Here is a 56,929-nt window from a genome sequence, read left to right on the forward strand (position 1 = left end):
GAGGTCAATCTTTCAAGCTGGAAACGCGCGCCTGGCAACCGGCCGCTGTCTTATATCGAGCTTGCGTCCGATCTTATCGACTATGTCGCTTGGATGGGGTTCACGCATATTGAACTGATGCCGATCTCAGAGCATCCCTTTGACGGATCATGGGGCTACCAGCCTGTCGGCATGTATGCCCCCACCATTCGCCACGGCACGCCTGACGAATTCCGTGCGCTGGTTGATGCCGCCCATGCCAAGGGTCTGGGTGTGCTACTGGACTGGGTGCCCGGGCATTTCCCGATCGACGAACATGGCCTTGGCAATTTCGACGGCACCCAGCTGTATGAACACGCCGACCCGCGCGAAGGTTTTCATCAGGACTGGAACACCCTGATTCCGAACTTTGGCCGGAACGAGGTGGCGAACTACTACACCTCTAACGCTCTGTATTGGCTTGAGGAATATCACCTTGATGGCATCCGCGTCGATGCTGTCGCGTCGATGCTGTACCGCGATTACAGCCGCAAGCATGATGAATGGGTGCCAAACTACGACGGCGGCCGTGAAAACTACGAAGCCATCGCTTTGCTGCAAAACATGAACACCCTCACCTACGGCGAGGTGCCCGGCATCATGACCGTGGCAGAGGAAAGTACCGCCTTTCCCGGCGTGTCGCGGCCTGTGGAATACGGCGGGCTTGGCTTTGGGTTCAAATGGAACATGGGGTGGATGAACGACTCCCTGCGTTACATGGAGCTCGACCCGATCCACCGCAAACACCACCATCACGAGATGACGTTCAGCCTGCACTACGCCTTTGGCGAGAACTATGTCCTGCCGATCAGCCATGACGAGGTCGTGCACGGCAAAGGGTCGATGCTGCACAAAATGCCGGGCAATAGCTGGGAACGCTTTGCTAACCTGCGCGCCTATTACGGGTTCATGTGGACCCATCCGGGCAAAAAGCTGCTGTTCATGGGGCAAGAGTTTGCGCAGTCGCAGGAATGGAACCACAATCAATCGCTCGACTGGCATGAATGCGACGATGGCCGCCACAAGGGCGTCCAGATGTGGGTGCGCGACCTGAATAATTTCTACCGCGATACGCCAAGCTTGTATCTGAACGACACACGTCCCAGCGGATTTAGCTGGCTAGAGGCGAACGATGCCGACCGGTCCGTCTTTGCCTATGTGCGCCATGGCGGCGCGAATGATCCCAAGGTCGTGGTCGTCATGAACATGACGCCGGTGGAACGCCCCGGTTACCGCATCGGCCTGCCCGCAGGCGGGCGCTGGCGCGAGGCGCTTAATTCCGATGCAGAAGCCTACGGCGGCGGCGGTCGCGGCAATATGGGCGGCGTTTCGACGGAAAATATGCCGTGGATGGGGCAAGACTGCTCTGCCACAGTGAACATTCCGCCGCTGTCGACAGTTATATTCATTCAAGACATGTCTTAAGTTTTTTGGGAGGAAAACAATGAAACCCACGCCAAACACTCGCTTGTCCAACCGCGCATTGGCCTTTGTGCTGGCGGGGGGGCGGGGAAGTCGCCTGAAAGAGCTGACCGACAACCGCGCGAAACCTGCGGTCTATTTCGGCGGCAAAACGCGGATCGTCGACTTTGCCCTGTCGAATGCCTTGAACTCTGGCATCCGCAAGATGGCGATCGCGACGCAGTACAAGGCGCATAGCCTGATCCGCCACTGCCAGCGCGGTTGGGGGTTTTTGCGGGCGGAACGGAACGAATTTCTGGACATCCTGCCGGCGTCCCAGCGCATGGGCGAAACGAAATGGTATGTCGGCACCGCCGACGCGGTCACGCAGAATATCGATATCATCGACAGCTATGACATCGAATATATCGTCATTCTGGCGGGCGATCACATCTACAAGATGGACTATGAGATCATGCTGCAACAGCATGTGAACACCGGCGCAGACGTCACCATCGGCTGCCTGACCGTCCCCCGGATGGAAGCGACAGCCTTTGGTGTGATGCACGTTGATACCGACAGCCGCATCACCGACTTTCTGGAAAAGCCCAGCGACCCGCCCAGCATTCCCGGTGATCCGGATCATGCGCTTGCCTCGATGGGTATCTATATCTTCGACTGGAAATTCCTGCGCGAACGGCTTTTGGCCGATATGGAAGACGCCAATTCAAGCCACGATTTCGGCCACGACATTATCCCGCATGTCGTGAAACACGGCAAAGCCATGGCGCACCGCTTTAGCGATAGCTGCGTCACGACAGGGCTAGAAACAGAGCCTTACTGGCGCGACGTTGGTACGATTGATGCCTTTTGGCAGGCGAATATCGACCTGACCGAATTTACACCACCGCTGGACTTGTATGACAACGCATGGCCGATCTGGACTTATTCCGAAGGCGTGCCGCCGGCCAAGTTCATCCATAACGAAGACGGCCGTCGCGGCTCTGCTGTGTCGTCGATGGTCAGCGGTAATTGCATCATCTCTGGGTCAACAGTGACGGAATCGCTGCTCTTTACCGGGGTGCGGACGCATTCTTATGCCTCGCTTGACCGGGTTGTCGCGCTGCCGGATGTGCGGGTCCGTCGCAAAGCGCAGCTTAGCAATTGCGTCATCGACCGGGGTGTCGAAATCCCCGAAGGCTTGGTCGTGGGTGCTGATCCTGACCTTGACCGCGCCAACGGCTTTCGCGTGTCCGAAGGCGGTGTCGTTCTGATCACCAAAACGATGATCGAAGCCCTGAACGCCAAGAGGTAGCCCATGCCAGGTCGCGTCCTATCCGTCGCATCCGAATACGTCCCGCTGGTGAAAACCGGCGGGCTTGCCGATGTGGCGGGCGCGCTGCCCGGCGCGCTGCGCGGCCAAGGGTGGGACATGCGCACGCTGATCCCGGCCTATCCGGGCCTGATCGCCAAGGCCGGCGCAAAAGCGGTGGTTTGGTCTGATCCCGATCTGTTCGGCGGCCCCGCGCAGGTGTTGGCGGGGCAGGTGGCTGGTACTGATGTACTGCTGCTGGACGCACCGCATCTGTATGATCGCAAGGGTGGCCCATATGGCGATCCCGGCGATTTCCCCGATAACGCGAAACGCTTTGCCGCGCTGTCTTGGGTTGCTGCCCAGATCGCGCGGGACGGGCTGCCGGATGGCTGGTTGCCGGATATCCTGCATGGGCATGACTGGCAGGCTGGGTTTGCCCCCGCCTATCTGCGCTTTAGCGGCGATACGCGGGTCAAGACGGTGATGACGATCCACAACATTGCCTTTCAGGGCAACGCCCCTGCCGCGATGCTGGGGGCGCTGCGCCTACCGATTGAAGCGTTCAATAGCGATACGCTGGAATATTACGGCCACCTGTCCAGCCTTAAGGCCGGCCTTGCCACCGCCGATGCCATCACAACGGTCAGCCCGACCTACGCGGCAGAGCTGATGCGCGGCGATTTCGGCATGGGGCTGGAAGGGTTGATCGCGCACCGCAGCGCTGATCTTTACGGGATTTTAAACGGCGTTGACGACACTGTCTGGAACCCGGAAACCGATCCAGAGGTGAAACCATACGGCAAGACAACTTTGAAACGTAAAGCGGCCAATCGCGATGCCTTATTGGCTGAATTTGGTCTGCAAGACACGAGCGGCCCGCTGGCCATCGTCGTCAGTCGCCTGACCGATCAAAAGGGGATCGACATGATTGTCGATACCGCCGCAGATTTTGTGGGCATGGGCGGCACGCTGGCGATCCTTGGATCGGGCGAACAGCGCCTAGAAGAGGCGATGAAAGATCTGGTCAAAGCGCACCCCGGCAAGATCGGCCTGCGCATCGGCTATGACGAGGCATTGTCGCACCGCATGTTCGCGGGTGGCGACGCCGTGCTGGTGCCGTCGCGGTTCGAACCCTGCGGGCTGACGCAGCTTTACGGGCTGCGCTATGGCTGTGTGCCCGTCGTCGCACTGACAGGCGGGCTAGCGGATACGGTGATCGACGCGAATCCCATGGCGCAGCAGGCCAATGTCGCAACCGGGGTGCAGTTTCACCCCGTAGATGCGCTGGCCTTTGGGCAAGCGCTGCGCAAGTTGATGGAATTGCACGCTGATTCCAAGGGCTGGGCAGCCATGCAAAAACGCGGGATGTCACAGGCGCTTGGATGGGATACATCGGCGTTAGCTTATGCCCAATTATACGAGTCCCTGACCGCGTGAATGTGAACCTGAACAACGGTATCCCGACGAAACTGCGTGAACACTCGCTTGCTGCGGGTCGACCCAATCCGCTGGGTGCCACTTTTGACGGGCAAGGTGTAAACTTTGCCGTCTTTTCCGAACACGCCGAGGCGATTGACTTGTGTCTGTTCACCGACGATGGCCGCAAGGAACGCGCGCGCATCCCGCTGCTAGAACGCGACGGTGACATATGGCACGTCTATGTCGGCGGCGTCACGCCCGGCACGAAATACGGTTTTCGCGTTCAGGGTCCGTATGATCCGGAAAACGGCCACCGGTTCAATTACAATAAACTGCTGCTCGATCCTTATGCCAAGCGGATCGCAGGGCGGTTAAAGTGGTCTGACGCCGTCATGGGCTACCGCGTCGGCTCGCCCAAGGCGGACCTTAGCTTTGACACCCGTGACAGTGCCTTTGCGATGCCGCGGTCTATGGTCGTGGACCCGTCGTTCAACTGGGGTGATGATAAACCGCCTGCGATCAGCGCTTCTGACACATTGCTGTACGAGGCGCATGTCAAAGGCATGACCGCCCGCATGCCCGGCGTATCGCCGATGACGCGGGGCCGGTTTTTGGGCATGGCGTCCGAACCCGTTTTGGAACACCTGACCAAGATTGGCGTGACGACGGTGCAACTGATGCCCGCGCAGGCCTATGTCGATGATCACTTCCTCGCCAAGCAGGGGCTGAAAAACTATTGGGGCTATAACTCCATCGGATTTTTCGCGCCCGAACCGCGCTATATGACCGATCAGGGCATCTGGGAATTTCAGACTATGGTCCGCCGCTTTCACGCCGCCGGGATAGAGGTCGTGCTGGACGTCGTCTATAACCACACCGCCGAAGGCAACGAAATGGGGCCGACCCTGTCGTTCAAGGGTTTTGATAACCTGTCCTATTACCGGCTGGCCGAAGACAAACGCTTTTACGTCAACGATACCGGCACCGGGAACACGCTGCGCGTCGAACACCCGATGGTGCTGCGCATGATTATGGATTCCATGCGCTATTGGGTCGAGGTCATGCACGTCGACGGCTTCCGCTTTGACCTTGCGACCATTTTGGCGCGCGAAGAGTCCGGCTTTGACCGGCAGGGCGGTTTCCTTGATGCGCTGCGCCAAGACCCCGTGCTTGGCAACGTCAAGCTGATCGCAGAGCCGTGGGACCTTGGCCCTGGCGGGTATCAGCTGGGCAACTGGCCTCATCCGTTCCTAGAGTTCAACGACAAATACCGCGATAACGTGCGCAAGTATTGGCGCGGCGACAGCGGGATCGTCGCCGATCTGGCCAAACGCGTGGCCGGTAGCGCCGAACAATTCGACCATTCGGGCCGGGCTGCGACGTCTTCGATCAACTTCGTCACCGTCCACGACGGCTTTGTTCTGGACGATCTGGTCAGCTACAACGTCAAACACAATGCCGCCAACGGCGAAGATAACCGCGATGGCAAGGACGACAATTACTCTGACAACATGGGCGTCGAAGGCCCGACCGACGACGAGAAAATTCGCGCCGCCCGCGCCCTGCGCAAGCGCAATCTGCTGGCGACGGTGTTCCTGTCGCAGGGCACGCCAATGCTGTTGTCAGGGGACGAGATCGGGAACTCTCAGTGGGGGAACAACAACACCTATGCGCAGGATAATGACCAAGGCTGGGTGAATTGGAACAAGCCCGATCACAAGCTGCTGGCCTTTGTCGAAAAGCTGGCCGACCTGCGCCGCGCCCACCCTGTGCTGCGGCAATCGCGTTTTCTGCACAGCCGCGCCCGGCGCACGGATGGCAAGCCTGACCTGTTTTGGCGTATGCCCGATGGCCGTGCCCCCAGCGCCGAAGACTGGCAAAACCCGAATTGGCGCTCTTTGTCGGTCGAGGTGCGCACGTCATCCGATACCCCCGAATACGCCGCATCAAACGATGTGCTGTTCCTGACCTTCAACGCCGGGGATGAGGTGACGGTCAAAATGCCTGACCTGCCGCCTGATTGCTTGTGGGAACTTGTGCTCGACACCGCCGCGCCAGAGGACGGGCCGCAGTGCATCACGGGCACCTCTGCCAAGATCGCGGCGCAATCTGTTTGCGTATTTGCCCAAACGCCCGCCTGATCTAGCTGTCAGGCGTATGGAGGAACTGCCATGCACACCGTCACGACCCAACCGATCGAAGGGCAAAAGCCCGGCACATCCGGCCTGCGCAAAAAGACCCTCGTCTTTATGCAGGCGCATTATCTGGAAAACTTCGTGCAGTCCGTTTTTGATGCGATTGGCGGGGCTGCGGGTAAAACCTTTGTCGTCGGCGGCGATGGCCGTTATTTCAACGACCGCGCGGCGCAAGTGATCCTGCGTATGGCCGCAGCCAATGGCGCGGCGCATGTGATCGTGGGGCAGGGCGCGCTGCTGTCCACGCCCGCCGCATCCCACCTGATCCGCCTGAACAAGACCGATGGTGGCCTGATCATGTCCGCCAGCCACAATCCCGGCGGCGAGGATGAAGACTTTGGTATCAAGTTCAATGGCCCCAACGGTGGCCCGGCGCCTGAAGGGCTGACGGACAAGATCTTTGCGCGGACCACGGAAATCACAGCGTATCAGATCACTGACGCGCAGGATGTGGACCTGAATACCATCGGCACCGCCGCGCTGGGCGATATGAAGGTCACGATCGTTGACCCTGTCGCTGACTACGCCGCCCTGCTGGAAACCCTGTTCGACTTTGACGCGATCCGCGCGATGATCAAAGGCGGCTTCCGCATCAGCTTTGACGCGATGAACGCGATCACCGGCCCCTACGCGACCGAGATTATCGAAAACAGCCTTGGCGCAGCCAAAGGCAGCGTCGTCCACGGCACCCCGCTGCCCGATTTCGGCGGCATGCATCCCGATCCCAACCCAACTTGGGCGCACGAGCTGATGGCAACGATGAACGGCGCGGACGCGCCCGACTTTGGTGCCGCCAGCGACGGCGACGGCGACCGCAACATGATCGTCGGCCCGAACGTCTATGTCAGCCCGTCCGACAGCCTTGCTGTGCTGGCCGCCAACGCGCATCTGGCAAAGGGCTATACACAAGGCCTTGCCGGTGTCGCGCGGTCTATGCCCACCTCTGCCGCGGCCGACCGCGTGGCGGAAAAGCTGGGCATGCCGTGTTACGAGACGCCGACGGGCTGGAAATTCTTTGGTAACCTGATGGACGACGGCCGGGTGACGCTGTGCGGAGAGGAATCCTTTGGTACAGGCTCTGATCATGTGCGCGAAAAGGATGGCGTTTGGGCTGTGCTGATGTGGCTGAATATCCTTGCTAAGCGCAAGATGAGTGTCGCGCAGATCATGCAGGACCACTGGCAGACCTACGGGCGCAACTACTATTCCCGCCACGATTACGAGGCGATTGATAGCGACATCGCCAATACGCTGGTCGCCGATTTGCGCGCCAAACTGGCGGATTTGCCGGGGCAAACCGTGCAGGGCCGCACCATCGCAAACGCTGACGATTATTCCTACACCGATCCCGTCGACGGATCTGTGTCCGATCATCAAGGGATCCGTGTCATCTTTGACGACGGTGCACGCTTTGTGATCCGCCTGTCCGGCACGGGCACCTCTGGCGCGACGCTGCGCCTGTACCTAGAGGCGCTGGAACTGGACCCTGCGAATTTCGATCACGACCCGCAGGACGCGCTGGCCAGCATCATCGCCGCGGCAGAGGATGTCGCCGGGATTAAGGCGCGCACAGGCCGCAGCGGGCCAGACGTGACGACCTGATACGAAAACGCCGCCCCGTCAGGCGGGGCGGCGATCAATCAGCCAGCGAATTTCTTGTATTCGCCTTCGCTCATGAACTCTTCCAGCTCGTCCATATCCTCTGGCATGATGGCGAACAGCCAACCGTCGCCGACAGGATCGTCAACCAGCAGGCCGGGGTTCTTGGTCAGTGCTGTGTTCACGTCGGCGATCTCTCCTGCGATGGGCGCAAGGATGTCCGATGACGCCTTGTCGCTTTCGATCACGGCGCAATCGTCGTCGCGGGCAACGGCATCGCCCTCTTCGGGTAACTCGACAAAGGCGATCTCGCCCAGTTCTGCGGCAGCAAATTCGGTGATGCCGACGATGACCATGTCATCCTCGACGCGCATCCAGAGATGTTCCTCTGTGAACTTCATAGGGCAATCCTTTGTCAGCACCTGTTTTCACGTCAAAGAATAGGGACTGTTTGCGGGCGTTCAAGGACTTGCGCGCCGCTGTTCATCACGCAAAGCTGCGGTCAATAATTGGGCGGAGGAGGCCACAATGACCGACATCTATATCACAGGGGCTGCACGCACGCCGCTGGGCGCATTTCAGGGCGCATTTTCCAATGTCACAGCGCCGCAATTGGGCAGCGTCGCGATCCGCGCAGCGCTTGCGCGAGCTGGCGTTGATCCGGCTAGCGTAGAAGAGGTGCTGATGGGCAACGTCCTGCCTGCAGGGCTTGGCCAAGCGCCAGCGCGGCAGGCATCGCTGGGCGCGGGCATCGGGGTGGCGACGCCTTGCACCACAGTCAGCAAGGTCTGCGGGTCGGGGATGAAGGCCATCACGCAGGGCATGGACGCCATCCTTGCGGGCAATGTCGCGACGGTCGTCGCTGGCGGCATGGAAAGCATGACAAATGCCCCCTACCTGCTGCCCAAGGCACGGGGCGGCGCGCGGATCGGTCATGACGTGATGCTGGATCACATGATGATCGACGGGCTAGAGGACGCCTATGCCCGCACGGATAGCGGCGCGCGCCGGTCCATGGGCACTTTCGGAGAGGACTGCGCCGCAAAATACGGCTTTGACCGCGCGGCGCAGGACGCCTTTGCCATCGCCAGCGTCACACGGGCGAAACAGGCGGCGGACGCGGGGCTGTTCGACTGGGAAATCGCCCCCGTTATGGCGGGCCGCAAGGGCGATGTGCAGGTCAGCCGCGACGAAGGGCCGGACCGCATCGACACCGGCAAGATCCCTGGTTTGCGCGCGGCTTTTGCCAAGGACGGCACGATCACGGCCGCCTCTGCGTCGTCGATCAATGACGGTGCCGCAGCGTTGGTGCTGATGTCAGGTGATGCGATGCGCGCGGCAGGGGCCACGCCGCTCGCACGGATCGCGGGGCACGCGTCCTATGCAGGAGAGCCGGGCTGGTTCACCACCGCCCCGATTTTCGCCAAGCAAAAGCTGGCTGAAAAGATTGGCTGGGACCTGAAAGAGGTCGACCTGTTCGAGATCAACGAGGCCTTTGCCGTCGTCCCCATGGCCGCGATGGCCGACTGCGGTATCAGCCATGACCGCGTCAACGTGCACGGCGGGGCCTGTGCGCTGGGCCACCCGATCGGCGCATCTGGTGCGCGGATCGTTGTGACCTTGCTTGGTGCGATGCGGGCGCGCGGGGCAAAGCGCGGGATCGCCAGTATCTGCATCGGCGGTGGCGAAGCGCTCGCCCTCGCGCTGGAGGCTTAAAGGATCGCGAGCCGGATCGCGTAGGCGACGACGGTCAGGGCGGCAACGCTTGCCACCCAGATCGCCACGAACCACGCGATCCGCTGCCAGACAGGACCGGTTGCCATTAGTGGTACCCGGCTTCCGGGTCCAGTTTGCCGCGGAACACCCAATAGGCGTATGCGGTGTAGCCTAGGATCAGCGGAACCAAGACGACCGTGCCGACCAGCGCGAATTTCAGACTAGAATCCGGGGCGGCCACGTCCCAAATCGTCAAGCTGGGTGGTACCATCATCGGGTAAAAGCTGATGCCGATCCCGATAAAGCTGATCACAAAAAGCGCCATCGACGCAAGAAACGGCGCGACATCCCGCCCGTTCGCGATCCCGTGGAACAGCTTATAAACGGCAAAGGCCATGAAAAGGGGCACAGGTAGGGTGATCAACATGCCGGGCATGGTGAACCAACGCTCAAAATAGATCGGATTCTGGAAGGGCGTCCAGACGCTGACCAGCGCGATAAAGACCAGCGTCGCAATCGCCAGCGGCTTGGCCAGATCGCGCATACGGTGATGCACTGCGCCATCCGTTTTCATCATGATCCACGTCGCGCCCAGCAACGCATAGCCGATCACCACGGCGATGCCCGTCAGCATGGAAAATGGCGTCAGCCAGTCCCACCAGCCACCGGAATAGTGGCGGTCCGTCACCGCGATGCCCTGCACAAGCGCGCCAAGGGCAATGCCCTGACACAGCGCCGCCACGGTCGAGCCGCCAAAGAAAGCGATGTCCCAGACTTTCTTCCAACGCTCTGTTCGCCAGCGGTATTCAAAGGCCACGCCCCTGAACACCAGCGCCAGCAGCATCAATATGATCGGCATATAAAGCGCCGACATCACCACCGCATAGGCAAGGGGAAAGACGGCAAAAAGCCCGCCGCCGCCCAGCACGAGCCATGTCTCGTTCCCGTCCCAGATCGGCGCGACAGAGTTCATCATCGTGTCGCGGTCTTTTTTTGTGTGGGCAAAGGGAAACAGGATGCCCACCCCAAGGTCAAAGCCGTCAAGGACGACATAGGTCAGCACCGCAAAGGCGATGATGCCGGCCCAGATGAATGCAAGATCGAATTCCATTGTGATCGCTCCTTATTCGGCCGGGTGGGCGTCGTGGGTTTGCTGAACGGGTGTGATCCCCGCCGTGCGGATCGGACCGTCCCGCAGGCCAAGGCGCGGTGACGCCGGATCCTTACCCATCATGCGCAGAATATAGAATGTGCCCGCGCCGAAGACGAAGAAGTAGACGATGATGAAGGCGATCAGCGATGCAGCGACAGCCGGTGCCGCGACCGGGCCAAGGCTTTCGGACGTGCGCAGCAGGCCGTAGACGGTAAACGGCTGGCGGCCGACCTCTGTTGTGATCCACCCGGCCAGCACGGCGACAAAGCCCATGGGCCCCATGACGACAGCGGCGCGGTGCAGCCACTTGGTGTCATAAAGCCGCCCGCGCCAGCGCTGAATGCCGCCCCACAGGCCGATCCCCAGCATGGCAAAGCCGATGCCAACCATCACGCGGAAGCTAAAGAAAACAATCGCGACTGGCGGCTCGTCCTCGTCCGGGACGGTATCTAGACCATTCAGGGGTGCGTTTAGGTCATGCTTAAGGATCAGGGACGACAGCTTGGGGATCTCAATCGCGTAATCGACCCGCTTTTCTTCTTGGTTGGGGATGCCGAATAGGATCAGCGGCGCGCCGTCAGGGTGGCTGTCAAAGTGGCCTTCCATCGCCATTATCTTGGTCGGCTGGTGTTCCAGCGTGTTGATACCATGCGCGTCGCCCGCGCCAATCTGCAGCGGCGTCACGATCAGCGCCATCCACATCGCCATCGAGAACATCTTGCGCGTCGCTTTGTTTTCGCGGTCCTTCAGGAGGTGCCAACCCGCAACCCCGGCGACCACAAAGGCGGTCGTCAAATAGGCCGCCAAAACCATGTGAACAAGGCGGTAAGGGAACGACGGGTTAAAGATGATCGCCCACCAGTCCTCTGGCACGAACTGTCCGACGTCGTTCATGGAATAGCCCGCAGGCGTTTGCATCCAGCTGTTGACCGACAAAATCCAAGTGGCTGACATCAGGGTGCCGCCAGCAACCATGGCGGTGGCGAACATGTGCAATCCGTTGCCCACTTTTTCACGCCCGAACAGCATGATGCCCAAAAAGCCAGCTTCTAGGAAAAACGCGCTTAGCACTTCGTAGGCCATCAACGGGCCAAGCACTGGGCCGGTCTTGTCAGCGTATTCGGACCAGTTGGTCCCGAATTGGTACGACATAACGATGCCCGACACGACGCCCATGCCAAAGGCCACGGCAAAGATCTTTTTCCAGTAATCGAACACGATGCGATATGCGTTGTCGCCGGTGTAAAGCCACGCCGCGTTCAGAACGGCCAGAAAGCTGGCCAATCCGATCGAAAATGCGGGGAAAATGATGTGGAAAGAGATGGTGAACGCGAATTGGAAACGTGCCAGGATCTCTGCGTCGAAGCTACTGAGCATGGGCCTTGTCCTTGGTTTGACCACACGGGTGTGGGTTGCTGTGGTCTTTTCACGGCTATCGCGTGGGCGCGATAGGACACAACGGCACAGCATTTGCCGCTTATTTTGTTGTGCACTCAATCACTGCTATAGTGTAAAACACAGCGTATGTCTGGCAAGGTCTGTTCCAAATTGGGGTGCCCGTGTCGGTCTGCCAAACGTCGCCTCACATTGAAACGCCGCGCTATGCCGGGACAAAGGATATTGACGATGACCAATCGCAGAATGCTTCTGGGGGCCGCAGGCGCGGCAATAATGTTGGCAATGGGCGCAACCAGCGCCTTTGCGCAGGATGTGACGTTGAAGCTGCATCAGTTCTTGCCAGCCCAGTCCGCTGTGCCGTCGCTGATCCTTGATGTCTGGGCTGACAAGGTCGAGGCGGACTCAGGCGGGCGCATTAAGATCGACCGCTTCCCGTCGATGCAGCTGGGCGGCACACCGCCTGAATTGGTGGATCAGGCCATCGACGGCGTTGCCGATATCGTTTGGACAGTCGTTGGCTATACCCCCGGCCGTTTCCCGAGCACCGAAGTGTTCGAACTGCCGTTCTTTGTCGCCGATCCGATGGCTGCGTCTTACGCCTATTGGAAGATGTACGAGGCGGACATGCAGGACCAGTTCGACGGGCTGCACATGCTAGGCACATGGGTCCATGGGCCGGGCCTGTTCCACACGACCGATCCGGTAAACGCGCCCAGCGATCTGCAAGGCATGAAAATCCGGGGCGGCTCTCGTATGGTGAACGATATGCTTACGGCCGTTGGTGCGACGCCTGTCGGCATGCCAGTCCCTGCGGTGTCCGAGTCCCTGTCCAAAGGCGTCATCGACGGCGCGACCCTTCCGTGGGAGGTGACGTCGTCCCTAAAGGTCGCCGAATTGGTCGGTAATCACACCGATTTCGAAGGGAACGGGCTGTATACGCTGACCTTTATCATGGCGATGAACCAAGGGGCCTATGACGGCTTGCCTGACGACCTGAAGGCGGTCATTGACGCCAATTCTGGCCTCGACTTCTCTGTCAGGGCGGCAGAGGCGAATTTGGGTGCGGATGCGCCTTCCAAACAGATCGCCGAAGATATGGGCAATAACTTTATCACCATCGACCAAGCCACCGTTGACACCGACTGGATGCCTTTGGTCGCGCCAATCTACGGCAGCTGGGTGGCCGATATGGACAGCAAAGGCTATGACGGTCAGGCGATGATCGACCGCGCCCGCGCCTTGATGGCGGAATACACCGCCGCGCAGTAATCTGCGTGGCATCGAAATAGGGGCACCCGCCCTTTGCCAATCCTGCACTGTGGCGGAGCCCTGATGTATTCTTTCTTTTTGAAGCTTTCAAAGCTGATGGCTTGGCTCGGCGGCGCGATGCTGACCGCCTTGATCGTGATGGTCTGCACCTCTGTCTTGGGCAGAGAGGTCAACGGCATCTTGCACGCCGATTGGCTGGTGTCCTTGGCACCGGGCCTGTCACGCTGGCTGCTGGATCTTGGTATCGGCCCGGTAAATGGTGACTTCGAACTCGTGGAATCCGGGATTGCCTTTAGCATCTTTGCCTTCTTGCCGCTGTGCCAGTTGACCGGCGGCCACGCGACCGTGGATGTGTTCACCAACTACCTGTCTGACCGCGTAAACCAAGGGTTACGGCTGGTGACGGATATCGTCTTTGCTGGCGTTATGGTGTTGATCGCATGGCAACTTTGGCTGGGCTTGGCGTCCAAGAAATCCTCTGGGCAAACGACATTCCTGCTCGAAATGCCAGTGTGGTGGGCCTATGCGCTGTCGCTATCAGGGGCGATCGTAGCGGCCGTCATTGCGTGTTATGTCGCCGCGATGCGGCTGCGCGAGGTAGCGTCGGGCAGGGTCATCCTGCCGATTGATTTAGGGGCCAACCATTGAGCGATCTTGCCATCGGGATCACATCCTTTCCCGCCCTGCTGCTGCTCATCTTTTTGCGCGTGCCGATCGGATTGGCGATGTTTCTGGCCGGGCTGGTCGGATTGATCCTTGTAACAGGGGACACAACAATCCCCTTTGCGCGGCTGAAATCCGAAACCTTCACCACCTTTTCCAGCTATTCTTTGTCGATCATCCCGATGTTTCTGCTGATGGGGCATTTTGCGACGTTGGGCGGTATGTCTCAGGCGCTATTTAAGGCTGCCGAAGGGTTTCTGGGCCACCGTAAAGGCGGCGTCGCGATGGCTGCGATTGGTGCCTGCGCCGGCTTTGGCGCGATCTGCGGGTCATCGCTGGCCACCGCCGCCACCATGAGCCGCGTCGCCCTGCCAGAGCTGCGCCGCTCCGGCTATGCGGGCGGGTTTGCAACCGCCACGCTGGCAGCCGGTGGCACGCTGGGCATCCTGATCCCGCCGTCTATCGTGCTGGTGATCTACGCCATCCTGACAGAGCAGAACATCGCCAAACTCTTCCTCGCGGCCTTCATCCCCGGCATCCTCGCCGCCTTAGGCTATGTCTTGGTCATCTCGCTTTATGTGCGCCTTTACCCCGGCAACGCAGGCACGCGCCCGCGCGCCGCGTGGCGCGCACGGCTACGCGGCGTTTGGGATGTCTGGCCCGTGCTGATCGTCTTTGCCCTTGTGGTCGGCGGCATCTACGCAGGCTGGTTTACCCCAACCGAAGGCGCTGCCGTTGGCGCGCTGGGCACAGGCGCGATCGCTTGGGCCAATGGCGGGCTGTCTTGGGACAGCTTGGGCGAAAGCTTTATGGTGACCGCGCGGTCCACCGCGATGATCTTTTTCATCGTGCTGGGGGCTGCGTTTTATAACGGCTTCTTGGCGTTGACGCAGGTGCCACAGGAAATCGCGCTCTGGGTCGTGGATCAGGGGCTGTCGCCACTTTTGGTTCTGGCACTGATCCTTGTTTTCTACCTTTTGCTCGGCTGCCTGATGGACAGCCTGTCGATGATCCTGCTGACCATCCCGATCTTTTGGCCGGTCATGCAGGGCCTCGATTTCGGCTTTGTCAGCCTTATTGATCTCCAAAGCGCACGCCTGTCAGATCTAGTTCAAAGCGGCGCGCAGATCGCACCCGATGTGCTGGCGCAGGCGCAGGCCGCCCTGGCGCAAGGCATAGAGCTGACGCGCGCGCAAATGAACGACATTGGCCTGCGCGGCGCGACCGAAGGTGCGCTGTCGCGTATCAATACCGAACAGGTCGCAATCTGGTTCGGTATCCTCGTCCTGATCGTGGTCGAGGTGGGGTTAATCACGCCGCCGGTAGGTATGAACCTGTTCATTATCAATACGATGGACCGCACCACGCCTATGGCAGAAACCTACCGCGCCGTGCTGTTCTTCGTTGCCTCCGATCTGGTGCGCGTTGTCCTGCTCGTGCTGTTTCCGGTCATCACGCTCGCGCTGATCCCGTGGTAAGTCGCCCAAAGGCGATCTGATCGCCTCGTTCGAATTGGGCCGCCGTGGATCACGGCTCGCTGGTGATCGGCACTGCGTGGACGATTCGCAGTAAATGCCGCGCCTTACTTTGCTATTGCGTCTGCGCGCGCAGACGCACCTCGGCAGCCTGCCTTTCAGTGTGCCGGGGCCCGTAAACGCCTGCGACAAACAATCTTTCAATCCGTATAGGGCGCGGTCGCACCGCCAGCGCAGTTTCACGACTGTTCCGCTTATGTTTTTGAAGTTTAGATGAGTTTTTTCTCTTCTTAAGGCGTGGCGTGCCAACGCGTTGCATGGTTGCGCGTGTGGATCGCGCGAAAATTCTCAAACAGGTTCAGGTCAAATTAAGGAATCTGCCGGATGGTCCAGTCAAGGATGGCACCTCGCCATAAGTTAAACGGAGCGTTCGCCCATGAAACCTTACAATCTGATCTTGGCTTTTGGATTGACCATCAGTGCGGTGCCCGCCACCGCAGCTGAAAATGACTATAAGGCCTTCGCAGACCAGCAGGCTGCGGCTTTCATGGCCAATACACTCGTCCAAGATGCGCTTGCCGCCAACAATTCAGCGCATGCCGCCTATACAGAAGCCGACATTCTGGCATTGGATAGCCAGTGGCGCGAACAGCTCAACCTTAGCAACAGTCCCCTTATCGCGCAGATTAACAGCGCCCCAGTCTCTGATTACCTAAGGCAGGTCGTGGCGGATTCTGATGGCGCAATCGTCGAGATTATTTTGATGGATAATGTCGGTCTAAACGCCGGGATTAGCGCGATCACATCTGATTTCTGGCAGGGCGACGAAGATAAGTTCTTAAAAACATATACCGTTGGTGCCGGTTCGATTCACGCCGGAGACGTGGAATTGGATGAATCATCCGGCATTTATGTGATGCAAGTCTCTATTCCCATTTTAGATCCAAGCGGCCAGCTGGTTGGTGCCGCAACTTTTAGCCTTGATGCTGAACGGCTGTAATTAAACCCACTCATCCAGTTGCACCGAAAGCAAAAGGACCGACCATGGTATCCAGCTTCATCAATAATACGTCGCTCACAGTTAAGGTGACTATTCTTGCGATATTCTCGGTCCTGGCGACCAGCGCCACGCTTAGTGTTCTATTTGGTGTAAGTAGCACCAATTTAACGCGGCAGCTTGTTCTGCAAAGTGGTGTAGGCGAAGCGGAACTGTTGGGAAATGTCCTTTACGGCCCCACGCGCTTCGATGACGCGGCAGCAGCAAGTCAACTTCTCGAATCCACTATGAACAGCTCGAATGGCGCAGCCGTTGGTGCCGTAGTTGTAAAGCTTGATGGGACTACAGTTACAGTCAATGGAACACATGCGGCTGACTTGGATGCCTTGGCTGGTGCCATGCAGACCATTCTTCAACAAGGCGCGGACGGCACGGTTACTGTGGGTAACTACATTTTGGTGCCGATCCGTAAGTCTGGCGCTGATGCTGATGGGGCTGTTGGTCTCTTGGGTCTCGATTGGCGTGCTGACACAGCAGTTGCCACACTTGTAGGCGCAGAAAAGCAGGCGCTGCTTTACTCGGTCGTTGTTGCTGCCATCGTCATCGGCCTTGTCATTCTCGGTTCTCGGTATTTGATTATCCGTCCACTCAATGTTCAGCGCGACACGATCCAGCGGATTAGCCAGGGCGAACTGCAGGCGGCGGTGCAGCAAGGGGACCGCAACGACGAAATCGGCGAGATTGCGCGGTCTACCGACGATCTACGTCAAAAACTGCTCGTCGCCGCCGCAGATCAAAAGGATGCAGCCTACAAAGGGGTTGCATTCACCGCAGCGTCCTCTGCCATGATGATGACCTGCGCCGAATACAGAATTAGATATGTCAACCCGGCGATGATCGATCTTCTCGGGAAGTTTAAAGAATTTATTCCGCAGCTTTCTGATGGTGTGACGATCGAAAAGATCACCAATATGAGCCTCGATGATTTCCACAGCAATGGCACTCAAATACGTTCAAGACTGCAAGGAATGGGTGATCAATCAATTAATGTAATGATTGCCTTCGGCGACTCGCGTGTTTCTCTGCGTCTTTCTCAAGTGCTAGACAAAGACGGCCAAGGTATTGGGATCATTATGGAATGGTCCGACATTACGGCCGAATGGTTGAACGATGCAATCTTGCAAGGTCTCGACAATCAGCAGCTACGCGCGGATTTCGATACCTACGGTCGTATCATCTCGGCAAACGTAAATATGTGCCAAGCTCTTGGTGCGACGAGAAAGGATATCGCCGACCGCGACCTCTCGACTTTTATCCTTGAAGGCGAAGCCGATGAACCGTCTGCTGAAGCCATAAAGTCGCTCGCCGCAGAGAAGGGTTTGTTTGCAGGTCGATTGGCACTCGTCGCGGTAGATGGTAAAAAAATTATCGCAGATGGAAGTTTGAGCTGTGTGCGCGATGGTGCTGGTGCACCAGTTCGCTACATCCTTCTGGTGCGGGATGTAACTGAAGCTGAAAATGAAATTTCAGAAGCGCGAGCATCGCGCAGGGCCGCTCAGAAAAACCAAACGATGGTTGTTGATGCACTGCGTATTGGCCTTCGCCAGCTAAGCGATGGTGACCTAACAGCTTCGATTAGTGCCGCATTTCCAACTGAATACGAAGACCTACGAACTGATTACAACGGTGCGGTTAATACCTTGTCCGAGGCTATAAGAGGCGTTGTTGAAAACGCGGACAATATATCAAACGAAGCCCGTGACATTTCTAGCAATACTGACAGCCTGTCACGCCGGACGGAAACAACGGCGGCTACCTTGGAACAAACAGCCGCAGCGTTGAACGAGTTGACGCTTTCGATCCGCGATACGGCGCAAGGTGCAAAGGATGCAGACAGTGCCGTACGCGAGGCTAAAAAGAATGCCGAGCAAAGCGGTCAAGTCGTTCTGGAAACCGTATCTGCCATGGACCAGATTGCCGATAGTTCTGGACGAATCACGTCAATCATCAAAGTGATCGACGATATTGCGTTTCAAACGAACCTCCTTGCGCTGAATGCTGGAGTAGAGGCGGCCAGGGCGGGGGACGCCGGCCGCGGTTTCGCGGTCGTCGCATCAGAAGTCCGAGCTCTCGCTCAGCGTTCATCTGATGCCGCAAGAGAAATTAATGGTCTGATCGACAAGAGCGGTAGTCAGGTCAAATTAGGGGTTGATTTGGTCGGTCGAACGGGAGGTGCCCTTCAGCAAATTGTTGAATCAGTATCAAGGATTTCAGGACTTATATCGACAATTGCTGAGTCTTCGCTTTTGCAGTCTTCAAATCTAAACGAGATAAATAGCTCTCTCAATCAACTGGACCAATCTACTCAACAGAACGCAGCTCGCCTCGAGGAGACAACAGCGGCTAGTGAAAGTTTGCGAAAGGACGCCGTAACGCTCGTAGAAACCGCATCCTACTTCAAATTGGCAGGCGGCGAGGTCGGAGTGAGAAGTGATAACCCAGTAGTTCCGTTTCGGGCTAGGCCAAGAACGTCGGTGCCGACTAAAGCCGCCGCGGCATTATCTCAATCTGCTGACGTAGGCGTTGCAGCCGGCTGGGAGGATTTTTAAAATCGATCTCCTCACTCCGCTCTCTGTCACTATCCAGAAGATGAATTTGAATTATTATGAACAACTCTGAAGCCTCTGAGTCACTATCAGGAGAGACAGTCCGGCATGTAATTCAAGGATCTCATGTTGTTTCAGAAGATCCTTCAACTGTGTTGACTACAATTCTAGGATCCTGCGTTTCTGCATGTATGTGGGATCCAGTGGCTGGAATTGGTGGAATGAATCATTTCTTGTTGGCTCGCGGCGCTGATGTCGGGGCGGACGGTCATCGCTATGGGTCTCATGCAATGGAATTGCTGATCAATGATATGTTGAAGCGTGGGGCGTTACGAAGGCGGCTAAAGGTTAAACTATTTGGAGGGGCCATGATTCAAAATAATTTCGCTCGCATAGGGCGTCAAAATGCTGAGTTTGCTCTTCAGTTTGTGAAAGATGAGGAGTTTGATCTTGTCTCGCATAGCCTGCTTGGCACGCAAGCACGAAAAGTCAGGTTTAACCCAACAACTGGTAGCGCACAACAAAAGTTTCTTACGGATGTCGAATCTCCACCGATTGTCGAGCCAATTCATGTCGCAGCTGACGACATTACATTCTTCTGAAGGATATTTCTATGACACGTGTAGTTCAACTTCCTGAAAAGCTAGATACATCCGCTGCATCTAAGCTCTTAATTGACATAAGTGCCAATCGAGGCGAGCCATTGGTTTTAGATGCTTCGTGTGTGCGTAAGATTGGTGCTCTCTGCGGGCATATTTTAATATCAACGATTCTGACTTGGCGTAATGATGGGCAAAATTTGAAATTAAGAGATTTTGAAGGGATCGCAAATGATCTTACTTTGCTTGGCTTGAGCGAGAAATTTGAAATTAAGGATGCACATTTATGACTCTTAGAATACTTGCGATTGATGACTCTCGAACTATTCGGGAAATGCTACGTATGGCATTATGCGCAGCCGGGTTCGACGTTCACTTAGCAAGCGATGGTCAAGAGGGTGTCGAGATTCTGGAAAAGGTAGATCCGGATGTTGTGATTACAGATATTAACATGCCAAGAATGAATGGATTCGAAGTTATTGAAGCTATTCGTTCAGGCGGAGGGCTTCGTGCGCTACCAATTTTAGTATTAACTACAGAAAGCGCACAAGATCTTAAAGATCGCGCTAGAAATGCCGGGGCGACGGGGTGGATCGTGAAGCCTTTCGATGACGCAAAGCTGATCAGTGCGATCCGCCGTATAGCTGCAATCTGAGGTTTGTATGAGTACTTTGGAAGATATTCGCCAGACGTTTTTTCAAGAATGCGAGGAATTGCTTGAATCTCTAGATGACGGATTGGAGCTGTTAAGGGATGGCTTGGATGAAGGGCAACCCGTTGACAGTGAGGCTGTGAATGCAGTTTTTCGGTCCGTTCATTCAATAAAGGGCGGCGCTGCGGCATTTGGTTTGGAGCAACTAGTTCGGTTTGCACATCGGTTTGAAACAACCCTTGATGATTTGCGCGCGCTGCGGCTTGTCTTGTCTTTCGATATTCTTGAGGTTTGCTTGAGGGCCGCGGACCAACTTGCCGAATTAGTTTCCGCAGGCCGTGAAGGTCGAACGCTGGCGGAGGATGCTGGTGCGCAGACCATTGCTAAGTTAATTTCCTTGTCTGGAGGGGGTGATGTGCCTCCTGCTGATGGCGGTGAGGTTGAGGAGGGGTTGAATACATACGCGCCGATGCCGCTTAACTTTGACCCTAGCCCTATGCTTGAGTGTGACTCAGATAACAAATCTCTATTTAAGATAAGCTTTGCGGCTCAACCCAAGCTATTTATGAACGGTCATGATCCAGTCCATCTCTTCCGTGAATTAAGTGAGCTTGGTGATCTTAGTGTTGAATCTGATTTATCGCGTGTCCCATATTTAGATAATATTCGGTATGATGACTGTTCGTTGCAGTGGGTTTTAACCTTACTTACAACTGAAGCGGAGGCTGCCTTATGGGAGGTTTTTGATTTTGTCGTCGACCTATGTACCGTAGAAATCCAAAAAATCGTTCAGGATGGCGAACCATCAATTCACATTGGTGGATGCACTGCCACGGCCATATCCGCCGAAAATGTTTCGACAGTTACAGAGGGGCCTAGTGTGCCTCTTGCGGCAGAGGTTGCTTCTTATTCAAATACGCAGAGCTCTAACGCTGAACATGTTGCTAAGGCTGCGCCGATTGCTGCAAAAGCGACGGTGCGCGTAGACTTAGACCATGTTGATCGCCTCATTAATGTCGTAGGAGAATTGGTTATTAACCAAGCAGTGCTCACTCAGTGTATAACTGCCGCAGATATTCCGATGACCGCAGCATTGTCTTCTAGCCTTGACGAATTCATGTCATTGGCACGTGAAATTCAGGAGGGCGTGATGTCAATACGAGCGCAATCCGTGAAGCCGCTATTTCAGCGTATGGCACGCATCGCCAGAGAAGCGGCAGACCTAGCTGGTAAAAATGTACGCTTTGAAACTGATGGTGAAGCGACCGAGGTTGATAAGACTGTCATGAAAGACTCGTCGACCCACTAACTCATATTATTCGCAACGCGGTCGATCATGGCTTGGAAACTGAAGAGGGTCGCACCGCTGCCGGCAAGACCGATCCAGGCACTGTAACTTTGCGAGCAGCTCATCGGTCAGGTCGGGTACTTATTGATGTTTCTGATAATGGTGCTGGTATTAACCGCGCCCGTGTTTTGAAAATTGCTAAGGACAAAGGTCTTGTTCCTGCAGACGCTGTCTTGCCGGATAGCGAAATTGACAAACTTCTTTTCTTGCCCGGTTTTTCGACTGCGGCCGAGGTGACTGACCTCTCGGGACGCGGTGTCGGAATGGATGTCGTCCGAAGCTCAATCCAAAAGCTTGGCGGCCGGATTAACATTACGTCAGAGCCAGGAGCGGGCACAGTCATGTCGATTAGCTTACCGCTAACGCTCGCGGTGCTAGACGGTATGGTTGTCGATGTCGCAGGGCAGACCATGGTCGTTCCTATCGCCACGATCGTCGAAACGATACGGCCAGAGGCAGGCGATCTTCATAGGCTCGCTGATGGTATGACGGTCGTAGCCGTAAGGGGGCGATTTATTCCTGTTGTCGATCTCGGGCACGTTTTCAAATTTCGTGAGGCGACCAAGACCTACAGTGACTTAGTGTATCTACTTGTCGAAAGTGATCATCAGCAGATGTGGGCGTTAGCCGTGGACCGTATCCATGATCAACGACAGGTCGTGATTAAGGGGCTTGAAGGCAATTATGGGCATGTCCCCGGTGTGGCGGCAGCCACCATTCTAGGCGACGGAAAAGTCGCTTTGATTATTGATCCTGAAGAAGCTGTACAGCGCACGGACGCTGACCAGCCCGTGCCCGACCACTCTCAATTGAAGGACTGTTAAGCAATGCAAGCAAATGTGAAAACATTGCCTGATGACGAACGCGAGCTTGTGACATTTCGCGTTGGAGAGCAGGATTTCTGTATCGATATTATTTATGTGCGCGAAATTCGAAGTTGGACGCCGGCAACTGTTTTACCACATGCACCAGATTACGTTCTGGGTGTGATTAATTTGCGAGGGGCAATTGTCCCAATTGTGGACTTGGCGCGCAGACTCGGTTTGCCAAAAACAATGTTAGGGGATCGGCATGTCATCGTTATTGCCGTAGTGGCAGATCAAACGGTCGGTTTCTTGGTCGATGCCGTATCAGATATTATTGGGGTGGCACCAAGTGCGATACAGCCGACCCCCGATGTGACTGCGCAGACGACCCGGATGTTTATTCGTGGCGTGATCGCTTTGGAAGACCGAATGCTCCGGCTGATTGATATCAGCGCAGTGCTGCCACCTCTGGTAGAACAGGCCGCATCATGACATCAATGTCGCAGGTTTATTCGGCTGCCGAAAGCGCACTGACATGCGACGATGCAAGTTTTCGCGCAATCGCCGATATTTTGCGGCGCGAAACAGGCATCAATTTACCCGCTGATAACAGCTCCCTCGTTGTCTCGCGGTTGATCAAGCAGTTGCGTCGTCTCAAGCTTTCGACTTTTGCCGAATATGTTCGTTGGATTGAACAATCAGCCCACCAAGATGATCGGGCGATTATGATTTCATCCCTGACAACGAATACGACGCACTTTTACCGCGAAGGATATCACTTTGACTTTTTTGTGAGGGATACACTTCCGAAATTGAAAAAAATGGCCGGGCAGGGCACGCGGATTCGGCTTTGGTCTGCAGGCTGTTCGAGTGGAGAAGAGGTCTATAGTCTTGCCGCAACTTTGCTGCATCACTGGCCAGAAGTGGCGCTCGCCGATGTGCGGATTCTTGCGACAGACATAAGCGCCGATGCTTTGAATACGGCCAAAGAAGCAAGCTATCCGCGTGAAAAACTCGAGTCCGTACCGGAAGACGTGCGAGCGTTGATGTTGCGAGACGCCGATCCAGCTGATGCCATGGTCACAATGCCAGATGCTGTGCGCGCGTTGGTGTCCGTGCGGTATCTGAACTTTATTGAGCCTTGGCCGACCAGAGGTCCATTTCAGGCAATCCTATGTCGAAACGTTGCGATCTACATGGATGACGCTGTGCAAGAACATATTTTCACGGGCCTCGTCGATCAACTGGCTCCACAAGGCGTATTGTTCATCGGCCATTCTGAGAGGTTGCCGCCAAAACTCGCCGAGAAGATGACGTTAGTCGATCGCACGACTTTTCGCCGGACCTAACACCTGATGCCCCAATAATAACGGAGGACCGATGTCCCTCAAATCAACACTTTCCATCATGGTCGTAGACGATATGTCGACCAGCCGGGGTCTGATCACCATGGCTCTCGACGAGATCGGCATCAAAAATGTAGATTTTAAAAGCGATGGGCAGTCCGCCTTGACCGCGCTTGCAGCCCGACCAGTTCATCTTGTGATTTCCGATTATAACATGCCGGGGCTTGATGGCCTGCAGCTTTTGCATGGATTGCGGACCAATCGCAGTACGCAGCGCATTGGATTTATCCTCGTCAGTGGTCGCCTGGATGACAACATTGTTGCGACGGGGCGCAAGTTGGGCATGAATAACTTTATCGCAAAGCCCTTTAATACGCAGCAGATGCGTAAATGCATTGAAGCTGTGGTTGGCCCCCTGTGACGGTATTGGCGAGCGATATCATGTTGCGTCTTTCGGTGGAGTTAGCACGCGCCTCTGATTTAGCAGTACAGATTGAAGAGACGATGGATCATGGTCAAACGCGCCGGGAACACGACTTGCGCAATGTCCAGAACCTCGATTTGCTGGCGCAGACGCTTGCCGATTTGGGGCGTTTCACGCAGGCGCTTGCGCCAATGCTGACGACCCTTGCGGTAAGCCCGGGCACGGCGACTGGGGGGATGGCACTGCGCGGGGTGGCTGACCGACTAGCTGGGGCCGCTGTCGATCTGCCTGAAGATGCCGGGGGCGACGTTTGCGTTTTCTAAGCCGCATCCACCGGCATTGCACCGTGTAGGGTTAATGCGGTCGTGCGGACCTGATCGCTAATTTGCAGAAGCTGCGCTGCCATCGGTGTGCTGCGCCGCCAGATCATCCCGATCGTCCGCGAAGGGACGGGCCGTGCAAACCGAGCGACACTGACCGGCGCGCTGTTTGCTTCGATCACAACAGCCATGTCGGGAATCAGCGTCACGCCTATCCCTGCGCCGACCATCTGCACGAGGGTCGTCAGGGCAGAGCCGTCAAGCCATTCACGTGGGCGGGCACTGCGCGTGTCACAAAATGCAAGGGCCTGATCGCGAAAGCAATGACCTTCCTCCAGAAGTAACAGCCGCATCTGTCGCAGTTGGCCCGCGTCCGGCACGGGTTTGCTGTCATCGGCCTGAGGACGGATAAGGACAAAATCCTCGGTCATTAAGGGAACCTCAGTTAACGTAGGTTCCGACACGGGAAGGGCGACAATGGCGGCATCCAGTTGACCTTCCGCGAGCTCGGCAAGCAGCCTCGGTGTCACGCTTTCGCGTACCTGCAAGTCCAGCCCAGGATAAAGTTCGGTTAGATCAGCGATCAGGCGGGGTAAAAGATAAGGGGCCACCGTCGGAATAATGCCAAGCCGCAGCCGCCTGATCATGCCACCTTTGGAAATTTGGGCCAGATCGCCAAGATCATCGACCGACTGTAAAATTGCGCGCGCCCGTTGTAAAAAGTCCTCTCCAAATACAGTTGGGCGCACCATGCGGGGGCCACGTTCAAACAAGGGCTGTCCCAGGCGTTCTTCCAAGTCTTTGACCTGCATGGACAACGCGGGCTGGCTGACGGATTGCATGTCCGCCGCGCGTCCAAAGTGGCCCTGATCTGCAACAGCGCAGGCATAGCGCAGGTGTTTAAGCGTTATATTTTTCATAAGCTGAACTTATCGTAACAATCAGTAGATACAAGTTCCTCTAATCGCTTTGGCCCGTTAAACAGGCGTCACAAAGGCAAATTAGACCACTAGAATATCGCAAGGAGTCAGAACATGGACGGAAATACCACAGGAACCGGCGGCGGCTGCCCGATGGGCCACACGCGCCCCAATGCTGCAAATAGCGCGCGGTCAAACCGTGACTGGTGGCCCAACCAGCTGAACCTTAAAATCCTCAGCCAGAACCTGCCCGGCTCCAACCCGCTTGGTCCCGATTTCGATTACGCCGCCGCTTTTGCGACGCTTGATCTGGACGCGCTCAAGGCTGATTTGCTTGCCCTGATGACCGATAGCCAGGACTGGTGGCCCGCCGACTATGGTCATTACGGTCCCTTCTTTGTGCGCATGGCGTGGCACGCCGCGGGCACCTATCGCACAGCCGACGGCCGCGGCGGTTCGTCCTCTGGCACGCAGCGCTTTGCGCCGCTGAACAGCTGGCCCGACAACGGCAACCTTGATAAGGCGCGCCGCCTGCTTTGGCCGATCAAGCAAAAATACGGCAACGCGATCAGCTGGGGCGACCTGATGATCCTCGCCGGCACGACCGCAATCGAAGACATGGGCCTGCCCGCCTTTGGTTTTGCCGGTGGCCGCGCCGACAACTGGGAACCCGAAGAGGACATCTATTGGGGTGCCGAAGATACTTGGCTGGACGACAAACGCTATTCCGGCGACCGTCTGCTGGAAAACCCGCTGGCCGCTGTTCAGATGGGCCTGATCTACGTCAACCCAGAGGGGCCGAACGGCAACCCTGATCCGCTCGCCTCTGCCCGCGACATTCGCGACACCTTTGGCCGCATGGCGATGAACGACGAAGAAACCGTCGCGCTGATCGCGGGTGGCCACACCTTCGGTAAGGCACACGGCGCGGGCGACGCGGCTCATGTCGGCGTAGAGCCCGAGGGCGCAACCATCGCAGAGCAAGGCTTTGGTTGGACCAGCACCTTTGAATCCGGCGTTGGCGTTCACGCCATCACCAGCGGGTTGGAGGGCGCATGGACCCCCAAGCCGACGACCTGGGATAACGCCTATTTCGACATGCTGTTCGGTTTCGAGTGGGAGCTGACCAAAAGCCCCGCCGGCGCGCACCAGTGGCGTCCGACGGACCGCGATGCGGACGATCTGGTCCCTGACGCCCATGATCCGAACAAGCGCCACGCACCGGTCATGTTCACATCAGATTTGGCCCTGAAAGAGGATCCGATCTACCTTGAGATCAGCAAGCGTTTCCACGAAAATCCAGACCAATTCGCAGACGCTTTTGCGCGGGCGTGGTTCAAGCTGACCCACCGCGATATGGGCCCGGTTGATCGCTACCTTGGCCCTTGGGTGCCTCAAGAAGAGCTGCTTTGGCAGGACCCGATCCCGGCACGCGACTACGATCTGATCGACGCCGCAGACGTGGACACGCTGAAGGCCGCGATCCTGAAAACCGGTCTGCCGGTCGGCCAGTTGGTCAGCACCGCTTGGGCAAGCGCCAGCACCTTCCGTGGCAGCGACAAACGGGGCGGTGCCAATGGCGCGCGCATCCAGCTGTCCCCGATGAAGGATTGGGAGGCAAACAACCCCGCCCAGTTGGACGACACCCTGCGCATCCTGCGCGATGTTGTGCGCACGTTCAACGACAGCCAAACTGGCGGCAAGCGGGTTAGCTTGGCCGATGTCATCGTGCTGGGCGGTGTGGCTGCGGTTGAAAAGGCGGCAAAGGATGCGGGCCACAATGTGACCGTGCCCTTCACGCCGGGCCGCACCGATGCGACCCAAGAGCAGACGGACGTCGAATCCGTCGACATGCTGCAGCCTGCCTCTGACGGTTTCCGCAACTACCAGCAGGCCGACTACACCGTGTCGCCAGCCGAATTGTTGATCGACAAGGCGCAGTTGCTGACCCTGACGGCGGCCGAAATGACCGCACTGATCGGCGGCATGCGGGTGCTCGGGACCAATACCGATGGCTCTAGCCATGGTGTGTTCACCGACCGTCCGGGTGTGTTGACGAACGACTTCTTCGACAACCTGCTGTCGATGGCGACCGAATGGCGCGCCGTCGACGAAGACGATCGCATGTTCGAAGGCCGTGATCGCAAGACGAAGGAACTGCGCTGGACTGCGACCCAGACGGACCTGATCTTTGGCTCAAACAGCCAGTTGCGCGGCCTTGCTGAAACCTACGCTGGCGACGCGGCAGAGCACCGCTTTGTAGATGCCTTCGTCGCGGCATGGGCCAAGGTAATGGACCTCGACCGTTTCGACGTAAAATAAACCACTACGCCGCGGCCTTGGATTGGGGCCGCGGCGATCCCAAACGTTTCGGAATAGGCGCGGGCAGGGACCTGCCCCACTTGCAACACCCCGCAGTTATCCGCCAAGCTGCGGTTTATGGTTACACTCAAAGACATCAGCCGCGACGTCGGTCTATCGATTACGCAGGTCAGCCGCGCGCTGGGCGGGCATACGGATGTGAACGCAGCGACGCGGGAACGGGTGCAGCTTGCCGCAACCCGGCTGGGCTATCGTCCCAATGCCATCGCTCGCAGCTTGAAAACCGGGCGGTCGGGCATCGTGGCGATGATTGTCGCGGGCTCGCGCGATCCCGATTCCAACGCGCACCTGTTCGAAATTGTCATGGGCCTATCGGCCGAAATCTCGGCGCTTGGGTTGCAGTTCGTCCTGCATGTCGGCCAGCCCGGTGCTGACGTGGTGAAATTGCATACAGAGCTTTACCGCAGTGGTGGCATCGACGGTTTCGTCATCATCGGCCCGTCCCCCGCTGACCCGCGCATCAAATGCCTTACTGACCTCGGCGCCCCCTTCATCGTTCACGGCCGCGATCCAGAGCAGCCCCATCCCTTCGTCGATATCGACAACTTCGACGTTGGCCGCACCATGGCTGACCATCTTTTGTCGCTGGGCCATCGCCGTATTGCCTTCCTCAACGGGCCATTAAGCGAGTTCTTTGCAATCCAGCGCCAACGCGGCGTTGACGCCGCTTTCGCGGCGCATGGCCTGTCGGTTGACCCTGCGCTGATGCGATCCATCACTATGATAGAGCCGCAAGGCCGCAGCGCCGCGCGCGATTTACTGCAACTTGATAACCCGCCCACGGCCATCATTGCGGGCAACACGATGATTGCGCGCGGGGTCTATCACGCGGCCGCTGATGCCGGCGTCAGCATTCCGGGCGATTTGTCGGTTCTTGCGCATGACGACGGCTTAGAACTGTTTCCGGCCGCCGGTTTCGAGCCGCCGTTGGGCGGGACGTCAGCGCATCTTAGTGCAGCGTGGATCAGCCTATCTGCGGACTTAAAGCAGATCATTGCTGCGTCGAAAACGCCTATGCACAACCGAATTCTTGACCTAACCTTTGATAAAGGCAGCGCGACACAATCAATTTTAGTTGACAGGTCCATGCCTGTCGGCCCTTAATCCGAAACGTTTCGGAAGATTCCGAACCAAGACTTACTCTGGGAGGAGACCACCAATGATCCGCACACTTTCCGGCGTCAGCGTTGTTGCGCTGCTGGCCGTATCAGCAAGCTCCGCGTCCGCGCAGGACCTGATGTTCCCCAAGGGCGAAGGCGATTTTAGCTGGGCTGCCTTGGAATCCTTTGCCGCAAGCCACGACTACACAGGCGAAAAGCTGATGGTCACCGGGGCGACGACCGGCGATGACGCAGAGCGTTACCGCACTCTTTATGCGTATTTCACGGATGCGACCGGTGCCGAGGTCGAATACTCCGGCTCCGAATCCTTCGAGCAGGACATCGTGATCGCTTCCCAAGCGGGCGGTCTGCCTGACGTCGCCCTGTTCCCGCAGCCCGGTTTGGCCAAGGACCTTGCGTCCAAGGGCGCATTGGTCGCGGTCGATGACGCGATGACCGATTTCATGACGACGAACTACGCCGCTGGTGACAGCTGGAAACAGCTCGCGACTTTCCCCGGTTCTGACGGCGCCGACCACGTCTTTGGCCTGTTCTTTGGCACAGACGTCAAATCGCTGGTTTGGTATGTGCCAGAACAGTTCGAAGAGGCCGGCTACGAGATTCCCGAAACCCAAGAAGACCTGTTCGCCCTGTCCGAGCAGATTGTCGCAGACGGCGGCACCCCGTGGTGCATCGGTCTGGGGTCGGGCGCTGCAACGGGCTGGCCCGCGACTGACTGGGTCGAGGACATGATGCTCCGCACCGCTTCGCTCGAAGACTACGACCGCTGGGTCAGCAACGATTTGAAGTTCAACGACCCCATCGTCGTGAACGCGATCGAACAGTACGGCAAATACGCCCTGACCGAAGGTTTCGTCGATGGCGGCCCCTCCGCTGCGGCCAGCACTGACTTCCGCGATAGCCCCGATGGCATGTTCGACTTCCCGCCAAAGTGCTACATGCACAAGCAGGCGTCGTTTATCCCGATCTTCTTCCCTGAAGGTGTCGAAGCTGGCACGGACGTCGAATTCTTCTACTTCCCACCCTTCGCATCCGAAGAATCACTGGGCCGTCCCGTTCTTGGCTCCGGCGGTTTGGCCTCTGTCACCAACGATCGTGACGTGACCAAGGGCTTCATGGAATTCCTCGGCAGCCCAATCGCGCACGAGATCATGATGGCGCAGGGCCAGTTCTTGTCGCCGCACAAGGACGCAAACCTCGACATCTATACCTCTGACGTTCAGCGCGCCTTGGGCGAAATCCTGACAACGGCGACGTCCTTCCGCTTTGACGGATCGGACCTGATGCCCGGCGAGATTGGCACAAACGCCTTCTGGACCGGCATGGTGGACTACACCACTGGCAAGCCCGCACAGCAGGTCGCTGACGAAGTCCAGACCCGCTGGGATGCAATCCAGTAAAATACTGAGTGCGCCGGGCCTGCGGGTCCGGCGCATATCATCTGCGGGCCTTGCCCGTCACTTTTTCAGCGATCTTGAGGAGGGGCACGCGTGAATCCGGTCTTTCAGGGGCTTTTGACGATCCTTATCGGCGTCGGGGGCATCTTCGCTTACTTCGTGCTGTCGAACATGTTGCTGGACAAGGTGCTGTTCCCGGCGAAGGGGCCGAACGCATCGCGCAATATCAACCGCGCCAATCTGATCCGGCCGTGGTTATTTCTGGCCCCTACCATCATCGCGCTCTCGCTCTATCTGGTCTATCCGGTGATCGGATCCTTCATCCGCTCGCTCTATAATCGGTCTGGCGACCAGTTCATCGGCTTCGGTAACTATTCCTCTCTCATTGCATCCCCTGATTTCCGCACTGCGTTCATGAACAATGTGCTTTGGGCGCTGTTCGTGCCTGCCGTGTCGACATTCCTTGGTCTGGTGATCGCCCAGCTGACGGACAAGCTGTCTTGGGGCAATATCGCCAAGTCGATCATCTTTATGCCCATGGCGATTTCCTTCGTCGGTGCATCGCTGATCTGGAAATTCGTCTACGCCATCGACCCGAACCTTGGCATCATCAACGCGATCCGCGCCTCTATGGGCCTGAACCCATTGGATGTGTTGCAACTTGCGTTCTGGAATAACTTCTTCCTGATGGCGATCCTGATCTGGGTGCAAACTGGCTTTGCCATGGTCATCCTGTCCGCCGCCCTGCGCGGTATCCCCGAAGAAACGATCGAGGCAGCCGTCATCGACGGCGCCAACCCGTTCCAGATCTTCATGAAAATTCAAGTGCCGCAGGTTACGGGCACCATTGTCGTCGTTTGGACGACAACGACCATTCTTGTGCTGAAAGTTTTCGATATCGTTTACGCCATGACGGGCGGCAACTTTAACACGCAGATTTTGCCCAGCTACATGATGCAGTTCATGTTCCGCGACGACGGACGCGCCACGGCCGTGGCTATCGTCATCATGCTGATTGTGACGCCGGTGATGATCCAGAACATCATCCAAGCGCGCAAAGAAATGCGCTGAGGGAGGCTGATATGGACAATATCGTCGGCAAGAAAACCGGCCTTGCGGTCGCAGCCAACCTGACCGTCGCCATCCTTGTGGTGCTGTGGCTGATCCCGACCATCGGCCTGCTGGTGTCATCCTTCCGCGACCGCGACGCGATTTCGGCCACGGGTTGGTGGCGCGCGCCTTTTTCCACCGAACAGACGTTCCGGGGCAGGGGGGATACCGAAACAGTCACGCAGGACGGCGCCCTTTTTATCCTGACTGGCAACGTCTTTGACGATCCAGAGGTCGCCCCGTCCTTCCCGGACGGTCCCGCCACAATCAGCGCCTTTGGCACCCGCGGCAACAACCCCGGCGAATACACCGCTGGCACCACCGCCGATCTCGGGGATGGAGAGGCGCTGCTGATCAACGCCGACGGCACCTATCGCTATGCCCTGCCAGAGGACCCCGGAAGCCGCGGCCCGCGCTACTATATCCAAGCCAAGACACCGCCCAAGTTCACCCTGTCCAACTACGAAACCGTCATCACGGCGGGCGGCATGGGGCAGGCGTTTATCAACACGCTGACCGTGACGATCCCTGCCACGATCATCCCGATCCTGATGGCGGCCTTCGCGGCTTACGCCCTCGCGTGGATGGATTTCGCGGGCCGCTCTTGGATCATCGCCGCGATCATCGGCCTGCTGGTCGTTCCGCTGCAACTGGCGCTGGTGCCAATGTTGCAACTGCACAATCAGGTTGGCATCGGGCAAAGCTTCCTCGGCATCTGGCTCGCTCACTCTGCCTTTGGCCAGCCGCTCGCCGTATATCTTTTGCGCAACTACATGATCGGTCTGCCGCGCGATATCATCGAATCCGCCCGTGTCGACGGCGGTACCGATTTCCAGATCTTCATGAAGATCGTCCTGCCCCTGTCCTTTCCCGCGCTCGCCGCCTTCGCGATTTTCCAGTTCTTGTGGACGTGGAACGACCTACTGGTCGCCAAGGTCTTCTTGCCCAGCGGCGAGGCGACCAAGGTCATGACCGTCAAAATCGCCGACGACCTGCTTGGCTCGCGCGGCGGCGATTGGGGCATCCTTGCCTCTGCCGCTTTCGTGTCGATTGCCGTGCCGCTCCTCGTCTTCTTCTCTCTGCAACGCTACCTCGTCCGCGGCCTGCTGGCCGGGTCCGTGAAATAAGGAGTCCTTGCCATGGCCACCCTCAAATTGACGAACGTCGGCAAGACCTATGGCGGCACCGTCGACGTGTTGAATGACATCAACCTTGATATCGAAACTGGCGAACTTATCGTCTTCGTCGGCCCCTCTGGCTGCGGAAAATCCACACTTTTGCGGATGATCGCAGGACTAGAGCGGATCACGCAGGGCGAGCTGCAAATCGACGGGCGCGTCGTCAACGACATCCCGCCCGCCCAACGCGGCATCGCGATGGTGTTTCAAAGTTATGCGCTTTACCCCCATATGACCGTGCGCGATAACATGACTTTTGCACTGAAATTGGCAAAAAAGAGTAAAGAAGAAATCGACGCCGCCGTGTCCAAAGCCGCCCGCATCCTGCAACTCGAACCCTACCTCGACCGCCTGCCAAAGGCGCTGTCTGGCGGGCAGCGGCAGCGTGTCGCCATTGGTCGGTCCATCGTGCGCGACCCCAAGGTGTACCTGTTTGACGAACCGCTCTCGAACCTTGACGCCGCCCTGCGCGTCGCCACCCGGATCGAGATCGCGCAGCTCAAGGAAACTATGCCCGAAAGCACGATGATCTACGTCACCCACGACCAGGTCGAGGCGATGACGCTGGCCTCTCGCATCGTCGTGCTGGCCAACAAAGGCATCGCACAGGTCGGCACGCCGCTGGAACTGTACGAGCGGCCCGAAAACGAATTTGTCGCCCAGTTCATCGGTAGCCCCGCCATGAACTTGCTGGCAGGCGAAATCGTCGAAACCGGCCCGCGCACCATGGTCAAACTAGTCGGCGGCGGCACCGCAATCGCCGCCGTCGAAACCCAAGCCGCTGACAAGGGCCTCAAGGTCAATGTCGGCGTCCGGCCCGAAGACCTGACCTCTGTGCAAGACGGCGCACCCTATATATTCGAGGGCAAGGTTAACATCACCGAAGCACTAGGAGAGGTCACGCTGCTGTATTTCGACCGCGTTGGCGATAATGACGCGGTCATCGGCAAGCTGCCCGGCATTCACAAAGGCCTGCGCGGCACATCTGTCCGCATGACGGCGGAACCGGATAAGGTGCAAATCTTTCACAACGGTCAGTCCCTGCATTATCGCTAGGGGCAGCCGACGTTGCGGCGAAAAAACAGCCTCCCCGCCGCTGATGTCCCGTGCTAAAGGTGCGCCATGAAAAGCATTCTTGTCCTCAACGGCCCGAACCTGAACCTGCTTGGCAAACGCCAGCCCGAAATCTATGGCCATGCCACCCTTGATGACGTGGCCGATCTATGCCGCGCCGCCGCCGGCGATGTCACGATCCGGATGGAGCAGTCCAACCACGAAGGCCAGCTGATCGACTGGATCCACGAGGCGCGCACCGCGCACGCCGGGATCGTGATTAACGCTGGGGCTTATACCCACACCTCTGTCGCGATTTTTGACGCGCTGAACGCTTTCGACGGTCCCGTGATCGAAGTGCATATCTCGAACGTGCACAAACGAGAGTCATTCCGCCATCACTCCTACATCTCGCCCCGCGCTGACGGTGTGATCGTGGGCTTCGGCATTAATGGTTACGCCGCTGCGGTGCGCCAGATCTGCGATCTGATCAACGCCAGCTGACCCGCCAACCAGCACCCTCTTTCGCACCGCGATCAAATCGGCCATCTTCGCCGCGAAACATCACAGCCGCACCAACTGCCAAAGGGACGCCATGACCCATATTCTTGCGATCGACCAAGGGACAACCTCGTCCCGCGCCATCATTTTTGACGCGGACATGGCCCCCATCGCCAGCGCGCAAGAAGAGTTCGATCAGCATTTCCCGCAATCGGGCTGGGTGGAACATGACCCTTCCGACCTCTGGGCCTCGACCGCCGCCACCTGCCGCGCGGCGATTGAAAAGGCGGGCCTTGGCGTTGATGCGATCACGGCAATCGGCATTACGAACCAGCGCGAAACCACGCTGGTCTGGGACCGTGCCACCGGGCAGCCGATCCACAACGCCATCGTCTGGCAAGACCGCCGCACCGCCGATACCTGCCGCGATCTGGCGGAACACGCGGACCTCGTGACGGCCAAAACCGGCCTTCTGCTCGACCCCTACTTCTCTGCGACCAAGGTGAAGTGGATCCTCGATCATGTCGACGGTGCCCGCGACCGCGCCAAGGCAGGAGAGCTTGCTTTTGGCACCGTGGACAGCTGGCTGATCTGGAAACTGACCGCAGGCGCGGTCCACGCAACCGACGCCACCAATGCCTGCCGCACGATGCTCTATGACATCCACAAAGGGCGCTGGTCCTCCACCATCTGCGACTTGCTCGATATCCCGATGGAAATGCTGCCAGAGGTGAAAGATTGCGCCGCCGATTTCGGCACCACGCGGCCCGATCTGTTCGGCCGCGCCATTCCGATCATGGGCGTCGCGGGCGACCAGCAAGCCGCCACGCTGGGGCAGGCCTGCTTCAAGCCCGGCATGATGAAATCGACCTACGGCACTGGCTGCTTTGCCCTGCTGAACACCGGTGACACCCCCGTCGCCTCGACCTCGCGCCTTTTGACGACAATCGCCTACCAGCTCGACGGCAAGCCCACCTATGCCCTCGAAGGGTCGATCTTTATCGCCGGTGCCGTTGTGCAATGGCTCCGCGATGGCCTTAAAATGATCCGAGAGGCAAAGGAAACGCAGCCCCTCGCCGAAGCCTCCGATCCCGGCCAGCCCGTCATCCTGGTGCCCGCCTTCACCGGCCTTGGCGCGCCCTATTGGAACGCCGACTGCCGCGGTGCCATTTACGGGTTGTCGCGCAACTCCGGCCCCGCCGAACTCGCGCGCGCGGCGCTCGAATCGGTCGGCTACCAGACCCGCGACTTGCTTGACGCTATGCGCGCTGACTGGGCCGGTGATGCTGGTGACGCTTCACTCCGCGTTGATGGCGGGATGAGCGCATCTGACTACGCGATGCAATTCCTCGCTGACATCATCGACGCCCCCGTTGATCGCCCGAAAGTCCAAGAAACAACTGCCCTTGGTGCCGCTTGGCTCGCGGGGCATCGGGCGGGTCTTTACCCGGACCAAGCCGGTTTTGCCGAAAAATGGGCCCTCGACCGGACTTTTACCCCCGCTATGGCCCCCGAAGACCGCGCAGCGAAATACCATCAATGGACGCGCGCGGTGCAGGCGACCCTTGTTTTTGCTGGGGCGGACTGACCTGACGGGTTTCATCTTGCCAAAAATACTCATGCCTCGGTTCACCTGCAAAGCTGATCTTGCCGCAGAAGGGGCCGGGCATCGCGCCGGGTGCAACCATTCCCGTTGACACCCCCCGCCCAATCCCCTAACTGGCCCCTCTATTGGTGTTGGTGGCCCCCGCAAGGGGAGCGCCTGTCAGGGCCTCGGCCCAAAGGACAACGCCCTTCACGCGCAATAGCGCACAACCGAAGGAGATCAGCCGTGACCAAACGCACAGCTGCCAAGTACAAAATTGACCGCCGCATGGGCGAGAACATCTGGGGCCGTCCAAAGTCCCCCGTCAATCGTCGTGAATACGGCCCCGGCCAGCACGGTCAGCGCCGCAAGGGCAAAGTCTCTGACTTTGGTCTGCAGTTGCGCGCCAAGCAGAAGCTGAAAGGCTACTACGGCGACCTGACCGAGAAGCAGTTCCGCCGCATCTATACCGAAGCTGAGCGCGTCAAGGGCGACACCGGCGAGAACCTGATTGGTTTGCTGGAGCGTCGTCTTGACGCTGTTGTCTACCGCGCCAAGTTCGTCCCGACTGTCTTCGCTGCACGTCAGTTCGTGAACCACGGCCACGTGACCGTGAACGGCCAGCGCGTGAACATCCCCTCCTACCGCGTAAAAGAGGGTGACATCATCGAGGTCCGTGCGAAGTCCAAGCAGATGGAACTGGTTCTGGTCGCGTCCCAGCTGCCCGAGCGTGACGTTCCTGACTACATGGAAGTCGATCACTCCAAGATGGTTGCGACATTCACCCGCACGCCAACGCTGGGCGATGTGCCGTACCCCGTCACGATGGAACCAAACCTGGTCGTCGAATTCTACGCTAAGAACTAAGCCACTTTCCGGCTTGTTCTCCCAAGGCCGCCCTTCGGGGCGGCCTTTTGCGTTTCGTGCCGCCGTCGCCGATTTTTCGGCGAAAAATCGGAAAATTGCCCAGATCACACGGCGCCAAATTTCCGGTTCAACTTGCGCATGCCGCCGATCCAGCGATCATAATCCTGCGCCTTGGCCTGCATGTAACCGCGCACCTGCGCGTGCGGCAGCACCAGAAACACCTCGTCGCGGATCGCCTCTATGCAGGCCTGCGCCACCACGTCCGGCTCCAGCATCCCGTCGATCCCGGCCACATTCTCGCCCATGCCGTCCGTCATCGCGGACCGCACCGCCTGCGGACACAGGACAGAAACTTTGATCCCCGCGTCCCCATGCGTCATCGCCAGCCATTCCGCGAGGCCCACAGCCGCGTGTTTCGTCACCCCATAAGGGGCCGCGCCGATCTGGTTGAGCAAACCGGCCGCGCTGGCGGTGTTCAACAGATACCCGCCGCCGCGCGCAATCATCAGCGGCACAACATGGCGCGCGGCCCAGACGTGGGCCATGACGTTGATCGTCCAGATCCGTTGCCAATCGTCATCGGCAACCTCCATTCCGCCGGGGGTAAAGATGCCCGCGTTGGAACAGAACAGGTCAATCGGCCCGATCTGCCCTTCCACCATCGTAACCAGTCCAGCAATCTGCGCCTCTTGCGTGACATCAACCTGCACGCCCGTGCCGCCAATCTCTGCCGCCACTTGGCCCGCGCCGTCCCCGTCCAGATCGGCGCAGACCACATGCGCCGCGCCCGCCGCGGCAAAGCCCTGCGCGAGCGCCCGCCCGATGCCGCCTGCCGCCCCTGTGACCACCACGATCTTGCCTGCAATCTCCATGCGCCGCCTCCTTCATCCGTTACCGCGTTCAGGCAAAGGCTAGACAGAACGCGTCCAAACAAAAAGAGGTGGCCGCCCCTCGCGCCCATGCGCGTCAGCTTGCCACTGGTCAGACGGCGGCAGGGTCGCTAGAACACCGCCAAGCGCCTTAGATATGGAAACCAGACCGATGACGATCACGCCTCGCCCCGGCATCATGGATATTGCTCTTTATCAAGGTGGGGCGAGCCATGTGGACGGCATGTCGAATGTGCTCAAACTGTCCTCGAACGAAAACCCCTTTGGCCCCTCGCCAAAGGCCAAGGATGCCTTTCAGCGCGCGGTCCACGATCTGCACCGCTATCCCGTCACCGATCACGCCGCTCTGCGGCAGGCGATTGCGGACGTCTGGCACGTCGATCCGGCCCGCGTGATCTGCGGCGTCGGCTCTGATGAAATCCTGCACCTGTTGGCGCAGGCCTACGCGGACGAGGGCGACGAGGTCATTTATACCGAACACGGCTTTGCGATCTATCGCATCGTGGCCCTCGCGTCCGGCGCGACGCCCGTTGTCGTAGCTGAACATGAGCGCGTTATTGACGTCGACGCCATCCTTGCGGCTTGCAACGACCGCACCCGGCTTGTCTATATCGCCAACCCCGCCAACCCGACCGCCACGATGATCGGTCAGGCAGAGGTCGCGCGCCTTGCCGAAGGTCTGCCCGACAAGGCGATGCTGGTCCTTGACGGGGCCTATGCCGAATTTGCCGAAGGCTATGACGGCGGCCGCGCTTTGGTGGAATCCCGCGACAACGTCTTTATGACGCGCACCTTTTCCAAGATTTACGGTCTGGGTGGTTTGCGCATCGGCTGGGGCTACGGCCCGCAGGCGGTGATTGATGTGCTCAACCGCATTCGCGGCCCGTTCAACCTGTCCGGCGGCGCGCTTGCTGCGGCAGAGGCGGCGGTGCGCGATACAGATTACACGGAAAAATGCCGGGTCGAAAATGCCCGCTGGCGCGACTGGCTGTCCACGTCGCTGGCCGAAATGGGCGTGCCCTCTGACACCTCTACTGCGAACTTCATTCTGGCGCGCTTCACGTCCGAAGAAGAGGCGCTGGCCTGCAACGCACACTTGTTGTCCCAAGGCATCATCGTGCGGCACCCCAAAAGCTATGGCTTCCCGCATTGCCTGCGCATCACGGTCGGCGACGAATCCGCCTGCCGCCGCGTCGTGCATGCCATCGGCCAGTTCAAGGGCGCACGATGACCGTCATTTATAACAAAGTCGCGCTGATCGGCCTTGGCCTGATCGCGTCGTCCATGGCGCTTGCGATGAAACGGGGCGGCCTTGCCACCACAATCACCGGTTATGCCCGCAGCCAAGAAACCCGCGACATCGCCCGCGAACTGAACCTGTGCGAGGTCTTCGACACCGCGGCAGAGGCCGTGCAGGACGCCGACCTTGTCGTGCTCTGCGTGCCCGTGGGCGCGATGGCCGCTGTGATGGCCGATATCGGACCTGCGCTGAAACCGGGCGCGACGCTGTCCGATGTCGGCTCGGTCAAGAAAGCCGTGATCGAGGCGGTCGCCCCCTTCGTCCCCGAAGGCGTGCATTTTGTCCCTGCGCACCCGCTGGCCGGCACAGAGCATTCGGGCCCACGGTCCGGTTTCGCCACGCTGTTCGACAACCGCTGGTGCATCATCGTCCCGACCGAAGGGTCGGACCGCGCCGCTGTCGAGCAGCTGGAAAAGCTGTGGCAGGGCATCGGGGCCAACACGGACGAGATGGACGCCGATCACCACGATCTGGTCCTTGCCGTCACCAGCCACACGCCGCACCTGATTGCCTACACCATGGTCGGTGTGGCCGATGACCTAAGCCGCGTGACCGATAGCGAAGTCATCAAGTACTCTGCCGCTGGTTTTCGGGATTTCACACGCATCGCGGCCTCTGACCCGACGATGTGGCGCGATGTGTTCCTGACGAACAAAGAGGCGACGCTAGAAATTCTGGGCCGCTTCACAGAGGAACTCTTTTCCCTGCAACGCGCGATCCGCACTGGCGACGGCGAGCACTTGCACGACTACTTTACCCGCACCCGCGCGATCCGGCGCGGCATCATCGACGCAGGCCAAGACACAGATGCCCCTGACTTCGGGCGCACCCCGGCACCGCGCTGATGCGTCTGATCACGCTTGCGCTGCTGCTGGCCGGCACTGCCGCCGCCGCAGAGCCGCTGTCAAACACCCTGCGCCCCGCCATGCGCCCCGTGGACGGCATGTTCGACGATGGCGATGTGCCAGAGCATGAAATCCCGGCCTTCCGTCCCGTTCTGCGGCCCGGTGGCAGCATCGCCGTACAGGCAGAAGCCGCAACCCAGGTCACCGCACCCGCAGGTGCCACCGCGCTTGCGCCTTTGGTGACGGATAGGCCAGCACTGCGTCCGGCAGTCATCACCCAGCGCGCCGTGCAGCAACAGCAAGAGCTGGCGCGCGGGCAGATCTGCGGCGATCCGGCGATCCAAGGCGAAGAAATTGCTGATATCAACGGCCCCGGTGGCTGCGGCGTGACAGGCGCGGTCAAGGTCAAATCCGTGGCAGGCGTGCGCCTGACGTCGCAACCGACCATGGACTGCAATACGGCCAAAGCGCTGCGCCGCTGGGTGACGGACGGGATCATTCCCGCTGTCGGCGATACCGGCGGCGGCGTGGCATCCCTGCGTGTGGTAGGCAGCTATACGTGCCGCAACCGCGTCGGCGGCAGCGCCACGAACAATAAGCTGTCGGAACACGGCCGCGGGCGTGCGGTGGATATCGGAGGGATCCAGTTGAAAAGCGGTCGAGAATTGACCGTGCTGACGGATTGGAACAAAGGCAGCGCGGGCCAGCAGCTGAAACAGATGTGGCAGGCTGCCTGCGGGCCCTTTGGTACTGTGCTGGGGCCAGCGGCCAACGCTGCGCACCGGGATCATTTTCACGTCGACACCGCGCGATATCGCTCTGGCAGTTATTGCCGCTAGGGTCTATTTTTGAGTATTTTTGAGTATTTTTGGCAAGATGAATGCGCAGTAAGGGGCAATCGCGCCGTCTTTACCCCGGCCGCCGGGCTGCCTATAACGCGGGCATGAATATGCGGGTCCTGATACGAATTATGTCCCCGGCGCGCTGACCGTCAGCGCCGCCGGGTCAAGGTGCGCTGCGCCGCCCTCTTTTTCCTGCCAAATTCCAGATCGAAGGACGCCTTTCATGTGCGCCGACACCCCCGATACGACCGTTGATTACAAAAGCACCCTGAACCTGCCGCGCACGGATTTTCCGATGCGTGCAGGCTTGCCCAAGCGCGAGCCGGAATGGTTGGCACGCTGGGCCGAGATTGGTGTTTATGACACCCTGCGCGGCAAAGAAGGGCGCACGCCCTTTACGCTGCACGACGGCCCGCCCTATGCGAATGGCCACCTGCACATCGGCCACGCGCTGAACAAAGTGCTGAAGGATATGGTCGTGCGCAGCCAGCAGATGATGGGGCGCGATGCGCGCTATATCCCCGGCTGGGATTGCCATGGTCTGCCGATCGAATGGAAGATCGAAGAACAGTACCGCGCCAAGGGCCTGAACAAAGATGACGTGCCGGTCAATGATTTCCGCGCTGAGTGCCGCAAGTTTGCCGCCGGCTGGGTCGATATCCAGCGCGAGGAATTCAAGCGTTTGGGCGTGACTGGCAACTGGGCCGATCCCTACCTGACGATGAACTTCCACGCCGAGGCGGTGATCGCCGCTGAGTTCCAGAAGTTTCTTATGAACGGCACGCTGTATCAAGGCTCTAAGCCTGTGATGTGGTCGCCTGTGGAAAAGACCGCATTGGCCGAGGCCGAGGTCGAGTATCACGATAAGGAAAGCCACACCGTCTGGGTGAAGTTCGCGGTGCTTGATCCGGTCGCAGGTGACGGTAGCGCACTTGATAACCGCGATTTGGTTGGTGCTTCGGTCGTCATCTGGACAACGACGCCCTGGACCATGCCCTCCAACAAGGGGATCGTTTACGGCAAGGACATCGCCTACGGCCTGTACGAAGTCACCGGCGTGCCAGAACAAAGCTGGATGACCGTCGGTGACCGGTATCTGCTCGCCGATGGTCTGGCCGCGACCGCGTTCCAGAAGGCCCGTCTGGAAGACACGATGTGGACTCGCGTTCGCGATATCGATCCGTCGGTCATCACTCAGGTCGCCCACCCGCTTGCGGGCACCGAAGGGTCGAATGGCGAATGGGACCAGCCCCGCGACTTCCGCGCGGCCCCTTTCGTGACCGACGACGAAGGCACCGGCTTTGTCCACTGCGCCCCGTCGCACGGTATGGAAGAGTTTGAACTGTACCGCGATCTGGGCATGCTGGAACAGGTCATCACCTATAACGTGACCGAAGACGGCACCTTCCGCGCCGATTTGCCGTTCTTTGGCGGCAAGGCGATCTTTCGCGACAAGCCCAAGAACAAGTCTTGGGAAGGCGACGCTAACACTGCCGTTATCGACAAACTGGTCGAGGTGGGCGGCCTGTTTGCGCGTGGCAAGATCAAGCACAGCTATCCGCATTCGTGGCGGTCCAAGGCACCGGTCATCTTCCGCAACACGCCCCAGTGGTTTGCCGCGATCGACCGCCCTGTTGGCGACGGCTTGGACACCTACGGCAAGACGATCCGCGAACGCGCGCTGACCTCTATCGACGAATTGGTGACATGGACGCCGCAGCGTGGCCGCAACCGCCTGCATGCGATGATTGCGCAGCGCCCCGATTGGGTGCTGTCGCGTCAGCGCGCTTGGGGTGTGCCGCTGGTCTGCTTTACCAAGAAGGGCGCGTTGCCCACCGATCCCGATTTTCTGCTGCGCGACGAGGGCGTCAATGCTCGCGTGCGCGACGCGTTCGAGGCAGAAGGCGCGGATGCATGGTATGTGGACGGCGCGAAGGAACGCTTCCTTGGCAATGACTATAACGCGGACGACTGGGATCAGGTCTTTGACATCCTTGACGTCTGGTTCGACTCCGGGTCGACCCATGCCTTTGTGCTGCGCGACCGCGCGGACGGGTCAGAGGACGGCTTGGCCGATCTATATCTTGAAGGCACCGACCAGCACCGCGGCTGGTTCCATTCGTCGATGCTGCAAAGCTGCGGCACGCAGGGCCGCGCGCCCTATCGCGGTGTGCTGACCCACGGCTTTACGCTGGACGAGAAGGGCATGAAAATGTCCAAGTCCGTCGGCAATACCGTCGCGCCTGAAACGGTGATCAAGGAATATGGCGCGGATATTCTGCGCCTTTGGGTCGCCCAATCCGACTATACCAACGACCTGCGGATCGGGCCGGAAATCCTGAAAGGCACCGCTGACAGCTATCGCCGTCTGCGCAACACCATGCGTTTCATGCTCGGCTCGCTTGCCGATGTGACCGAAGGTGACCGCGTCGCCCGCGCTGATATGCCAGAGCTGGAACAGTGGGTGCTGCACCGTATGGCAGAGCTTGATACCACTGTGCGCAAGGGCTACGCGGCCTATGATTTCCAAGGTGTCTTCCGGGCGATCTTTGATTTCGCGACGCTGGATCTGTCGGCGTTCTACTTCGATATCCGCAAGGATGCGTTGTACTGCGACGGCGACACGCCGCGCCGCCGCGCCGCGCGCACTGTGCTGGAACTGCTGTTCGACCGCTTGACCACATGGCTAGCCCCGATCCTGTGCTTCACCATGGAAGAGGTCTGGCTGGAACGGCACCCCGGCCCGGTGTCATCCGTGCACCTGCAGGACTTTCCCGAAACGCCGGATGAATGGCTCGACCCTGCGCTTGCGTCGAAATGGTCGACCGTGCGCCGTGTGCGCCGCGTTGTCACCGGCGCGCTGGAAGTGAAGCGGACGGAAAAGGTGATCGGCGCATCGCTTGAAGCAGCCCCAGTCGTTCACGTGACGGCGGAAGAAGCCGCGACGCTGAAAACCCTGTCCTTTGACGATCTGTGCATCACCAGCGGGATCGAAATCACGACAGACCCAGCCCCGGCTGAAGCGTTCCGCATCGAAGATATCGCTGATGTGGGTGTCGTGTTCGAGCGCGCGGATGGCGACAAATGCCAGCGCTGCTGGAAGATCCTGCCGGACGTGGGCACGCATAGCCACCCCGGCGTCTGCGCCCGCTGCGACGCGGCGCTCGGCAAATAAGATACGGGGCCGGAGCGATCCGGCCCCTTTTTTCATCAGGTAATCAGCACAGGGCAGGTCGCATGGGCGATCAGCTTTTGCGACACACTGCCCACCAGCATTCCGCGCAGCGTGCCATAGCCGCGCCGGCCTGCGACGATCATGTCAGCGTTGGTCAATTTGGCATGCTCCAAAATCGCCTCGGCCGGGGTGCCGCGCAGCACATGGACGCTGGGGGCGGCGTAGCCTGCCTCTTGCACCAGCTTGGCTGCGTTTTCCAAGATCGCCTCGGCGTTGGCCTTCGCCTCTTCTTCGTGGATCGGGATCATCACCGCGCTACCGCCAACGGCGATGGCGTTCATGTCGATGTGCATCACCGTGGCAACGTCCAGCGCTGCCTGATATTTCTGCGCCAGATCGGCGGCGTTCAGCAGGGCAGATACGGCGTGGTCAGAGCCGTCAAAGCAGACCATGACTTTCGTGATCATCTCGGGTTCTCCTTTTATTGCGCCCATTCTGGCAGCGGCGACGCGGTGCGTCTTTGATATGGGACAAACAGCCTGCGGCCTTTCCCTTGTCCGCCAAACCGCTAGGATTGCCGCATATCCTTAGCGAAAGTTAACGCTTTATGCCTGATTTACGCGACCCCAATGCCTTGCCGCGCATGCAGGCGGCGTTTGACCGCCAAGGGATCATGCAGACCCTTGGCGTCACGGTGGATGACGTCGCGCCGGGCCGTGTCACGCTGTGCCTGCCCTTTGCGCCGCATCTGACGCAGCATCACGGATTTCTGCACGCGGGCGTCATCACGACGGTGATGGATTCCGCCGCCGGGTTCGCGGCCTTCACCCTGATGGACGCGGAGTCCGAGGTGCTGACCGCGGAATTCAAATCCAGCTTTATCGCCCCCGCACGCGGGCAAAGCTTTCGCGTGGTGGGCGATGTTATCCGTTCTGGCCGCACGCTGACCTTTGCGCAGGCGCAGGCCTTTGCCAACGACAACGGGGTGGAAACCCTGATTGCCACGCTAAGCGCGACAATGATGGCCGTGCGCAACCCGGCGCTGCGCCAGCCCGGTTCAGCATGACGGGTGTTCTGCTGGACACCGACCTTGGTCCGCTGGGCGCTGATCACACGGACGCCGGGATTACGGCGCTGCATTGGGGGCCGGGAAACCTGACGACTGGGCCATTGGCCGATACGCTACGGCGCGAATTGGCGGCCTATTTTGCAGGATCGCCTAAGGGGTTCACCGTGCCGCTGGCCTTGTCTGGCAGTCCGTTTCAGCAAGCGTTTTTAAAGGCGCTGATCGCGATCCCTTATGGCGAAACGCGCACCTATGGCGATCTGGCGCGGCAGCTTGGTGTCAGTGCGCAGGCCATCGGGCAGGCTTGCGGCGCGAACCCCATTCCCATCGTAATCCCGTGCCACCGCGTGCTGGGGGCCAGCGGCCTTGGCGGCTTTTCCGGCCCGCGCGGGATCGAGGATAAAATTGCCCTGCTCAAACGCGAAGGCGCGGCAGGTTTGCTCATATGACAACAGCGGTTTTTCTGGCCGTTATGGCCGCTGCCGTCCTGCACGCGCTGTGGAACGCCTTGATCCGGCGCGGTGCGGACAAGCAAAGCGTGATGCTGGCGCTGACGCTGGGCAATGCGCTGACCGGGCTTTGCGTGGTTGCGATGCGGCCTTGGCCCGATCCGCAGATTTGGGTCTGGATCGCAGCCTCTGGCTTGATCCACACGATGTATCAACTCTTTTTGGCCTATGCCTATGAACAGGGCGATCTAAGCCGGGTTTACCCGCTTGCGCGCGGCGGTGCGCCGATGATTGTGCTGCTGGTCAGCGTCGTCTTCGCGCTCGACCCCGTCACCGGGCCCGAGGTGGGCGGCGTGCTGCTGCTTGGGGCAGGACTAGCCGTCATGGCGCGGGGCGTGTTCACAAGCGGCGAAAGCCGCCGCATGCTGCCATTTGCAGCTGGCTCTGCCTGCGCGACGGCGGGGTATACGTTGACTGACGGGATCGGCGCACGGATTGGCGGCGATCCCATTGCTTATACCGGTTGGCTGCTGATCGCGGCGGCGGTGTTTTATGTGCCGGTCATTCTGGCGCTGCGCGGACGCGCTGTCGTGCCGCGCACGGCCCGTGTCTGGGGCGTCGGGCTGGTGGCGGGCGGCTTTTCGTTCATGGCTTACGGCATCGTCGTCTGGGCTATGACACAGGCCCCGATCGCGCTGGTCGCAGCGCTGCGCGAGACGTCGATCCTGTTCGCCGTATTGATCGGCTGGTGGGCCTTCAATGAACGCATGAGCCCTCAGAAAGGCATCGCAGCCGGGCTAATCGTCGCTGGTGTTGTGCTGACGCGGCTTTAACCCTCGCGGCCATACATGATCTGCTGCGCTGCCCCGGCAAGTGTCAGGTAGACCGATGTGACGATCAGCCCGTAGTGCGCCCAGCTGCCCGGATCAAAATTAACCCATGCGGCCCAGCCCGCGAAGATGACCCAAGCCAGCGCCATCGGCAGCGTGATGTAGCGCCAGCGCTGGGTGCGGACCGGGTGGACGAATTTTACCGGCACGAACATCGTGATCGCCAGCGCCGCGACAAGGCAAAGGCAGACCCACCAGTCAGGCTTGAGCGCGAAAAGCACCAGCACCAGCATGTTCCAGCAACCCGGAAAACCAGAGAAAGAATAGTCCTTTGTCTTCATCCGCGTGTCGGCGAAATACATCGCCGAGGTATAAGTGATAATGATGATCGCGGCCCACCCCGACCAGCCGTCCATCAGGCCAGAGCCATAAAGCGCATAGGCCGGGATAAAAACATAGGTAAGATAGTCGATGATCAGGTCGAGCAAGACGCCGTCAAATTCAGGCGCGTTGGTTTCGACATCGTATCTGCGCGCCAGTGGCCCGTCGATGCCATCCACGAAGAAGGCCACGATCAGCCACAGAAACATCAACGCCCAGTCATGATCGACCGCTGCAAGCATGGCGAGCATGGCGAAAACAGCGCCGGTCGCAGTCAGTAGATGCACAGCTAGCGCTTTGTTGGTGATGGTCATAGGGGCGGCTTTCGGTTTGGCACAACGTTAAGTTTAGCGCGTTTTGCGGAGGAAGTAGCCCAGTGGAGGCAAGTTTTTGAAAAAAGCGCAATGCGTTGCGGCTGTTAAGTGTGTTCGCCTCCGGCGGGAGTATTTCAGGCAAGATGATGCAAAAGCGGTCAGGCGCGGGGGTGGGCGGCGTCGTAGACCTCCATCAGGCGGGCGGCGTCGACGGAGGTATAGGCCTGCGTCGTTGACAGGCTAGCATGGCCGAGCAGTTCTTGAATGCAGCGCAGATCGCCGCCGGCGGTCAACAGGTGGGTGGCAAAGCTGTGGCGCATCGCGTGGGGCGTGGCGGTGGCGGGTAGGCCAAGTTGCAGGCGCGACAGCTCCATCACCTTTTGGATGGCGCGGGGGTTTAGGGCACCGCCGCGCACGCCGCGAAAGAGTGGGCCGCCGTCCGCCAGATCGTGGGGACACAGGCGCACATAGGCGGCGACGGCGTCGCGGGCGGCGGGCAGGACGGGAACGATGCGCATTTTGCCACCCTTACCCGTGATGCGCAGCACGTCGGGCAGGGGGGATTGGGCGGCGGTCAGCGACAGCGCCTCTGATATGCGCAGGCCGAGGCCATAGAGCACGGTGACCACGGCGGTATCGCGGGCGGCGACCCAAGGCTCTAGCGCTTGGCATTCGACGCGGTCGATCATCGCGCGGGCAGCGGTTTCCTCCAGCGGGCGGGGGAGTTTTTTCGTAAACTTGGGGCTGCGGATGGTCAGGACGGCTGTGGGCTCGAACCCCTCACGCTCTGACAGCCAGCGGTAGAAGGTTTTGACAGCTGAGAGGCTGCGGGCGAGCGAGCGCGCGCCGACACCGCGGCCCCGTTCATGCGCCATCCAGGCGCGCATGTCGCCTGTTGTGATCCGGGCGATGGGGCCAAGGCCGACCGCGCCGCCGTTGTGGTTTTGCATGAAGGCCAGAAAGCCCTGCACATCGGCGCGGTAGGCGGTCAGCGTGTGGTCCGCCGCGTCATTCAGGGCGGCGCATTGGGCGAGCCATCCGTTCAACGCATCGGTCAGCTGCGGGGCGATCATACGCCAGCCGCAAGCCACCGGCGCATGCTGCGTTCAAACACGCCGCCGAAAAAGGTCAGCAAGTCAGTGCCTTGCTGCGGGGTGAACAGATGCGGGTCCTCTGACCCCATGACCAGCATGCCGGGCAGGCGGCCCGCGCCAAGGTCGAGCTTGAGGCACGCCTCTGAGCGGACATAGTCGGATTTGTCGCCATAAACCTCTGCGCCGTGGTTTTGCACCTGCCGCAGGGTGACGGCGCGGACGGGGATATCGCGGCCGTGGGTGATGTAGGTGTCGCAAAAGCCGGGGCCGCCGACGGACAGGACTTCGCCAAGCTGGCGGATCGCTGGATCGTCGCCGTCGCCTTCGCTTTCCAGCACAAGGCGCATGACATCGACGCGCAGGGTGTCGGCAACATCGCCGGCCAGATCGCGCAGGAACGTTTCAAACCGGGTCGCGTCCATCAGGCGCAGAATGGCGCGGTGAACTTGGTTGGTCCCCGCGAGGTTTTCGTAGGCCGCGGCGATCACGCTGCGGTGCGTGTCCTCTAGCCGGTCAAGGCGGGATTCGAGCCGTTCCATCGCGATGCCGCGCAGATCGACGATATTGCCGCCCATGGTTTTTTCATTCGCGGCCACAAGTGCGCGCATGATGTCCTGATCTTCCAGCAGAAGATCGGGGTCCGCAATGATGCGATCACGGACGGATGTGTCCATCAGGGGTGTTGTGCTCATGTGCCTGCTCTTTTTTGATTTTGTGCAAGGCTAGCAGGTCTGACGCCTGATTTCGCCTTTAAATTGATCGCGGGGTGGAAGGGGCCGCACCTGTTGCAGGTGCGGCCCAGTCGTTTTGGCTTACAGAATCTTGATGCCAGCTTTTTTGACGTCGGCCATGAAGCCATCAAGGCCCTTGTCTGTCAGGATATGGCTGGCCATGCCTTTGATGACGGCGGGCGGTGCGGTGGCGACATCAGCGCCGATCAGCGCCGCGTCTTTCATGTGGTTGGCGGTGCGGATCGACGCGACAAGGATCTGCGTGTCAAAGCCGTAGTTGTCATAGATCGTGCGAATGTCGCCGATCAATTCCATGCCGTCGATGTTGATATCGTCCAAGCGGCCCACGAAGGGGCTGATGAAAGTCGCGCCAGCTTTGGCGGCCAGCAGCGCCTGGTTTGCAGAGAAGCACAGGGTCACGTTGACCATGGTGCCTTCGTCGGACAGCGTCTTGCAGGTTTGTAGGCCGGCCCATGTCAGCGGTACTTTGACGGCGATATTCGGTGCGATCTTGGCTAGCTTGCGGCCTTCGGCCAGCATCGTCTCGGCGTCCAAGGCGACGACTTCGGCGGACACGGGGCCGCTGACGATGTCACAGATTTCCTTGGTTACTTCGAGGATGTCGCGACCGGATTTGGCGATCAGGGACGGGTTGGTGGTGACCCCGTCGACCATGCCCAGTGCATGCAGTTCCTTGATGGCGTCGATATCTGCGGTGTCTACGAAAAACTTCATCGGCTCGTTCCCTTCGGGTTGGCGTTTGCTTGGTCAGCGTTTACCTGATGGGGGAAACCCTGAAAAGGCCGTTATGGTTCAGTCACATTTCAACGAAGGCGAATTGGTCGGTGTGTTGACCACGCAGCCGCTTGGGCGGGTGTTGGATTACAAGGCGCCGCAGGGCGGCTGTTTTGCTGGGGCGTTCGTCGAAGTCCCGCTGGGGCCACGGAAAATTCTGGGCGTGGTCTGGGGGCCGGGGGCTGGCGATTACGATTATGCCAAGGTGCGTAGCGTGATGCGCGTGCTTGATGTTGCCCCGATGCGGTCTGAAATGCAGACTTTTTTAACGCGGGCCGCCGATTACACCCTGACCCCGCTGGATCAGATGTTGCGGCTGGCGACGCGGGCACCGGGGATGGGCGATGCGCCGGGCACGCGCAAGGTCTACCGGCTGGGGACAAGCGAGCCGTCACGGATGACCGATGCACGGCGTGCGGTGCTGGATGTGCTGCGCGAATACGGCGGGCTGGCGTTTACGCTTAAAGAACTGGCCGAAATGGCAGGGGTGGGCACCACTGTCGTCAAAGGCATGGTCAAGCTGGGGGCGGTGAGCGAGGAAGACGCGCCGCGCGATACGCCCTATCCGAAGCTGGATCCGGATTACGGCGGCAAGGAGCTGACGGCAGATCAGGCGGCGGGCGCCGCGGTGCTGGCCGAGGCTGTGGCAAGCGGTGCCTATGGCACGACCTTGCTGAAAGGTGTGACCGGGTCGGGCAAGACCGAGGTTTATCTGGAGGCTGTCGCCGCTTGCCTGCGGGCCGGGCGGCAGGCCTTGGTGCTGCTGCCAGAGATCGCGCTGACGGGCGAGTTTCTGGACAGGATCGAAGCACGCTTTGGCCAGCGGCCCGCGGAATGGCATTCCGGCGTGACGCAGACGGAACGGCGGCGTTGCTGGCGGATGGTTGGGCAAGGGGACGCGGATGTTGTGGTCGGAGCGCGGTCTGCGCTGTTTCTGCCTTACCGCGATCTGGGGCTGATTGTCGTCGATGAAGAGCACGATACATCCTATAAACAAGAGGACGGCGTGCTGTATAATGCCCGCGACATGGCAGTACTGCGGGCGGCGGGGAACGGGGCGCAGGTGGTACTGGCGTCAGCTACGCCAAGTCTGGAAAGCTGGGCCAATGTCGAGGCGGGCAAGTATCGGCGGCTGGAGCTGAAGAGCCGCTTTGGTCCGGCCGTGATGCCGAAGATGTCCGCGATTGATATGCGGTCAGAGGATTTGCCGAGCGGGCATTGGGTGTCGCCGTCCTTGCGCGCTGCGATGCAGTTACGGATTGAGCGGGGCGAGCAGAGCCTCGTGTTTTTGAACCGCCGTGGGTACGCGCCGGTGACGCTGTGCCGGGCGTGCGGGCACCAGATTGCCTGCGATGATTGCGATGCGCGGATGGTCGAGCACCGCTTTTTGAAGCGGCTGATGTGCCACCAATGCGGCGCGACCAAGCCGATGCCGACGGTCTGCCCGCATTGCGCGGTCGAGGATAAGCTAAGCGCTGTTGGCCCCGGCGTAGAGCGGATGGGCGAAGAGGTGCAGGCGCTGTTCCCTGATGCGCGGGTCGTGGTTTTGTCGAGCGATCTCTATGGCTCTGCCCGCGCAATGAAGGCGCATATCGCAGATATCGCGGCGGGCGGGGCGGATATTGTGATCGGCACGCAGCTGGTGGCGAAGGGGCATAACTTTCCCAAGCTGACGCTGGTCGGCGTGATTGACGCGGATTTAGGCCTGCAAGGGTCCGATTTGCGCGCGGCAGAGCGGACGTTCCAGCTGATGCGGCAGGTCGCGGGGCGCGCTGGGCGGGCAGAGGCACCGGGAGAGGCCTTGCTGCAGACCTATCAACCGGAACATGCTGTGATCCGGGCGATTGTTGCAGGTGATGAAGAGGCGTTCTGGTCCGCCGAGGCGGCAGAGCGCAAGGCCGCTGGCGTGCCGCCTTATGGCCGCATGGCCGGGATCGTGCTGAGCGGGGGCGATGTGCAGCAGGTCTTTGAGTTGGGCACAGCGATGGCGCGACAAGACGGGGCGTTGCGGCGGATTGGGGCGCAAGTCTTTGGTCCGGCGCCAGCGCCGATTGCGCGGATCAGGGGACGGCACAGGGTGCGGTTGCTGGTGAAGGCGGACAAGGCTGCGCCTTTGCAGCAGGCGCTGGCGGAATGGGCGGCGCAGTTCAAGTTGCGGGGTGATTTGCGGATGGCGATCGATATCGATCCGCAGAGTTTTTACTAAGCACAAAATACATTTCAAAAACTAAATGTTTCGCATGCGATACATATTATGTAATCTTTTACAGTTATTTAACGGCTGCGCGCGCAGGGTGACGGGATGATGAAACGGCGCTGTTCGGGCTGCGGCCCGAAGACGCCCCGCCCACCATACCATATTGCTCTGGCGTGTCGCGAGGCCTAAGCATTCGGCCATGAATACTGTGAAACTGTCCGACGCCCGCCACCTGCCGTTCTGGCGCAGGCCATTTACGTTGCTTTTCGTGATGGCGATGGCGATGCCTGTCGCCTTTGCGACGTGGTCGGCACTGCTGAACAACTTTGTCATTGATGTCGCGGGCTTTGATGGCGGCGACATCGGGTTGTTGCATACGGTGCGAGAGATTCCGGGCTTTCTGGCCATCGGGGTGATCGCCCTGATTATCTTTATCCGCGAGCAGGTGCTGGGGCTGATTGCCTTGCTGCTGCTGGGGGTGTCGACGGCGGTGACGGCCTATTTTCCGGATATGGCGGGGATTTTGACGATCACCATGCTGTCCTCGATCGGGTTCCACTACTTTGAGACGGTGAACCAAAGCTTGCAATTGCAGTGGATCGACCGGGCGCGCGCGCCGCAGATGCTGGGTTGGATCATGGCTGCAGGGTCAGGCGCGACGCTGGTCGCCTATGTGCTGATCGTGATGACATGGGAGCGGTTCGATCTGTCTTACGCCTTTGTTTACATGGCATCCGGCGGGTTCTGCGCGCTTGCAGCGCTGTGGTGTCTGGTCGCCTATCCCCAGTTCGAGGCACCGCATCCGCAGCTGAAGACCTTTGTGCTGCGCCGTCGATATTGGCTGTATTATGCGTTGCAGTTCATGTCGGGCGCACGCAGGCAAATCTTTGTCGTTTTTGCGGGCTTTATGATGGTTGAACGCTTTGGCTTTCGCGTGGACGAGGTGACGGCGCTGTTCCTGATCAATCTGGTCGTGAATATCGTGCTGGCCCCGCTGATGGGCCGCATTGTCGGCCAGTTTGGCGAGCGGCGTGCGTTGATGTTCGAATATCTTGGCTTGGTCGCCGTGTTTCTGGCTTATGGCGGTGTCTATTTCTTTGGCTGGGGCGTGGCGATTGCAGCGACGCTGTATGTCGTGGATCATATCTTTTTCGCGCTGGCCTTTGCATTAAAGACGTATTTCCAAAAGATCGCCGATCCGGCGGATATTGCGCCGACGGCGGCGGTGGCCTTTACGATTAACCATATCGCTGCGGTGTTCCTGCCGGTGCTGCTGGGGCTGCTTTGGCTGGTTTCGCCGACGCTGGTGTTTGGGCTGGCAGCGGGGATGGCGGCGGTGTCGTTTGGTCTTGCGCTGCTGATCCCGCGGCATCCCGTCCCCGGTCACGAGACAGTGTTTGCCCACCCGCCCGCGCCGGTCGCCGCGCAGTAGAAATTGCGCGGCAACGGACTATATTAACGCAATACCCCGCTTAGGAGATTTCACATGTTATTCATGTCCCGCGATAAATCCGAAATGATCAGCGCCGAGAACGCTCTGCCGGGCCGCGATCAGGCTGTGCCGACGGAAAAGATGCACTTTGTACTTGAGACGCCGATCAAGGATGTCCCCGAAGGCCATGCGGTTGCCGTGTTCGGGATGGGCTGTTTCTGGGGCGTCGAGCGGATGTTTTGGAAGCTGGACGGCGTGACGACGACGGCCGTGGGTTATGCTGGCGGCTATACGCCGAACCCGACCTATGAAGAGGTCTGCACCGGCAAGACGGGCCATAACGAGGTTGTCCGCGTCGTTTATGACCCGGCGAAGATCAGCTATGACGCGCTGCTGCAGGTATTTTGGGAAGGGCATGATCCAACCCAAGGGATGCGGCAAGGCAATGATGCGGGAACGCAGTACCGTTCTGGCATCTATGTGATGGACGCAGCCCAGCGTGCGGCGGCCGCGCAAAGCAAGACCGCGTTTCAGCCGCGTCTGACGGAAGCTGGTTACGGCACGATCACAAGCGAGATCGTGGATGCGCCGACGTTTTATTATGCCGAAGGCTATCACCAGCAGTATCTGGCAAAGAACCCGAACGGCTATTGCGGCATTGGCGGCACCGGCGTGACCTGTCCAATTGGTGTCGGTGCCTGATCAGGCATCTTTATCGGCGCAGAATTACAAGGCCCCGGCACCGCGCCGGGGCCTTTGCGTTTGACGCACCCAGCGCTTGGTTCTAACTGGGCCAGCATAAAGGGGATCGCCATGACCACGTTTACCGCATTGACCACGACCATGGGACGCAGCACCGCCGAGGGGCTTGCCCTTGCGCTGGAGGCGCTCGAGCCGGAGCCCACAGGGATCGGCGTGTTCGAGGTCGAGGACGGCTCTGGCCTGTTCGAGGTCGCCGCGTATTTCACGGACGAACCTGACCGCGCGGGCCTTGCTGTGCTGGCGATGGTGCACGGCGTGCAGGATTTCAACGTCTCTGACGTGCCGGACGAAGACTGGGTCGCCAAGGTGCGCCGCGACTTGCCGCCCGTCGACGCGGGCCGGTTCTTTGTCTACGGCAGCCACGATGCGGACAAGGTACCTGCGGGCAAGGTGCCGCTGTTGATCGAGGCGGCCATGGCTTTTGGCACGGGCCACCACGGCACGACGCTGGGCTGTTTGCGTGCATTTGACCGCATGGTCGATGCGGGCTTTGTGCCGCAAAACGCCGTCGACATTGGCTGCGGCACGGCCGTTTTGGCGATGGCGGCGGCGCATATCAGCCCGAATGTGGTGTTGGCGTCCGACATTGACCCCACAGCGGTCGAGGTTGCGGCGGCCAATGTCGCGGCGAATAACCTGACCGGCCGGGTCGATTGTTTGATCGCAGCAGGTTTTGATGCGCCAGCGCTGGCAAAAGCGGCCCCATTTGATCTGGTGTTTGCAAACATCCTGAAGGGGCCGCTGATTGCCATCGCCGAGGAAATGGCGAAGGCGACTCAGCCGGGCGGGACGGCGATTCTGTCGGGGATACTGAACGAGCAGGCCGATGCGGTCGTCGAGGTTTATGCACGCGCTGGATTTAATGAGACCCGCCGCGACAGTATTGTTGATTGGACGACGCTAACTTTAACGAAATTTGACTAAAATAAGTCCGTTAACCGGGTTTTGCCTTGGCTTAGCCATTTTTTAACGCTAATTTCAACTCCAAAAGGTGGGGGCTTCTGGAGATTGTTATGTCTGGACATCGCGACCAATTTTATAAGCGGCTTCGCCGAATTACCCGGCAGCACAACAAGCTGAGCGGCGGGTATACGCTGCGGCTGAACAAGCAAAATCTGATCGTTGCGCGCCCACATTTCACTGCGCTGGCGTTTCCGTGGAAAGCACTGTTTGTGACGGCGCTGATTGCGCTGGGCTTTAAGGCTTACATCATGACTGTGATGGATGCGCCAACCTATGCAGGCAAGCTGGACACCCTGTCGCAAGGGCACATGTTCGAGCAAGCTGGCGCGTGGGTCATGCAGCCCGATCCGGCGACGGATGCGGTTGCGCGGGTCATGCGGATGATGCGCAGCTAAAATAACCTAAGTGGTTCGAAGCAAGCCAGCCCTTCGCCGGGCTGGCTTTTGTGTGTCTGAGGGCCGGACAGCAAAACGCCGCGCCGGAGGATTATCCGGGCGCGGCGTTATTCTGTCTGAAGCTAGCGCGTTTTAGCGGCGGAAGCCGCCAGCTGCGACGTCGTTGATGTCGCCGTAGCACAGGCCGATATCGTCAAGCTCGCGGACGGACAGCTGGGACAGGGACTTGCGCGTGATGCGCGCGTCGTTCCAAGCGGCCAAACGAGAGACGGTGGCAGTGAAAAGACCGGAGGCGAAGCCGCCGGTCAGGGCGGGGTTCGCGCGGGTTGCGTTGATCGATGCCATGGGAGTGGCTCCTGAAGATGTGCTGCAATGGCAGCGTTTATATTGATAGCTGGCACGTAGCCACCGAACCGGGATGCCACCACCCCCGATTTTTGCAGGGCTTCCATGTGTTTTCATCATGCCTACTAAATGGGCGATTGGCTTTAATAGTGGGCGATGCGGCTGGCGGCGTAAGTGGCGCAAATGGCGACAGATTACGGCTAATCGGGCGGGGCAAGCGAAGGGCGCTTGGTTTGTGTTCGCGTTTTGTGCTAACTGGGCCCTAACCAAAAGAAACGAATGAGGGTGCGATGCGGGTGTTGGGGATCGATCCGGGGCTGCGGAATATGGGCTGGGGTGTTGTCGATGTGCAGGGTAGCCGAATCGCGCATGTTGCGAATGGCGTCTGTCATGGGCTGGGTGATAATCTGGCTGAGCGGCTTTTGACGCTGTATCAGGGGCTGAGCGCCGTGATGATCACATATGCGCCCGACCGTGCGGCGGTCGAGCAGACCTTTGTGAACAAGGACGCGGTCGGCACGCTAAAGCTGGGGCAGGCGCGGGGGATCGCGCTGCTGGTTGTCGCGCAGGCGGGGATCGAGGTGGGCGAATACGCCCCCAATGCGGTGAAAAAGGCCGTTGTTGGCGTGGGCCACGCGGCCAAGGCGCAGATTGACCATATGGTACGGCTGCAACTGCCGGGCGTTGACCTTGCCGGGCCGGATGCGGCGGATGCCTTGGCGATTGCGATCTGCCACGCGCACCATCTGCAATCGGCAGGGCATTTGAACAAGGCGTTAGCCAAGGCCACGGCGCGGGCTGCGTCATGATCGGGCGCATTGCCGGGCGGCTGGATTATCGCGCTGCGGATCATGTGCTTATTGACGTGCGCGGCGTTGGATATCTTGTGTTTATCAGTGACCGCACCATGGCCAACCTGCCGGGGAACGGCGAGGCGGTGGCGCTTTATACCGACCTTTTGGTGCGCGAGGATAACCTGCAACTGTTCGGGTTCACCTCTCTGGTGGAAAAGGAATGGCACCGCTTGTTGATGGGCGTGCAGGGGATTGGGGCGAAAGCTTCGCTGGCTATTCTGGGCGCGCTCGGGCCAGAGGGCGTGTCGAAGGCGATTGCGCTGGGCGACTGGCACGCGCTGGCCAAGGCCAAGGGCGTGGGGCCGAAGATCGCGCAACGCGCGGCGATTGAGCTGAAGAATAAGGCCCCTGCCGTGATGGTGATGGGCGGCGACGCGCTTGATGACGATGATATCGTGATCGAGGATGACGCGCCTGCGGTGCCAGTTAAGGCACG

The 56,929-nt window shown here is 59.3% G+C and carries 55 protein-coding genes (2 of these 55 only partly in view); 43 read left to right on the plus strand and 12 right to left on the minus strand.

Going from position 1 to position 56,929, the window contains the following annotated elements:
• The 5 genes in view from glgB to BM131_RS03130 are tightly spaced (at most 30 nt apart) and all read left to right on the plus strand, a layout consistent with a single transcriptional unit that may run on beyond the window.
• Positions 1–1,443, plus strand: the 3' portion of a protein-coding gene (glgB, locus tag BM131_RS03110) for a 1,4-alpha-glucan branching protein GlgB (RefSeq protein WP_425434300.1). 762 nt of this gene lie to the left of the window's left edge; only the last 1,443 of its 2,205 coding nucleotides appear in the window; its start codon lies beyond the left edge, outside the window; its stop codon occupies positions 1,441–1,443.
• 19 nt (positions 1,444–1,462) lie between these two features.
• A complete protein-coding gene (gene glgC / locus BM131_RS03115; RefSeq protein ID WP_090185493.1) occupies positions 1,463–2,734 on the plus strand; it encodes a glucose-1-phosphate adenylyltransferase in 1,272 nt (423 codons plus the stop codon).
• Positions 2,735–2,737: 3 nt separating this feature from the next.
• Complete coding sequence (gene glgA / locus BM131_RS03120) at positions 2,738–4,171, plus strand: glycogen synthase GlgA (RefSeq protein WP_090185496.1); 1,434 nt, start codon at positions 2,738–2,740, stop codon at positions 4,169–4,171.
• Complete coding sequence (gene glgX, locus BM131_RS03125) at positions 4,117–6,294, plus strand: glycogen debranching protein GlgX (RefSeq protein ID WP_090185499.1); 2,178 nt, start codon at positions 4,117–4,119, stop codon at positions 6,292–6,294. The genes glgA and glgX overlap by 55 nt, the downstream gene beginning before the upstream one ends.
• Before the next feature lie 30 nt (positions 6,295–6,324).
• Positions 6,325–7,950, plus strand: coding sequence for an alpha-D-glucose phosphate-specific phosphoglucomutase (locus BM131_RS03130; protein WP_090185501.1), 1,626 nt, complete (start codon positions 6,325–6,327; stop codon positions 7,948–7,950).
• 38 nt (positions 7,951–7,988) lie between these two features.
• Here BM131_RS03130 and gcvH read toward each other — a convergent pair whose 3' ends face one another.
• Positions 7,989–8,348 (minus strand): glycine cleavage system protein GcvH, encoded by a 360-nt coding sequence (gcvH, locus tag BM131_RS03135; protein ID WP_090185504.1) that lies wholly within the window; start codon positions 8,346–8,348, stop codon positions 7,989–7,991.
• Positions 8,349–8,475: 127 nt separating this feature from the next.
• On the opposite strand from gcvH, the gene BM131_RS03140 reads away from it, so the two are divergent.
• A complete protein-coding gene (locus BM131_RS03140; protein ID WP_090185506.1) occupies positions 8,476–9,663 on the plus strand; it encodes an acetyl-CoA C-acyltransferase in 1,188 nt (395 codons plus the stop codon).
• On the opposite strand, the gene BM131_RS03145 is transcribed toward BM131_RS03140, so the two are convergent.
• From BM131_RS03145 to BM131_RS03155, 3 genes are read right to left on the minus strand one after another with little or no spacing between them, the layout of a single operon-like run.
• Entirely contained in the window at positions 9,660–9,770 is a 111-nt protein-coding gene (locus BM131_RS03145) for a DUF2474 family protein (RefSeq protein ID WP_090185509.1), read from the minus strand. The two genes, BM131_RS03140 and BM131_RS03145, sit on opposite strands and share 4 nt — an antisense overlap.
• Positions 9,770–10,774, minus strand: coding sequence for a cytochrome d ubiquinol oxidase subunit II (gene cydB, locus BM131_RS03150; protein ID WP_090185511.1), 1,005 nt, complete (start codon positions 10,772–10,774; stop codon positions 9,770–9,772). The genes BM131_RS03145 and cydB overlap by 1 nt, the downstream gene beginning before the upstream one ends.
• Positions 10,775–10,786: 12 nt before the next feature.
• A complete protein-coding gene (locus BM131_RS03155; protein ID WP_090185514.1) occupies positions 10,787–12,193 on the minus strand; it encodes a cytochrome ubiquinol oxidase subunit I in 1,407 nt (468 codons plus the stop codon).
• Positions 12,194–12,442: 249 nt separating this feature from the next.
• Here BM131_RS03155 and BM131_RS03160 point away from each other — a divergent pair, with 249 nt between their 5' ends.
• From BM131_RS03160 to BM131_RS03215, 14 genes are all read left to right on the plus strand, one after another.
• Complete coding sequence (locus tag BM131_RS03160; protein WP_090185518.1) at positions 12,443–13,483, plus strand: TRAP transporter substrate-binding protein; 1,041 nt, start codon at positions 12,443–12,445, stop codon at positions 13,481–13,483.
• 63 nt (positions 13,484–13,546) lie between these two features.
• Positions 13,547–14,131, plus strand: a complete 585-nt coding sequence (locus tag BM131_RS03165; protein WP_090185520.1) for a TRAP transporter small permease — start codon at positions 13,547–13,549, stop codon at positions 14,129–14,131.
• Positions 14,128–15,624 (plus strand): TRAP transporter large permease, encoded by a 1,497-nt coding sequence (locus tag BM131_RS03170; RefSeq protein ID WP_090185523.1) that lies wholly within the window; start codon positions 14,128–14,130, stop codon positions 15,622–15,624. Before BM131_RS03165 ends, BM131_RS03170 begins: the two co-directional genes overlap by 4 nt.
• Positions 15,625–16,057: 433 nt before the next feature.
• Entirely contained in the window at positions 16,058–16,621 is a 564-nt protein-coding gene (locus BM131_RS03175) for a PDC sensor domain-containing protein (RefSeq protein WP_090185526.1), read from the plus strand.
• Between the two features lie 44 nt (positions 16,622–16,665).
• Positions 16,666–19,227 (plus strand): methyl-accepting chemotaxis protein, encoded by a 2,562-nt coding sequence (locus BM131_RS03180; RefSeq protein WP_090185529.1) that lies wholly within the window; start codon positions 16,666–16,668, stop codon positions 19,225–19,227.
• Positions 19,228–19,283: 56 nt separating this feature from the next.
• The gene (locus BM131_RS03185) at positions 19,284–19,826 is read left to right on the plus strand and encodes a hypothetical protein (RefSeq protein WP_090185531.1); all 543 of its coding nucleotides are present in this window, start codon (positions 19,284–19,286) and stop codon (positions 19,824–19,826) included.
• Between the two features lie 11 nt (positions 19,827–19,837).
• Positions 19,838–20,113 (plus strand): STAS domain-containing protein, encoded by a 276-nt coding sequence (locus BM131_RS19915; protein WP_139222579.1) that lies wholly within the window; start codon positions 19,838–19,840, stop codon positions 20,111–20,113.
• Complete coding sequence (locus BM131_RS03190) at positions 20,110–20,478, plus strand: response regulator (protein WP_090185533.1); 369 nt, start codon at positions 20,110–20,112, stop codon at positions 20,476–20,478. The genes BM131_RS19915 and BM131_RS03190 overlap by 4 nt, the downstream gene beginning before the upstream one ends.
• 7 nt (positions 20,479–20,485) lie before the next feature.
• The gene (locus BM131_RS20480) at positions 20,486–21,784 is read left to right on the plus strand and encodes an Hpt domain-containing protein (protein WP_245754121.1); all 1,299 of its coding nucleotides are present in this window, start codon (positions 20,486–20,488) and stop codon (positions 21,782–21,784) included.
• Positions 21,785–21,816: 32 nt separating this feature from the next.
• Positions 21,817–22,647 carry a chemotaxis protein CheA gene (locus BM131_RS20485; protein ID WP_245754122.1) on the plus strand — a complete coding sequence of 277 codons (831 nt, stop codon included), beginning with the start codon at positions 21,817–21,819 and terminating at the stop codon, positions 22,645–22,647.
• A 3-nt stretch (positions 22,648–22,650) separates the two neighbouring features.
• Complete coding sequence (locus BM131_RS03200; protein ID WP_090185535.1) at positions 22,651–23,121, plus strand: chemotaxis protein CheW; 471 nt, start codon at positions 22,651–22,653, stop codon at positions 23,119–23,121.
• A complete protein-coding gene (locus BM131_RS03205) occupies positions 23,118–23,978 on the plus strand; it encodes a CheR family methyltransferase (RefSeq protein WP_090185538.1) in 861 nt (286 codons plus the stop codon). The genes BM131_RS03200 and BM131_RS03205 overlap by 4 nt, the downstream gene beginning before the upstream one ends.
• A 31-nt stretch (positions 23,979–24,009) precedes the next feature.
• Positions 24,010–24,396: a response regulator gene (locus tag BM131_RS03210; protein WP_090185541.1), complete on the plus strand. Its 387-nt coding sequence runs from the start codon at positions 24,010–24,012 to the stop codon at positions 24,394–24,396.
• A gap of 20 nt (positions 24,397–24,416) precedes the next feature.
• Positions 24,417–24,722 (plus strand): hypothetical protein, encoded by a 306-nt coding sequence (locus BM131_RS03215; protein WP_139222580.1) that lies wholly within the window; start codon positions 24,417–24,419, stop codon positions 24,720–24,722.
• Here the strand turns inward: BM131_RS03215 and BM131_RS03220 are convergent.
• Entirely contained in the window at positions 24,719–25,639 is a 921-nt protein-coding gene (locus BM131_RS03220) for a hydrogen peroxide-inducible genes activator (RefSeq protein WP_090185545.1), read from the minus strand. The two genes, BM131_RS03215 and BM131_RS03220, sit on opposite strands and share 4 nt — an antisense overlap.
• Positions 25,640–25,753: 114 nt before the next feature.
• On the opposite strand from BM131_RS03220, the gene katG reads away from it, so the two are divergent.
• The 9 genes from katG to rpsD all read left to right on the plus strand — a co-directional run bounded on the left by katG (position 25,754) and on the right by rpsD (position 36,833).
• The gene (gene katG / locus BM131_RS03225; protein ID WP_090185547.1) at positions 25,754–27,961 is read left to right on the plus strand and encodes a catalase/peroxidase HPI; all 2,208 of its coding nucleotides are present in this window, start codon (positions 25,754–25,756) and stop codon (positions 27,959–27,961) included.
• Positions 27,962–28,078: 117 nt separating this feature from the next.
• On the plus strand, positions 28,079–29,125 hold the full coding sequence (locus tag BM131_RS03230) for a LacI family DNA-binding transcriptional regulator (RefSeq protein WP_090185586.1): 1,047 nt from the start codon (positions 28,079–28,081) through the stop codon (positions 29,123–29,125).
• A gap of 55 nt (positions 29,126–29,180) precedes the next feature.
• Entirely contained in the window at positions 29,181–30,542 is a 1,362-nt protein-coding gene (locus tag BM131_RS03235; RefSeq protein ID WP_090185588.1) for an ABC transporter substrate-binding protein, read from the plus strand.
• Positions 30,543–30,632: 90 nt separating this feature from the next.
• Complete coding sequence (locus tag BM131_RS03240) at positions 30,633–31,610, plus strand: carbohydrate ABC transporter permease (RefSeq protein ID WP_090185592.1); 978 nt, start codon at positions 30,633–30,635, stop codon at positions 31,608–31,610.
• Positions 31,611–31,621: 11 nt separating this feature from the next.
• On the plus strand, positions 31,622–32,776 hold the full coding sequence (locus BM131_RS03245) for a carbohydrate ABC transporter permease (protein WP_090185595.1): 1,155 nt from the start codon (positions 31,622–31,624) through the stop codon (positions 32,774–32,776).
• A 12-nt stretch (positions 32,777–32,788) separates the two neighbouring features.
• A complete protein-coding gene (locus tag BM131_RS03250; RefSeq protein WP_090185597.1) occupies positions 32,789–33,883 on the plus strand; it encodes an ABC transporter ATP-binding protein in 1,095 nt (364 codons plus the stop codon).
• A gap of 66 nt (positions 33,884–33,949) precedes the next feature.
• Positions 33,950–34,384 carry a type II 3-dehydroquinate dehydratase gene (gene aroQ, locus BM131_RS03255; protein ID WP_090185600.1) on the plus strand — a complete coding sequence of 145 codons (435 nt, stop codon included), beginning with the start codon at positions 33,950–33,952 and terminating at the stop codon, positions 34,382–34,384.
• Between the two features lie 91 nt (positions 34,385–34,475).
• On the plus strand, positions 34,476–35,969 hold the full coding sequence (glpK, locus tag BM131_RS03260) for a glycerol kinase GlpK (protein WP_090185601.1): 1,494 nt from the start codon (positions 34,476–34,478) through the stop codon (positions 35,967–35,969).
• 243 nt (positions 35,970–36,212) lie between these two features.
• Positions 36,213–36,833, plus strand: coding sequence for a 30S ribosomal protein S4 (gene rpsD, locus BM131_RS03265; protein WP_090185603.1), 621 nt, complete (start codon positions 36,213–36,215; stop codon positions 36,831–36,833).
• A gap of 104 nt (positions 36,834–36,937) precedes the next feature.
• Here the strand turns inward: rpsD and BM131_RS03270 are convergent, their stop codons facing one another.
• On the minus strand, positions 36,938–37,705 hold the full coding sequence (locus BM131_RS03270) for an SDR family oxidoreductase (RefSeq protein ID WP_090185605.1): 768 nt from the start codon (positions 37,703–37,705) through the stop codon (positions 36,938–36,940).
• Between the two features lie 169 nt (positions 37,706–37,874).
• Here BM131_RS03270 and hisC point away from each other — a divergent pair, with 169 nt between their 5' ends.
• The 4 genes from hisC to ileS all read left to right on the plus strand — a co-directional run bounded on the left by hisC (position 37,875) and on the right by ileS (position 43,885).
• The gene (gene hisC / locus BM131_RS03275; protein ID WP_090186001.1) at positions 37,875–38,954 is read left to right on the plus strand and encodes a histidinol-phosphate transaminase; all 1,080 of its coding nucleotides are present in this window, start codon (positions 37,875–37,877) and stop codon (positions 38,952–38,954) included.
• Entirely contained in the window at positions 38,951–39,868 is a 918-nt protein-coding gene (locus BM131_RS03280; protein ID WP_090185608.1) for a prephenate/arogenate dehydrogenase family protein, read from the plus strand. The genes hisC and BM131_RS03280 overlap by 4 nt, the downstream gene beginning before the upstream one ends.
• Positions 39,868–40,707, plus strand: a complete 840-nt coding sequence (locus BM131_RS03285) for an extensin-like domain-containing protein (RefSeq protein ID WP_090185610.1) — start codon at positions 39,868–39,870, stop codon at positions 40,705–40,707. The genes BM131_RS03280 and BM131_RS03285 overlap by 1 nt, the downstream gene beginning before the upstream one ends.
• 226 nt (positions 40,708–40,933) lie before the next feature.
• Complete coding sequence (gene ileS / locus BM131_RS03290) at positions 40,934–43,885, plus strand: isoleucine--tRNA ligase (protein WP_090185612.1); 2,952 nt, start codon at positions 40,934–40,936, stop codon at positions 43,883–43,885.
• Positions 43,886–43,920: 35 nt separating this feature from the next.
• On the opposite strand, the gene BM131_RS03295 is transcribed toward ileS, so the two are convergent.
• Complete coding sequence (locus tag BM131_RS03295; RefSeq protein WP_175499142.1) at positions 43,921–44,352, minus strand: universal stress protein; 432 nt, start codon at positions 44,350–44,352, stop codon at positions 43,921–43,923.
• Positions 44,353–44,492: 140 nt separating this feature from the next.
• Between BM131_RS03295 and BM131_RS03300 the strand changes: the two genes are divergently transcribed.
• The 3 genes from BM131_RS03300 to BM131_RS03310 are packed head-to-tail and all read left to right on the plus strand — an operon-like array spanning position 44,493 to position 46,233.
• Positions 44,493–44,951 (plus strand): PaaI family thioesterase, encoded by a 459-nt coding sequence (locus BM131_RS03300; protein WP_090185617.1) that lies wholly within the window; start codon positions 44,493–44,495, stop codon positions 44,949–44,951.
• Complete coding sequence (locus tag BM131_RS03305) at positions 44,948–45,400, plus strand: methylated-DNA--[protein]-cysteine S-methyltransferase (RefSeq protein ID WP_090185620.1); 453 nt, start codon at positions 44,948–44,950, stop codon at positions 45,398–45,400. The genes BM131_RS03300 and BM131_RS03305 overlap by 4 nt, the downstream gene beginning before the upstream one ends.
• Positions 45,397–46,233, plus strand: coding sequence for a DMT family transporter (locus BM131_RS03310; protein WP_090185623.1), 837 nt, complete (start codon positions 45,397–45,399; stop codon positions 46,231–46,233). Before BM131_RS03305 ends, BM131_RS03310 begins: the two co-directional genes overlap by 4 nt.
• Here BM131_RS03310 and BM131_RS03315 read toward each other — a convergent pair.
• The 4 genes from BM131_RS03315 to fsa all read right to left on the minus strand — a co-directional run bounded on the left by BM131_RS03315 (position 46,230) and on the right by fsa (position 49,485).
• Positions 46,230–46,925 carry a CDP-alcohol phosphatidyltransferase family protein gene (locus BM131_RS03315; protein ID WP_090185626.1) on the minus strand — a complete coding sequence of 232 codons (696 nt, stop codon included), beginning with the start codon at positions 46,923–46,925 and terminating at the stop codon, positions 46,230–46,232. The two genes, BM131_RS03310 and BM131_RS03315, sit on opposite strands and share 4 nt — an antisense overlap.
• A gap of 158 nt (positions 46,926–47,083) precedes the next feature.
• Positions 47,084–47,998: a tyrosine recombinase XerC gene (locus BM131_RS03320; RefSeq protein ID WP_090185627.1), complete on the minus strand. Its 915-nt coding sequence runs from the start codon at positions 47,996–47,998 to the stop codon at positions 47,084–47,086.
• Positions 47,995–48,711, minus strand: a complete 717-nt coding sequence (locus tag BM131_RS03325) for a DUF484 family protein (protein WP_090185630.1) — start codon at positions 48,709–48,711, stop codon at positions 47,995–47,997. Before BM131_RS03325 ends, BM131_RS03320 begins: the two co-directional genes overlap by 4 nt.
• 120 nt (positions 48,712–48,831) lie before the next feature.
• A complete protein-coding gene (fsa, locus tag BM131_RS03330) occupies positions 48,832–49,485 on the minus strand; it encodes a fructose-6-phosphate aldolase (RefSeq protein WP_090185633.1) in 654 nt (217 codons plus the stop codon).
• 73 nt (positions 49,486–49,558) lie between these two features.
• Here fsa and BM131_RS03335 point away from each other — a divergent pair, with 73 nt between their 5' ends.
• The 5 genes from BM131_RS03335 (at position 49,559) to BM131_RS03355 (ending at position 55,294) form a co-directional block, all read left to right on the plus strand.
• Entirely contained in the window at positions 49,559–51,751 is a 2,193-nt protein-coding gene (locus BM131_RS03335) for a primosomal protein N' (RefSeq protein WP_090185636.1), read from the plus strand.
• A 190-nt stretch (positions 51,752–51,941) separates the two neighbouring features.
• Complete coding sequence (locus tag BM131_RS03340) at positions 51,942–53,174, plus strand: MFS transporter (RefSeq protein WP_090185639.1); 1,233 nt, start codon at positions 51,942–51,944, stop codon at positions 53,172–53,174.
• Between the two features lie 54 nt (positions 53,175–53,228).
• A complete protein-coding gene (gene msrA, locus BM131_RS03345) occupies positions 53,229–53,876 on the plus strand; it encodes a peptide-methionine (S)-S-oxide reductase MsrA (RefSeq protein ID WP_090185642.1) in 648 nt (215 codons plus the stop codon).
• Positions 53,877–53,987: 111 nt separating this feature from the next.
• A complete protein-coding gene (locus BM131_RS03350) occupies positions 53,988–54,860 on the plus strand; it encodes a 50S ribosomal protein L11 methyltransferase (protein WP_090185646.1) in 873 nt (290 codons plus the stop codon).
• A gap of 89 nt (positions 54,861–54,949) precedes the next feature.
• Entirely contained in the window at positions 54,950–55,294 is a 345-nt protein-coding gene (locus BM131_RS03355) for a hypothetical protein (protein ID WP_090185649.1), read from the plus strand.
• Between the two features lie 132 nt (positions 55,295–55,426).
• Here BM131_RS03355 and BM131_RS03360 read toward each other — a convergent pair whose 3' ends face one another.
• Positions 55,427–55,639 carry a DUF1127 domain-containing protein gene (locus BM131_RS03360; protein ID WP_090185652.1) on the minus strand — a complete coding sequence of 71 codons (213 nt, stop codon included), beginning with the start codon at positions 55,637–55,639 and terminating at the stop codon, positions 55,427–55,429.
• Positions 55,640–55,929: 290 nt separating this feature from the next.
• Between BM131_RS03360 and ruvC the strand changes: the two genes are divergently transcribed.
• Together ruvC and ruvA are read left to right on the plus strand one after the other, a co-directional pair.
• Positions 55,930–56,448 carry a crossover junction endodeoxyribonuclease RuvC gene (gene ruvC / locus BM131_RS03365; protein WP_090185656.1) on the plus strand — a complete coding sequence of 173 codons (519 nt, stop codon included), beginning with the start codon at positions 55,930–55,932 and terminating at the stop codon, positions 56,446–56,448.
• Positions 56,445–56,929, plus strand: partial view of a Holliday junction branch migration protein RuvA gene (gene ruvA, locus BM131_RS03370; RefSeq protein ID WP_090185658.1) — the 5' portion only. It continues 172 nt past the right edge of the window; only the first 485 of its 657 coding nucleotides appear in the window; the start codon lies at positions 56,445–56,447; its stop codon lies off the right edge, out of view. Before ruvC ends, ruvA begins: the two co-directional genes overlap by 4 nt.

It is taken from the genome of Loktanella salsilacus (genome assembly GCF_900114485.1).
Lineage (GTDB): Bacteria > Pseudomonadota > Alphaproteobacteria > Rhodobacterales > Rhodobacteraceae > Loktanella > Loktanella salsilacus.

Coding starts and splice junctions, on each gene's coding strand:
- glgC (WP_090185493.1), top strand. CDS start 1,463: ATGAAACCCACGCCAAACACTCGCTTGTCCAACCGCGCATTGGCCTTT.
- glgA (WP_090185496.1), top strand. CDS start 2,738: ATGCCAGGTCGCGTCCTATCCGTCGCATCCGAATACGTCCCGCTGGTG.
- glgX (WP_090185499.1), top strand. CDS start 4,117: ATGGGATACATCGGCGTTAGCTTATGCCCAATTATACGAGTCCCTGAC.
- BM131_RS03130 (WP_090185501.1), top strand. CDS start 6,325: ATGCACACCGTCACGACCCAACCGATCGAAGGGCAAAAGCCCGGCACA.
- gcvH (WP_090185504.1), bottom strand. CDS start 8,348: ATGAAGTTCACAGAGGAACATCTCTGGATGCGCGTCGAGGATGACATG.
- BM131_RS03140 (WP_090185506.1), top strand. CDS start 8,476: ATGACCGACATCTATATCACAGGGGCTGCACGCACGCCGCTGGGCGCA.
- BM131_RS03145 (WP_090185509.1), bottom strand. CDS start 9,770: ATGGCAACCGGTCCTGTCTGGCAGCGGATCGCGTGGTTCGTGGCGATC.
- cydB (WP_090185511.1), bottom strand. CDS start 10,774: ATGGAATTCGATCTTGCATTCATCTGGGCCGGCATCATCGCCTTTGCG.
- BM131_RS03155 (WP_090185514.1), bottom strand. CDS start 12,193: ATGCTCAGTAGCTTCGACGCAGAGATCCTGGCACGTTTCCAATTCGCG.
- BM131_RS03160 (WP_090185518.1), top strand. CDS start 12,443: ATGACCAATCGCAGAATGCTTCTGGGGGCCGCAGGCGCGGCAATAATG.
- BM131_RS03165 (WP_090185520.1), top strand. CDS start 13,547: ATGTATTCTTTCTTTTTGAAGCTTTCAAAGCTGATGGCTTGGCTCGGC.
- BM131_RS03175 (WP_090185526.1), top strand. CDS start 16,058: ATGAAACCTTACAATCTGATCTTGGCTTTTGGATTGACCATCAGTGCG.
- BM131_RS03180 (WP_090185529.1), top strand. CDS start 16,666: ATGGTATCCAGCTTCATCAATAATACGTCGCTCACAGTTAAGGTGACT.
- BM131_RS03185 (WP_090185531.1), top strand. CDS start 19,284: ATGAACAACTCTGAAGCCTCTGAGTCACTATCAGGAGAGACAGTCCGG.
- BM131_RS19915 (WP_139222579.1), top strand. CDS start 19,838: ATGACACGTGTAGTTCAACTTCCTGAAAAGCTAGATACATCCGCTGCA.
- BM131_RS03190 (WP_090185533.1), top strand. CDS start 20,110: ATGACTCTTAGAATACTTGCGATTGATGACTCTCGAACTATTCGGGAA.
- BM131_RS20480 (WP_245754121.1), top strand. CDS start 20,486: ATGAGTACTTTGGAAGATATTCGCCAGACGTTTTTTCAAGAATGCGAG.
- BM131_RS03200 (WP_090185535.1), top strand. CDS start 22,651: ATGCAAGCAAATGTGAAAACATTGCCTGATGACGAACGCGAGCTTGTG.
- BM131_RS03205 (WP_090185538.1), top strand. CDS start 23,118: ATGACATCAATGTCGCAGGTTTATTCGGCTGCCGAAAGCGCACTGACA.
- BM131_RS03210 (WP_090185541.1), top strand. CDS start 24,010: ATGTCCCTCAAATCAACACTTTCCATCATGGTCGTAGACGATATGTCG.
- BM131_RS03215 (WP_139222580.1), top strand. CDS start 24,417: ATGTTGCGTCTTTCGGTGGAGTTAGCACGCGCCTCTGATTTAGCAGTA.
- BM131_RS03220 (WP_090185545.1), bottom strand. CDS start 25,639: ATGAAAAATATAACGCTTAAACACCTGCGCTATGCCTGCGCTGTTGCA.
- katG (WP_090185547.1), top strand. CDS start 25,754: ATGGACGGAAATACCACAGGAACCGGCGGCGGCTGCCCGATGGGCCAC.
- BM131_RS03230 (WP_090185586.1), top strand. CDS start 28,079: ATGGTTACACTCAAAGACATCAGCCGCGACGTCGGTCTATCGATTACG.
- BM131_RS03235 (WP_090185588.1), top strand. CDS start 29,181: ATGATCCGCACACTTTCCGGCGTCAGCGTTGTTGCGCTGCTGGCCGTA.
- BM131_RS03245 (WP_090185595.1), top strand. CDS start 31,622: ATGGACAATATCGTCGGCAAGAAAACCGGCCTTGCGGTCGCAGCCAAC.
- BM131_RS03250 (WP_090185597.1), top strand. CDS start 32,789: ATGGCCACCCTCAAATTGACGAACGTCGGCAAGACCTATGGCGGCACC.
- aroQ (WP_090185600.1), top strand. CDS start 33,950: ATGAAAAGCATTCTTGTCCTCAACGGCCCGAACCTGAACCTGCTTGGC.
- glpK (WP_090185601.1), top strand. CDS start 34,476: ATGACCCATATTCTTGCGATCGACCAAGGGACAACCTCGTCCCGCGCC.
- BM131_RS03270 (WP_090185605.1), bottom strand. CDS start 37,705: ATGGAGATTGCAGGCAAGATCGTGGTGGTCACAGGGGCGGCAGGCGGC.
- hisC (WP_090186001.1), top strand. CDS start 37,875: ATGACGATCACGCCTCGCCCCGGCATCATGGATATTGCTCTTTATCAA.
- BM131_RS03280 (WP_090185608.1), top strand. CDS start 38,951: ATGACCGTCATTTATAACAAAGTCGCGCTGATCGGCCTTGGCCTGATC.
- BM131_RS03285 (WP_090185610.1), top strand. CDS start 39,868: ATGCGTCTGATCACGCTTGCGCTGCTGCTGGCCGGCACTGCCGCCGCC.
- ileS (WP_090185612.1), top strand. CDS start 40,934: ATGTGCGCCGACACCCCCGATACGACCGTTGATTACAAAAGCACCCTG.
- BM131_RS03295 (WP_175499142.1), bottom strand. CDS start 44,352: ATGATCACGAAAGTCATGGTCTGCTTTGACGGCTCTGACCACGCCGTA.
- BM131_RS03300 (WP_090185617.1), top strand. CDS start 44,493: ATGCCTGATTTACGCGACCCCAATGCCTTGCCGCGCATGCAGGCGGCG.
- BM131_RS03305 (WP_090185620.1), top strand. CDS start 44,948: ATGACGGGTGTTCTGCTGGACACCGACCTTGGTCCGCTGGGCGCTGAT.
- BM131_RS03310 (WP_090185623.1), top strand. CDS start 45,397: ATGACAACAGCGGTTTTTCTGGCCGTTATGGCCGCTGCCGTCCTGCAC.
- BM131_RS03315 (WP_090185626.1), bottom strand. CDS start 46,925: ATGACCATCACCAACAAAGCGCTAGCTGTGCATCTACTGACTGCGACC.
- BM131_RS03320 (WP_090185627.1), bottom strand. CDS start 47,998: ATGATCGCCCCGCAGCTGACCGATGCGTTGAACGGATGGCTCGCCCAA.
- BM131_RS03325 (WP_090185630.1), bottom strand. CDS start 48,711: ATGAGCACAACACCCCTGATGGACACATCCGTCCGTGATCGCATCATT.
- fsa (WP_090185633.1), bottom strand. CDS start 49,485: ATGAAGTTTTTCGTAGACACCGCAGATATCGACGCCATCAAGGAACTG.
- BM131_RS03335 (WP_090185636.1), top strand. CDS start 49,559: ATGGTTCAGTCACATTTCAACGAAGGCGAATTGGTCGGTGTGTTGACC.
- BM131_RS03340 (WP_090185639.1), top strand. CDS start 51,942: ATGAATACTGTGAAACTGTCCGACGCCCGCCACCTGCCGTTCTGGCGC.
- msrA (WP_090185642.1), top strand. CDS start 53,229: ATGTTATTCATGTCCCGCGATAAATCCGAAATGATCAGCGCCGAGAAC.
- BM131_RS03350 (WP_090185646.1), top strand. CDS start 53,988: ATGACCACGTTTACCGCATTGACCACGACCATGGGACGCAGCACCGCC.
- BM131_RS03355 (WP_090185649.1), top strand. CDS start 54,950: ATGTCTGGACATCGCGACCAATTTTATAAGCGGCTTCGCCGAATTACC.
- BM131_RS03360 (WP_090185652.1), bottom strand. CDS start 55,639: ATGGCATCGATCAACGCAACCCGCGCGAACCCCGCCCTGACCGGCGGC.
- ruvC (WP_090185656.1), top strand. CDS start 55,930: ATGCGGGTGTTGGGGATCGATCCGGGGCTGCGGAATATGGGCTGGGGT.